The 56,199-nt window shown below is 67.1% G+C and carries 52 protein-coding genes (2 of these 52 running past the window's edge); 24 read left to right on the top strand and 28 right to left on the bottom strand.

Going from position 1 to position 56,199, the window contains the following annotated elements; all coding sequences use genetic code 11:
* The 3 genes from VQ065_RS07890 to VQ065_RS07880 form a co-directional block, all read right to left on the bottom strand.
* Positions 1-531: the beginning of an amino acid permease gene (locus VQ065_RS07890; RefSeq protein WP_003085613.1), read on the bottom strand. Its footprint begins 885 nt before the window's first position; the window shows 531 of its 1,416 coding nt (coding positions 1-531); it begins with the start codon at positions 529-531; its stop codon lies beyond the left edge, outside the window.
* A 322-nt stretch (positions 532-853) separates the two neighbouring features.
* A complete protein-coding gene (locus VQ065_RS07885; RefSeq protein WP_003085610.1) occupies positions 854-1,519 on the bottom strand; it encodes a class I SAM-dependent methyltransferase in 666 nt (221 codons plus the stop codon).
* Between the two features lie 4 nt (positions 1,520-1,523).
* Positions 1,524-1,733: a hypothetical protein gene (locus VQ065_RS07880; RefSeq protein ID WP_009875978.1), complete on the bottom strand. Its 210-nt coding sequence runs from the start codon at positions 1,731-1,733 to the stop codon at positions 1,524-1,526.
* Between the two features lie 154 nt (positions 1,734-1,887).
* Here VQ065_RS07880 and VQ065_RS07875 point away from each other — a divergent pair, with 154 nt between their 5' ends.
* Complete coding sequence (locus VQ065_RS07875; RefSeq protein WP_023875768.1) at positions 1,888-5,013, top strand: transglycosylase domain-containing protein; 3,126 nt, start codon at positions 1,888-1,890, stop codon at positions 5,011-5,013.
* Between the two features lie 4 nt (positions 5,014-5,017).
* Here VQ065_RS07875 and VQ065_RS07870 read toward each other — a convergent pair whose 3' ends face one another.
* From VQ065_RS07870 to azoR1, 3 genes are read right to left on the bottom strand one after another with little or no spacing between them, the layout of a single operon-like run.
* A complete protein-coding gene (locus VQ065_RS07870; protein WP_003085601.1) occupies positions 5,018-6,181 on the bottom strand; it encodes an AAA family ATPase in 1,164 nt (387 codons plus the stop codon).
* Between the two features lie 55 nt (positions 6,182-6,236).
* Entirely contained in the window at positions 6,237-6,542 is a 306-nt protein-coding gene (locus VQ065_RS07865; protein ID WP_003085598.1) for a DMT family transporter, read from the bottom strand.
* Between the two features lie 9 nt (positions 6,543-6,551).
* Positions 6,552-7,190: an FMN-dependent NADH-azoreductase AzoR1 gene (azoR1, locus tag VQ065_RS07860; RefSeq protein WP_003085596.1), complete on the bottom strand. Its 639-nt coding sequence runs from the start codon at positions 7,188-7,190 to the stop codon at positions 6,552-6,554.
* A gap of 126 nt (positions 7,191-7,316) precedes the next feature.
* Between azoR1 and VQ065_RS07855 the strand changes: the two genes are divergently transcribed.
* Positions 7,317-8,246, top strand: a complete 930-nt coding sequence (locus tag VQ065_RS07855) for a LysR substrate-binding domain-containing protein (protein ID WP_073660183.1) — start codon at positions 7,317-7,319, stop codon at positions 8,244-8,246.
* A 144-nt stretch (positions 8,247-8,390) separates the two neighbouring features.
* Here the strand turns inward: VQ065_RS07855 and putP are convergent, their stop codons facing one another.
* Positions 8,391-9,911 carry a sodium/proline symporter PutP gene (putP, locus tag VQ065_RS07850; RefSeq protein WP_003085592.1) on the bottom strand — a complete coding sequence of 507 codons (1,521 nt, stop codon included), beginning with the start codon at positions 9,909-9,911 and terminating at the stop codon, positions 8,391-8,393.
* A gap of 311 nt (positions 9,912-10,222) precedes the next feature.
* On the bottom strand, positions 10,223-13,405 hold the full coding sequence (putA, locus tag VQ065_RS07845) for a bifunctional proline dehydrogenase/L-glutamate gamma-semialdehyde dehydrogenase PutA (RefSeq protein ID WP_003085590.1): 3,183 nt from the start codon (positions 13,403-13,405) through the stop codon (positions 10,223-10,225).
* A gap of 463 nt (positions 13,406-13,868) precedes the next feature.
* On the opposite strand from putA, the gene VQ065_RS07840 reads away from it, so the two are divergent.
* Positions 13,869-15,932, top strand: coding sequence for a TonB-dependent receptor (locus VQ065_RS07840; RefSeq protein ID WP_003085587.1), 2,064 nt, complete (start codon positions 13,869-13,871; stop codon positions 15,930-15,932).
* Between the two features lie 121 nt (positions 15,933-16,053).
* Here the strand turns inward: VQ065_RS07840 and VQ065_RS07835 are convergent, their stop codons facing one another.
* On the bottom strand, positions 16,054-16,806 hold the full coding sequence (locus VQ065_RS07835; RefSeq protein WP_003085585.1) for an AraC family transcriptional regulator: 753 nt from the start codon (positions 16,804-16,806) through the stop codon (positions 16,054-16,056).
* 190 nt (positions 16,807-16,996) lie between these two features.
* Here VQ065_RS07835 and lon point away from each other — a divergent pair, with 190 nt between their 5' ends.
* The 6 genes from lon (at position 16,997) to cmoB (ending at position 23,276) form a co-directional block, all read left to right on the top strand.
* Positions 16,997-19,396, top strand: a complete 2,400-nt coding sequence (gene lon / locus VQ065_RS07830; protein WP_003085583.1) for an endopeptidase La — start codon at positions 16,997-16,999, stop codon at positions 19,394-19,396.
* Positions 19,397-19,506: 110 nt separating this feature from the next.
* Positions 19,507-19,911 carry a protease inhibitor I42 family protein gene (locus tag VQ065_RS07825; protein WP_003085581.1) on the top strand — a complete coding sequence of 135 codons (405 nt, stop codon included), beginning with the start codon at positions 19,507-19,509 and terminating at the stop codon, positions 19,909-19,911.
* A 98-nt stretch (positions 19,912-20,009) separates the two neighbouring features.
* Positions 20,010-20,762: a substrate-binding periplasmic protein gene (locus tag VQ065_RS07820; protein WP_003085579.1), complete on the top strand. Its 753-nt coding sequence runs from the start codon at positions 20,010-20,012 to the stop codon at positions 20,760-20,762.
* A 131-nt stretch (positions 20,763-20,893) separates the two neighbouring features.
* Positions 20,894-21,466, top strand: a complete 573-nt coding sequence (locus tag VQ065_RS07815; protein ID WP_003085577.1) for a hypothetical protein — start codon at positions 20,894-20,896, stop codon at positions 21,464-21,466.
* A 104-nt stretch (positions 21,467-21,570) separates the two neighbouring features.
* On the top strand, positions 21,571-22,311 hold the full coding sequence (gene cmoA, locus VQ065_RS07810) for a carboxy-S-adenosyl-L-methionine synthase CmoA (protein WP_073660185.1): 741 nt from the start codon (positions 21,571-21,573) through the stop codon (positions 22,309-22,311).
* Positions 22,308-23,276 carry a tRNA 5-methoxyuridine(34)/uridine 5-oxyacetic acid(34) synthase CmoB gene (cmoB, locus tag VQ065_RS07805; protein ID WP_003085573.1) on the top strand — a complete coding sequence of 323 codons (969 nt, stop codon included), beginning with the start codon at positions 22,308-22,310 and terminating at the stop codon, positions 23,274-23,276. The genes cmoA and cmoB overlap by 4 nt, the downstream gene beginning before the upstream one ends.
* Before the next feature lie 90 nt (positions 23,277-23,366).
* Here cmoB and pdxJ read toward each other — a convergent pair whose 3' ends face one another.
* From pdxJ to rpoE, 12 genes are all read right to left on the bottom strand, one after another.
* Positions 23,367-24,113 carry a pyridoxine 5'-phosphate synthase gene (gene pdxJ, locus VQ065_RS07800; RefSeq protein WP_003085571.1) on the bottom strand — a complete coding sequence of 249 codons (747 nt, stop codon included), beginning with the start codon at positions 24,111-24,113 and terminating at the stop codon, positions 23,367-23,369.
* Positions 24,106-24,807, bottom strand: coding sequence for a DNA repair protein RecO (gene recO, locus VQ065_RS07795; RefSeq protein WP_003085569.1), 702 nt, complete (start codon positions 24,805-24,807; stop codon positions 24,106-24,108). Before recO ends, pdxJ begins: the two co-directional genes overlap by 8 nt.
* 60 nt (positions 24,808-24,867) lie before the next feature.
* Positions 24,868-25,785 (bottom strand): GTPase Era, encoded by a 918-nt coding sequence (gene era, locus VQ065_RS07790; protein WP_003085566.1) that lies wholly within the window; start codon positions 25,783-25,785, stop codon positions 24,868-24,870.
* Positions 25,778-26,467: a ribonuclease III gene (gene rnc, locus VQ065_RS07785; RefSeq protein WP_003085565.1), complete on the bottom strand. Its 690-nt coding sequence runs from the start codon at positions 26,465-26,467 to the stop codon at positions 25,778-25,780. The genes era and rnc overlap by 8 nt, the downstream gene beginning before the upstream one ends.
* Positions 26,464-26,841, bottom strand: coding sequence for a DUF4845 domain-containing protein (locus VQ065_RS07780; RefSeq protein ID WP_003085562.1), 378 nt, complete (start codon positions 26,839-26,841; stop codon positions 26,464-26,466). The genes rnc and VQ065_RS07780 overlap by 4 nt, the downstream gene beginning before the upstream one ends.
* A gap of 168 nt (positions 26,842-27,009) precedes the next feature.
* The gene (gene lepB, locus VQ065_RS07775; protein WP_003085558.1) at positions 27,010-27,864 is read right to left on the bottom strand and encodes a signal peptidase I; all 855 of its coding nucleotides are present in this window, start codon (positions 27,862-27,864) and stop codon (positions 27,010-27,012) included.
* Positions 27,865-27,869: 5 nt separating this feature from the next.
* Positions 27,870-29,669: a translation elongation factor 4 gene (gene lepA, locus VQ065_RS07770; protein ID WP_003085555.1), complete on the bottom strand. Its 1,800-nt coding sequence runs from the start codon at positions 29,667-29,669 to the stop codon at positions 27,870-27,872.
* Between the two features lie 149 nt (positions 29,670-29,818).
* Positions 29,819-31,243: a serine protease MucD gene (mucD, locus tag VQ065_RS07765; protein ID WP_003085552.1), complete on the bottom strand. Its 1,425-nt coding sequence runs from the start codon at positions 31,241-31,243 to the stop codon at positions 29,819-29,821.
* Between the two features lie 39 nt (positions 31,244-31,282).
* The gene (gene mucC, locus VQ065_RS07760; protein ID WP_003110245.1) at positions 31,283-31,738 is read right to left on the bottom strand and encodes an alginate biosynthesis regulator MucC; all 456 of its coding nucleotides are present in this window, start codon (positions 31,736-31,738) and stop codon (positions 31,283-31,285) included.
* Positions 31,735-32,685 carry a sigma factor AlgU regulator MucB gene (gene mucB / locus VQ065_RS07755; RefSeq protein ID WP_003085548.1) on the bottom strand — a complete coding sequence of 317 codons (951 nt, stop codon included), beginning with the start codon at positions 32,683-32,685 and terminating at the stop codon, positions 31,735-31,737. The genes mucC and mucB overlap by 4 nt, the downstream gene beginning before the upstream one ends.
* Positions 32,686-32,693: 8 nt before the next feature.
* The gene (gene mucA / locus VQ065_RS07750; RefSeq protein WP_003101958.1) at positions 32,694-33,278 is read right to left on the bottom strand and encodes an anti-sigma factor MucA; all 585 of its coding nucleotides are present in this window, start codon (positions 33,276-33,278) and stop codon (positions 32,694-32,696) included.
* Positions 33,279-33,309: 31 nt separating this feature from the next.
* The gene (gene rpoE, locus VQ065_RS07745) at positions 33,310-33,891 is read right to left on the bottom strand and encodes an RNA polymerase sigma factor RpoE (protein ID WP_003085543.1); all 582 of its coding nucleotides are present in this window, start codon (positions 33,889-33,891) and stop codon (positions 33,310-33,312) included.
* A 408-nt stretch (positions 33,892-34,299) separates the two neighbouring features.
* Between rpoE and nadB the strand changes: the two genes are divergently transcribed.
* Positions 34,300-35,916: an L-aspartate oxidase gene (gene nadB / locus VQ065_RS07740; protein ID WP_003085536.1), complete on the top strand. Its 1,617-nt coding sequence runs from the start codon at positions 34,300-34,302 to the stop codon at positions 35,914-35,916.
* Here the strand turns inward: nadB and VQ065_RS07735 are convergent.
* Entirely contained in the window at positions 35,885-36,337 is a 453-nt protein-coding gene (locus tag VQ065_RS07735; RefSeq protein ID WP_003085534.1) for a protein YgfX, read from the bottom strand. The genes nadB and VQ065_RS07735 overlap by 32 nt on opposite strands.
* On the bottom strand, positions 36,321-36,575 hold the full coding sequence (locus VQ065_RS07730) for an FAD assembly factor SdhE (protein ID WP_003085532.1): 255 nt from the start codon (positions 36,573-36,575) through the stop codon (positions 36,321-36,323). The genes VQ065_RS07735 and VQ065_RS07730 overlap by 17 nt, the downstream gene beginning before the upstream one ends.
* 272 nt (positions 36,576-36,847) lie before the next feature.
* On the opposite strand from VQ065_RS07730, the gene ygfZ reads away from it, so the two are divergent.
* Both ygfZ and VQ065_RS07720 read left to right on the top strand, forming a co-directional pair.
* Positions 36,848-37,792, top strand: a complete 945-nt coding sequence (gene ygfZ, locus VQ065_RS07725; protein WP_003085530.1) for a CAF17-like 4Fe-4S cluster assembly/insertion protein YgfZ — start codon at positions 36,848-36,850, stop codon at positions 37,790-37,792.
* A 100-nt stretch (positions 37,793-37,892) separates the two neighbouring features.
* Positions 37,893-38,729 carry an HDOD domain-containing protein gene (locus tag VQ065_RS07720; protein ID WP_003085528.1) on the top strand — a complete coding sequence of 279 codons (837 nt, stop codon included), beginning with the start codon at positions 37,893-37,895 and terminating at the stop codon, positions 38,727-38,729.
* 7 nt (positions 38,730-38,736) lie between these two features.
* On the opposite strand, the gene VQ065_RS07715 is transcribed toward VQ065_RS07720, so the two are convergent.
* Positions 38,737-40,119 (bottom strand): sensor histidine kinase, encoded by a 1,383-nt coding sequence (locus VQ065_RS07715; protein ID WP_003085526.1) that lies wholly within the window; start codon positions 40,117-40,119, stop codon positions 38,737-38,739.
* Positions 40,112-40,783: a response regulator gene (locus VQ065_RS07710; protein ID WP_003085524.1), complete on the bottom strand. Its 672-nt coding sequence runs from the start codon at positions 40,781-40,783 to the stop codon at positions 40,112-40,114. The genes VQ065_RS07715 and VQ065_RS07710 overlap by 8 nt, the downstream gene beginning before the upstream one ends.
* A 210-nt stretch (positions 40,784-40,993) precedes the next feature.
* Here VQ065_RS07710 and VQ065_RS07705 point away from each other — a divergent pair, with 210 nt between their 5' ends.
* The 5 genes from VQ065_RS07705 to VQ065_RS07685 are packed head-to-tail and all read left to right on the top strand — an operon-like array spanning position 40,994 to position 46,367.
* Positions 40,994-42,277: an OprD family porin gene (locus VQ065_RS07705; RefSeq protein WP_023098812.1), complete on the top strand. Its 1,284-nt coding sequence runs from the start codon at positions 40,994-40,996 to the stop codon at positions 42,275-42,277.
* 29 nt (positions 42,278-42,306) lie between these two features.
* Positions 42,307-43,290 (top strand): tripartite tricarboxylate transporter substrate binding protein, encoded by a 984-nt coding sequence (locus VQ065_RS07700; RefSeq protein ID WP_003085519.1) that lies wholly within the window; start codon positions 42,307-42,309, stop codon positions 43,288-43,290.
* 48 nt (positions 43,291-43,338) lie between these two features.
* The gene (locus tag VQ065_RS07695; protein WP_003085516.1) at positions 43,339-43,809 is read left to right on the top strand and encodes a tripartite tricarboxylate transporter TctB family protein; all 471 of its coding nucleotides are present in this window, start codon (positions 43,339-43,341) and stop codon (positions 43,807-43,809) included.
* Between the two features lie 10 nt (positions 43,810-43,819).
* Complete coding sequence (locus VQ065_RS07690) at positions 43,820-45,337, top strand: tripartite tricarboxylate transporter permease (RefSeq protein WP_003085514.1); 1,518 nt, start codon at positions 43,820-43,822, stop codon at positions 45,335-45,337.
* Positions 45,330-46,367, top strand: coding sequence for an AbrB family transcriptional regulator (locus VQ065_RS07685; RefSeq protein WP_003134364.1), 1,038 nt, complete (start codon positions 45,330-45,332; stop codon positions 46,365-46,367). The genes VQ065_RS07690 and VQ065_RS07685 overlap by 8 nt, the downstream gene beginning before the upstream one ends.
* A gap of 128 nt (positions 46,368-46,495) precedes the next feature.
* Here the strand turns inward: VQ065_RS07685 and ung are convergent, their stop codons facing one another.
* The 3 genes from ung to VQ065_RS07670 form a co-directional block, all read right to left on the bottom strand.
* A complete protein-coding gene (gene ung, locus VQ065_RS07680; protein ID WP_003085510.1) occupies positions 46,496-47,191 on the bottom strand; it encodes a uracil-DNA glycosylase in 696 nt (231 codons plus the stop codon).
* A 99-nt stretch (positions 47,192-47,290) separates the two neighbouring features.
* Positions 47,291-48,112 (bottom strand): VanW family protein, encoded by an 822-nt coding sequence (locus VQ065_RS07675; RefSeq protein WP_003085508.1) that lies wholly within the window; start codon positions 48,110-48,112, stop codon positions 47,291-47,293.
* A gap of 56 nt (positions 48,113-48,168) precedes the next feature.
* Positions 48,169-49,050, bottom strand: coding sequence for an AraC family transcriptional regulator (locus tag VQ065_RS07670; protein ID WP_003085506.1), 882 nt, complete (start codon positions 49,048-49,050; stop codon positions 48,169-48,171).
* Between the two features lie 132 nt (positions 49,051-49,182).
* On the opposite strand from VQ065_RS07670, the gene VQ065_RS07665 reads away from it, so the two are divergent.
* The 7 genes from VQ065_RS07665 to VQ065_RS07635 all read left to right on the top strand — a co-directional run.
* A complete protein-coding gene (locus VQ065_RS07665) occupies positions 49,183-50,691 on the top strand; it encodes a CoA-acylating methylmalonate-semialdehyde dehydrogenase (protein WP_003085501.1) in 1,509 nt (502 codons plus the stop codon).
* Positions 50,692-50,702: 11 nt separating this feature from the next.
* Positions 50,703-51,866 (top strand): isobutyryl-CoA dehydrogenase, encoded by a 1,164-nt coding sequence (locus VQ065_RS07660; protein ID WP_003085499.1) that lies wholly within the window; start codon positions 50,703-50,705, stop codon positions 51,864-51,866.
* Positions 51,867-51,931: 65 nt separating this feature from the next.
* Entirely contained in the window at positions 51,932-52,750 is an 819-nt protein-coding gene (locus tag VQ065_RS07655; protein ID WP_003085498.1) for an enoyl-CoA hydratase, read from the top strand.
* 58 nt (positions 52,751-52,808) lie between these two features.
* Positions 52,809-53,912 carry an enoyl-CoA hydratase/isomerase family protein gene (locus VQ065_RS07650; protein WP_003085495.1) on the top strand — a complete coding sequence of 368 codons (1,104 nt, stop codon included), beginning with the start codon at positions 52,809-52,811 and terminating at the stop codon, positions 53,910-53,912.
* A gap of 112 nt (positions 53,913-54,024) precedes the next feature.
* Positions 54,025-54,921 carry a 3-hydroxyisobutyrate dehydrogenase gene (mmsB, locus tag VQ065_RS07645; RefSeq protein ID WP_003116513.1) on the top strand — a complete coding sequence of 299 codons (897 nt, stop codon included), beginning with the start codon at positions 54,025-54,027 and terminating at the stop codon, positions 54,919-54,921.
* Positions 54,922-54,977: 56 nt separating this feature from the next.
* On the top strand, positions 54,978-55,622 hold the full coding sequence (locus tag VQ065_RS07640) for a potassium channel family protein (protein WP_003085490.1): 645 nt from the start codon (positions 54,978-54,980) through the stop codon (positions 55,620-55,622).
* 115 nt (positions 55,623-55,737) lie between these two features.
* Positions 55,738-56,199, top strand: partial view of an NAD(P)-dependent oxidoreductase gene (locus VQ065_RS07635; RefSeq protein ID WP_003085485.1) — the 5' portion only. 180 nt of this gene lie beyond the right edge of the window; only the first 462 of its 642 coding nucleotides appear in the window; the start codon lies at positions 55,738-55,740; its stop codon lies off the right edge, out of view.

Genomic DNA, 56,199 nt, shown 5'->3' with positions numbered 1-56,199 from the left:
CATGCCGATGCCGACCACCACCATCGCCAGGATGGTGACGATCTTGATCAGGGCGAACCAGAACTCGAACTCGCCGAAGGCGCGCACCGCGATGAGGTTGATCGTGCCCATGCTCGCCAGGGCCGCCAGGGCCCAGATCCAGCGCGGCACGTCGGGGAACCAGATGCCCATGTAGACGGCGACGGCGGTGATCTCGGCGACACAGGTCACCAGCCAGAGGAACCAGTAGTTCCAGCCGGTGATGAAGCCCGCCAGCGGGCCCAGGTAATCCTTGGCATACTGGCTGAAGGAACCGGCCACCGGATTGTGTACCGCCATCTCGCCGAGGGCGCGCATGATCACCAGGATCGCCAGGCCGCCGAGGATGTAGGAGATCATGATGGCCGGGCCTGCCATCTGGATGGCCTTCGCCGAGCCCAGGAACAGGCCGACGCCGATACAGGCGCCGAGCGCCATCAGGCGGATGTGTCGCTCACCGAGCTCGCGCTTCAGGGAGCCGTCTTGAACCTTCTGTTCGCCGACAGACGACATGGGAACAACCTCATTTTGTTATTGAGATAGATCAGTTGCGGACTCGCTCGTACGGTCGGGGTAGGGAAACGGATTTCACCAACGGCGCGGCCCCTGCGCGATACCGCACAGCGGGCGACGACGGGGCGTCATAGGTTCCAGGACTGCACACCGGAAGAGGCTGTCCGCTCTCGTGGAGCGAACGTGGGCATTGCGGGAGTCGACTACAACTGAGGTCGGGCCGGAGTTTTACACAAGATTTCGAGGCCGTCATGCCCCGCGACAGGGCAACTGGACCAAAGGCGTAAGCGCTCTGCAACGCCCATTGCGGGGCTGAAAGGTTTCACTCGGCGAGTCCTGCCCGCAGCAACAGGGACAGCGGCCTGCCGAGCCGGGGATGGACGGTTTCGCTCAGACCCCGCAGGCGCCAGCCGCTGCCGTCGAGCAGCGCCAGCCAGGACTCCAGGGTGCGGAAATACCAGGGCATGCTGTCGCGGAAGCCTTCGCCGAAGCCGTCGAAGCGCTCCTCGCGCCAGCCGTCGCGGTAGTCTTCGCCGCCGGCGGCCCAGGGATGCAGGGTCTGGATCAGCAACTCGCCGCCGCTTTCCAACAGAGCCGGCCAGGCCGCCAGGCAACCGGCAAGGTCTTCGTCGAGCAGGGAGAAATTGCACACCAGGGCGTCGAAACGACCGAGCCCCGAGGCCGCATCCAGCTCGCGGTAGGCCAGGCGCCGGAAGCTACCGCCGCCCGCCGCGCGGGCGAGTTCGATCAGTTCCGGCGAGGCGTCGATGCCGACGCATTCGCCGACCTCGCCGGCCAGCGCCCGGCACAGCCAGCCCTCGCCGCAGCCGATATCCAGCAGGCGCCGCGGCGCGCGCTGGCGCAGCGCCTGGAGAATCGCGTCGTCGGTGGCCAGGCGGCGGCTTTCCAGGCGTCCCTCGCGCACGGCGCGGGCCCAGGCCTCGGCATTGCCGCGCCAGCTGCGCTCGAGCCGTCGGCTGCGCTCCATGGGGTCAGCGCAGGGGTTCGCGGCAGCGGAGGTCGCGGTAGGGGCCGTCGAGCCTGACCCAGCCGTCTCCCGGCGAGGTCTGCATGCAGGCGACCTGGCCGTCGAGCTTGCTCTGCCATTTGTAGAAGGGCGCCGGCGCGGCCTGCGCCGCGAGGCCGGAGAAACCCGCCAGGACGACACCGACGAGAAGGGGGAAAAGTGTGCGCATCGACATTCCGGACCCGAAACACAAGGAACTCAGACAGACACTCTAACCCCTGCGCCACGCCGCTCCAATCCTCGGTCGTCCGATTGCCGCCGGGGAGATTTTCCTTGCACGAATGACAGCAGGGTTGCAGCGGGACAACTAGACTTCCCCCCAGGTGCGGATGAATTGCGCAGCTACAGGCGGTGCGAGCATGGGTGCATCAGAACGATCCACGAACGACCCTTCCGAGCTGCAACCCTGCAGTCTCCCTGCCTCCGCTTCTCCTCGAAAAAGCCGTCTCCGCCAACGCCTGATGCTGATCGGCTTCGCCTTGCCGATCCTCGCCGCGGTAGGCATCGTGGTCCTTCACGAAGCGCACACCTCGCGGTTGCAGGCACGCGAGCTGGCACGCTACGCCGCGACCCTGGACTACGAGGTGCGCCAGGGTCCCAGCGAGGCCATCCTGTTCCCGGCGGACGGCCCCTTCGACCGCCGCCTCGGCTACCAGTTGCTGCCTTCGTTCATGCAGCGCCTGTACGACCGCGACTACGCCATCACCCGCCAGGCGCACTTCTCCCCGGCGCTGATGCGCTACGCCGAACACCGGCTGTTCCCGCCCTACGCGGAAAAGGCCCAGGCCGGGCTGGACATCGCCGATTGCCGCGGCGTGCCGATCTACGACTTCCGCTATCCGCAAAGGCGCTACGCGAACTTCGCCAGCCTGCCGCCGCTGGCGGTGCAGAGCCTGCTGTTCATCGAGAACCGCGACCTGCTCGATCACGAACGCCCCTACCTAAACCCGGCGGTGGACTGGGGTCGCTTCACCCAGGCGGCGCTGTCGCAGGTCGGCAAGATGCTCGGCTTCAGCACGCATTCCTCCGGCGGCAGCACCCTGGCGACCCAGATCGAGAAATACCGCCACTCTGCCGAAGGGCGCACCGGCAGCATCGGCGACAAGCTGCGGCAGATGCTCTCGGCCAGCGTACGCAGCTATCGCGAAGGCCCGGCCAACTTCGCCGCGCGCCAGGACATCGTGCTCACCTACCTCAACTCGGTGCCGCTGTCGGCGGCGCCGGGCTACGGCGAGGTCACCGGCCTGGCCGATGGCCTGTGGGTCTGGTACGGCGCCGACTACCGGCAGGTCGGCGAGGCCCTCGACGGCAAGGCCGGACTCGCCGCCCAGGGCCTGGCCCTGCGCCAGGTGCTGGCGCTGATGATCGCCCACCGCCGGCCTTCCTTCTATCTGGCGCCGCGCGGCCGCGACGAGTTGGACCGGATGACCGACAGCCACCTGCGGGTCCTGACCCAGGCCGGCGTCATCGAGGCGCCGTTACGCGATGCGGCGCTGGCGCAGAAGCTGGCGTTCCGCGACCCACGCAGCCAGCCGACGGTGCAACCGCTGCCGACCAACAAGGGCGTGACCCTGGCTCGCACCCGCCTGGCCGGGATGCTCGGCGTGCCACTGTACGACCTCGACCGTCTCGACCTGCGGGCCAATACCACCCTCCAGCACGAGTTGCAGGAAAGCGTCACCGCCTACTTGCAGAAACTCGCCGACCCGGACTACGCCGCCCAGCTCGGGCTGATCGGCGAACGCCTGCTGACCCCGACCTCGACCCGCTCGGTACGCTACAGCTTCACCCTGTTCGAACGTACGCCGAGCGGCAACCAGGTGCGGGTGCAGACCGACAACACCGACCAGCCCTTCGACATCAACGAAGGCAGCAAGCTGGAGCTGGGCTCCACCGCCAAGCTACGGGTGCTGGCCAGCTACCTGGAGACCGTCGCGCAGATCCACCGCGACTATGGCGGCATGAGCGTCGCCGAGCTGCGCAAGGTGGAAGTGGAGCCGCTCGATTTCATCCTCCGCTGGGGCATCGACTACCTGGTCGCCAGCCGCGACCGCGATCTTTCCGCGATGCTCCAGGCGGCCATGGAACGGCGCTATTCGGCCAGCCCCTACGAGAGCTTCTTCACCGGCGGCGGGCTGCACACCTTCAACAACTTCCGCAAGGAAGACAACGGCCGCCGGCCGATGCTGCTGGAAGCCCTGCGCGAATCGATCAACCTGCCCTTCGTGCGCCTGCTGCGCGACCTGATCCGCCACGATATCTACCAGAACGCCGGGAGCAAGGTGCAGTTGCTGGCCGACGACAAGGACCCGCGCCGCGCCGACTACCTCGACCGTTTCGTCGACAAGGAAAGCCAGGTCTACCTGCGCCGCTTCTGGGTCAAGTACCGCGACAAGGACGCCAACCAGCGCCTGGAGACCTTCCTCGACGGCCTGCGTCCCTGGCCGGTGCGGCTGGCCGCGATCCACCGCTACCTGCAGCCACAGGCCGACCTGGCGAGCTTCAGCGCCTTCCTCCGCGAACGCCTGCCCCGCGGCAGCCTGACCGACAAGCGCGCCGCCGAGCTGTACGAGCGCTACGGCCCGGGCAAGTTCAACCTCAACGACCAGGGCTACGTCGCCCGCGTGCACCCGCTGGAGCTATGGCTGCTCGGCTATCTGCAGAAGCAGCCGCAGGCGACCTTCGGCGAGGCGGTGGCGGCCAGCGGCGCCGAGCGCAAGGAGGTCTACGGCTGGCTGTTCAAGTCGCGGCACAAGAACGCCCGCGACAAGCGCATCCGCATCCTGCTGGAGGTGGAGGCCTTCCTCGACCTGCACCAGCAATGGAAGAAACTCGGCTATCCCTTCGATCACCTGGTGCCGTCCTACGCCACCGCCCTGGGCAGCTCCGGCGACCGCCCGGCGGCGCTGGCCGAACTGATGGGGATCATCGTCAACGATGGCGTGCGCATGCCGACCCTGCGCCTGGAGCACCTCGACTTCGCCTTGGGTACGCCCTACGAGACGCGCTTCGCCCCGGAAGCCACCCTCGGCCAGCGGGTGATGACCTCGGAGGTCGCCGCCACCCTGCGCAACGCGCTGTCCCAGGTGGTCGACGCCGGCACCGCGCGGCGCCTGCAAGGCACCTTCAGCCGTCCGGACGGCGCGCCACTGGTGATGGGCGGCAAGACCGGCACCGGCGACAACCGCCTGCAGACCTTCAGCGCCGGCGGCCACGTGCGCAGTTCGAAGGCACTGAACCGCACCGCCACTTTCGTCTTCTACATCGGCCCGCGGCACTTCGGTACCCTCACCGCCTACGTCGACGGCAGCGAGTCGAGCCAGTTCAAGTTCACCTCGGCCCTGCCAGTGCAGGTGCTCAAGGGCATGGCACCGCTCCTCAGGGACTACCTCGACCCACGCACCGCCACCCGCTGCCAGGTACCGTTGTCGCCGCAACAGATCGGCCGCCTGTAGCGGTTCAGCGCACCGGCCAGTACCAGGCCGGCCGGTCCAGCTCGCGCAGCCCCTGAATGCGGGTCTCGCCGAAGTCCTTCTCCAGCCCCAGCGAATGGCATTCCGGGTGTTCTTCGAGCGTCGCGACAAGCCGCGCGGCGTGCGACACCACCAGCACCTGGGAGTGCTGCGCGGCCTGGCCGACCAGGCGCCCGAGGGCCGGCAGCAGGTCGGGATGCAGGCTGGTTTCCGGTTCGTTGAGCACCAGCAGCGCCGGCGGCCGCGGCGACAACAGGGCGGCGATCCACAGCAGGTAGCGCAGGGTGCCGTCCGACAGCTCCGCGGTGCGCAGCGGCCGCAGCAGGCCGGGCTGCTCGATCAGCACTTCGAAGCGCCCTCCCGGGTTGTCGATGTACAGGCGGCTGCCGGGAAAGGCATCGTCCACCGCTTCGTCCAGCGCCGCCGCATCGCCGATCTCGCGGATGGTCTGCAGGGCCGCCGCCAGGTCGGCGCCGTCGGCGCCCAGCACCGGTGTATGGGTGCCGATCTGCGGACGCCGCGCCGGCGCCTCGGCGTCGCTGCGGAAATGGTCGTAGAAGCGCCAGGAGCGGATCCGCTCGCGCAGGCCGAGCAGTTCCGGCACCTGTCGCGGGTCCACCGCCGCGCCCAGCATACTGTCGAAGGTGGCGAGGTGCTGCGCCGCCACTTCCCAGCGACCGCCGCCGCCGCGTGCGCGCAACAACGGCCCGCGACGGTCGACCAGGACATTGGCCGGGCGCAGGAACGGGCCGGCCCAGATGCTTTCGCGCTTGATCACCGGGTCGAGACCGAACTTGCTCTGGCTTGGCTCCGGCAGGCCGAGGTCGATGCAATAACCGAAATCCTCCCCGGCGAAGCCCAGGCGCAGGTTCACCGACTGCCGGCGCACGCTGCCTTCAATCGGCTGGGCGCCACTGCGCATGGCCCGGCTGATGTCCTCCGGTCCCGCCCACAGGGTCGATGGCAGGCCGCCCTCGCGCGCCAGCGACGGGATCACTTCGCCGCGCGCGCTGTCCGCCAGCAGGCGCAAGGCCCGGTAGACGTTGGACTTGCCGGCGCCGTTGGCGCCGGTGATCAGGTTCAGGCGCCGCAGCGGCATCACCAGGTCGCGCAGGGTGCGGTAGTTGGACACCGCCAGGGTGGTCAGCATAGCTGCTCTCGAAGGAACGGAAACGCGGCCGATTGTAGGCCAAATGCCGCATCGCTTACTTGAGCCCGGCCACCCCGGCGACGATCAACCCGACAGAAATCAGCTTCACCGCCGTCAGGCTCTCGCCAAGCAGCAGGACGCCGAGGAACACCGTGCCCAGCGAACCGATCGCGGTCCAGATCGGATAGGCGACGCTGACCGGCAACTCGCGCAGCGCCAGGGTCAGGAAATAGATCCCGCCGATCGCCGCGACCACCGTCAGCAGCGATGGCCAGAGCCTGCCGAAGCCGTTGGAGAACTTCATGCCCATGGCGAAGGCGACCTCGAAGGCCGCCGCCACCAGCAGATGGAACCAGGCCATGGCGGCTCCTCAGGCCGACTGCGCCAGCGCCAGCAGGCGCTGTTCCGCCTCGGCGCAGGAGTCCTCGAAGGACCTGCCGCCGGATTCCTCGCCTTCCGCCGCGACCACCGTGACCTCGTCGATGCCGATGAAACCCAGCGCGGTGCGCAACCAGGGATCGGCGTGGTTCATCGCCTGGTTCTCGCCGCCCGGGCCGAAGCCATGGCCACCGCGACTGGTGACGATCAGCGCACGCTTGCCACGCAGCAGCGGCCGGTACTGGGCGACGCCATTGTCGAGGACGAAATCGAAGGTCACCCCGAGGCGCACGATCTGGTCGATCCAGGCCTTCAGGCCGCTGGGCACGCTGAAGTTGTACATCGGCGTGGAGATCACCAGCAGGTCGCTGTCGAACAGTTCGCCGACCAGTTGGTCGCTCAGCGCCAGGTCGGCCTGCATCGCCAGCGAACGCTGTTCCGGCTGGGGATGGAAGGCGGCGGCGACGAAGGCCTCGGTGACCGCCGGAAGCGGTACCCGGCCGACTTCGCGGCGAGCCACGCGGGCCTGCGGATGGGCTTCGCGATAGGCGGCCAGGAAAACCTCGGCGAGACGCCGGGACTGCGAGCGCTCGCCTCGCGGACTGGCATGCACTGCAAGAATTCTACTCATCTGTATCTCCTTGGATTCGGCTAGACTCGAATGACCTCAAGGCCCTTCGCCTGGAGCCAGAAATTATTGGCAGCGGGGGTTCCCGACAAATGAGCAATAGTTGTTCAGGGTGAATTCAGTTCACCCATGGAGATTCCCATGTTCGCTTCCCTGCCGCTGACCGCGTTGCGCACCTTCGAATCGGCGGCCCGCCAGTCGAGCTTCAAGGCCGCCGCCGAGGAGCTTGCGGTAACGCCAACCGCGGTTTCCCACCAGATCCGTTCGCTGGAAGCCTGGCTCGGCGTTCCGCTGTTCCAGCGCCTGCCACGGCAAGTGCGCCTGACCGACTGCGGCGAAAGGCTGTTCCGCAGCCTGCACGGGGCCCTGCTGGAAATTTCGCAGAGCGTCGACACGCTGCGTCCGCAGCGCAGCGGCGGCAACCTGACGGTCTCCACCACCCCGGCCTTCGCCGCCCTCTGGCTGGTGCCGCGTCTCGGCCGCTTCTACGCCGCGCACCCGCAGATCAACCTGCGCCTGGACACCAACTGCGAAGTCCTCGACCTGCACCAGGACGCCAGCATCGACCTGGTGATCCGCTACAGCCTCGACGACTACCCGAACTTCTACGGTCTCTGCCTGTTCGACGAATGCTTCGCGGTCTATGGCTCGCCGGCCCAGGTCGCCCTGGCCGGAGAACGGCAGCCGACCCTGATCAGCGTGCGCTGGCACAACTCCAGGCTCTACGCCCACGGCTGGGAGGCCTGGTGCGCGCAGGCCGGCGAAGACTGGATGGAGGGCCAGCCGGTGATCCGCCAGTACGACGAGGAGCACTATGCCCTGCAGGCGGCCATCGCCGGCCAGGGACTGGTGCTGGCCAGTTCGATCCTGGTTTCGGAAAGCGTCGCCAGCGGCCTGCTGCAACCCTACAGAGCGGATATCAGTGTCGACGGCGCCGGCTACAGCGCGCTATGCGTGCCCGGACGGGAACGTCATCCGCCGGTGAAGGCATTCTTCGAATGGCTGAGGCTGGAGGCACGACAGTCGGGGCACGCTTGCCGGCTGGAGCGGGACGCCTGAGCGGCGCGGCGGGACAGGAACAACGCGGCTGCCGTTATCCGTCCTGCGCGGCCAGGCGCAGCAGCCGCCGGAAAAAACGACGGCCCGCACCTTGCGGGGCGGGCCGTCTCCATGCGCGGGCGCTTCACGCGCCCACAGGCTCGATCAGCGCTGGGTTACCGGAGCGGCGGAACCCTGGTGCGCCTCGCGGTACTCCTGCTCCGCATCGTCGAAGCGCTTGAGCATGCTCGTCGAAGGCGCCTTGCCGAGCAGGCTGAAGACGACGATGGCGACGCTGGCGAAGAGGAAGCCGGGGATGATCTCGTACAGGCCGGTCCAGCCCAACAGGTTCTTCCACAGGATCACTGTCGCCGCGCCGACGATCATGCCGGCCAGCGCGCCGTTGCGGGTCATCCGCTTCCACAGCAGGGAGAACAGCACCAGCGGGCCGAAGGCGGCGCCGAAGCCGGCCCAGGCATAGGACACCAGGCCGAGCACACGGTTTTCCGGGTTGGCGGCCAGCCAGATGGCGATCACCGCCACCAGCAGCACCATGGCGCGACCGACCCAGACCAGTTCCAGCTGGCTGGCGCCCTTGCGCAGGAAGGCCTTGTAGAAGTCCTCGGTGAGCGCCGAGGAGCAGACCAGCAGCTGGCAGCTCAGGGTGCTCATGACCGCGGCGAGGATGGCGGACAGCAGCACGCCGGCGACCCACGGGTTGAACAGGATCTTGGCCAGCTCGATGAACACCCGCTCGGGGTTGTCGCTGACCGCGCCGGCCTGCTCCGGATGCGCCTGGAAGTAGGCGATGCCGAAGAAGCCCACGGCCACGGCGCCGCCGAGGCAGAGGATCATCCAGGTCATGGAGATGCGGCGCGCGGCCGGGATCGATTTCACCGAATCGGCGGCCATGAAGCGCGCCAGGATGTGCGGCTGGCCGAAGTAGCCCAGGCCCCAGGCCATCAGCGAGATCACGCCGATGAAGGAGGCGCCCTTGAGCATGTCGAAGCTGGTCGCGTCCTTCAGCTCGATGGCGGTGAAGGTCGGCTCGACGCCGCCGGTGGCGAGCATCACGATCACCGGGGTGAGGATCAGCGCGAAGATCATCAGCGAGGCCTGCACGGTGTCGGTCCAGCTCACCGCGAGGAAGCCGCCGATGAAGGTGTAGGCGATGGTCGCCGCGGCGCCGGCCCACAGCGCAGTCTCGTAGGAGAGGCCGAAGGTGCTCTCGAACAGGCGCGCACCGGCGACGATGCCGGAAGCGCAGTAGATGGTGAAGAACACCAGGATCACCAGGGCCGAGAAGATCCGCAGCAGGCGGCTGTTGTCCTCGAAGCGGTTGGTGAAGTAGTCGGGCAGGGTCAGCGCGTTGCCGTTGTGCTCGGTCTGCACCCGCAGGCGGCCGGCGACGAACAGCCAGTTGAGGTAGGCGCCGACGATCAGGCCGATGGCGATCCAGCTTTCGGACAGGCCGGACAGGTACACCGCGCCGGGCAGGCCCATCAGCAGCCAGCCGCTCATGTCGGAGGCGCCGGCGGACAGCGCCGTGACGAAGCTGCCGAGGCTGCGGCCGCCGAGGATGTAGTCGGAGAAGTTGTTGGTGGAGCGATATGCCGCCAGGCCGATCAGGACCATGGCCGCGATGTAGATCACGAAGGTGATCAGCGTGGGCGTATTGACACTCATAGGGACTCCCCTATTGCTTGTTTTTATCCGGGCCCTTGCGTGTGCAAGCAACGGGTAGCGGGCCCTTGGTTGGCAGAATGGCGCTTGTGGCGTCACTCCGTGAGCGCTTGCCGGAGCAAGCCGGAAACGTGGGTGGCCTCAAACGAGTCCGAACAGGCCCACGCCTCACGATCCCTCCCCTGTCGGGCAGGGAAAATCGTCCTTTATGGTCCGCTCCGGGCACGCACCGGAACGGCGGTCATTTCCCTCGGCGTCCGCCACGGCGAACCCCGGAAACCGACCCGGGCGCCAAGGCGCCCGGGAACGGAGTATCACTCGGCGTCGGCCAGCGACAGCAGCGACGCGTTGCCGCCCACCGCGGTGGTGTTCACCGACGTGGTGCGCTCGCTGACGAAACGCAGCAGGTAGTTCGGCCCGCCGGCCTTGGGACCGGTGCCGGACAGCCCGTGGCCGCCGAACGGTTGCACGCCTACCACCGCGCCGATCTGGTTGCGGTTGATGTAGAGGTTGCCGACCCGCGCCAGCTCTTCGATGCGGCGGGCGGTTTCCTCGTTGCGGCTATGGACCCCCATGGTCAGGCCGAAACCGGTGGCGTTGATCGCCTGCACGACCTTTTCCAGGTCCTGCGCGGCATAACGCACCACGTGCAGCACCGGGCCGAAGTTCTCTTTCTTCAGCTCGTCGATGCCGCTGATCTCGAACGCGACGGGAGCGACGAAGTGACCGTTCAGGTTGCCCGGCACCTTGGTCTCGGCGATCAGCTTGCCGGCGGCCTTCAGCGCGGCGATGTGCTGCTCCAGGCCGGCCTTGGCCTCGGCATCGATCACCGGGCCGACGTCGCTGACGCGCACGTCGGTCGGGCCGACCTTCAGCTCGGCCATGGCGCCCTTGAGCAACTCGATCACCCGCTCGGCGATGTCCTGCTGCACGTACATCACGCGCAGCGCGGAGCAGCGCTGGCCGGCGCTGGTGAACGCGGATTGTACCGCATCCTTGATCACCTGTTCCGGCAAAGCGGTGGAATCGACGATCATCGCGTTCTGCCCGCCGGTCTCGGCGATCAGGGTGGCGATGGCGCCGGGCTTCTCGGCCAGTTGGCGGTTGATGATGCGGGCGGTGTCGGTGGAGCCGGTGAAGGCCACCCCGGCGACCCGCGCGTCACGGCAGAACACGCCGCCGAGGGTGGCGCCGTCGCCCGGCAGCAGGGCGATAACGTCCTTCGGCAGGCCGGCTTCGAACATCAGTTCGACGGTGCGCGCGGCGATCAGGCTGGTCTGCTCGGCCGGCTTGGCCAGCACGGTGTTGCCGGCTACCAACGCGGCACTGATCTGGCCGAGGAAGATCGCCAGCGGGAAGTTCCACGGGCTGACGCAGGCGAAGATGCCGCGGCCTTCGTAGAACAGTTCGTTGCGCTCGCCGGTCGGGCCGCGCAATTCCTCGCGGACCAGGCGCTGGCGGGCCTGCTGGGCGTAGTAACGGCAGAAGTCGACCGCCTCGCGGATCTCGTCGATACCGTCCTGCAACGACTTGCCGGCTTCCAGGGTGCACAGCGCCATCAGCTCGCCGCGCTGGGCTTCCAGCAGGTCGGCGAGACGCTCGAGGATGCCGGCACGCTCGTCCACCGGGGTGGCGCTCCAGCGCGGCCAGGCCGCCTGCAACACGTCGAGGGCCTTGCCGGCCTGCTCGGCGGACGCGTACTGGACGCTGCCGACCAGCCTCTCCAGGTCGTACGGGCAACGCACTTCGTGGGCCGGGCCGGAAAGTTTCTCGCCGTTGACGATCGGCGCGGCTTGCCACTGGCGGGTCAGGTGCGGCTTGTAGGCGAGCTCCAGCTCGTTCCACTGGTTCTGGATGTTCATGTTGATGCCCTGGGAGTTTTTCCGCCCGGCGCCGAAGATCGCCTGGGGCAGAGGGATACGGTCGTTGGCCAGCGTCTTGAACTGGCGCAGTTGGGTAACCGGGTGCTGGATCAGCGTCTCCACCGGCACGCGCGGGTCCACCAGCTTGTGCACGAAGGAAGAGTTGGCGCCGTTCTCCAGCAGGCGGCGGACCAGGTACGGCAGCAGGTCCTTGTGCGCGCCGACCGGGGCGTAGATGCGCACGTTGCGGCGGTACTTCTCGATCACCGTGTCGTACAGCGCGTCGCCCATGCCGTGCAGGCGCTGGAACTCGAAGTCGCGCTCCTCGCCGCCGGCGGCCCTGGCTTCGTCGGCCAGGGCGAGGATGGCGGTCACGGTGTGGGCGTTGTGGCTGGCGAACTGCGGGTAGATCACCCCGCGGGTGTGCTCGCTGAGCAGGTAGCGGGCGCAGGCCAGGTAGGAAGTGTCGGTGCCTTCCTTGCGGGTGTAGACGGGGTAGCCATCGGCGCCCTGCACCTGGCACTGCTTGATCTCGCTGTCCCAGTAGGCACCCTTCACCAGGCGCAGCGGGATGCGTGCGCCAAGCTCGCGGCCGAGCAGGGTCAGCCATACCAGCACCGGCAGGCAGCGCTTGGAGTAGGCCTGGATGACCAGGCCGAACTCGCCCCAGCCGGCGATGGCCGGGTCGCGCATCAGCTTCTCGTAGAGTTCGAGGGACAGCTCCAGGCGATCGGCTTCCTCGGCGTCGATGGTGATGCCGACGTTCAGCTTGCGCGCGCGCACCGCCAGTTCCAGGACGTTGGCGAACAGCTCGCTGAGCACCCGCTCGCGCTGCGCCACTTCGTAGCGCGGATGCAGCGCCGAGAGCTTGATCGAGATCGACGGCCGCGGCCCCGGACCGACCTGCGGCTCGGCGCCGACGGTGTCGATGGCCTGGCGGTAGTCGGCCATGTATTTCTCGGCGTCGGCGGCGGTCAGCGCGGCCTCGCCGAGCATGTCGAAGGAATAGGTGTAGCCCTGCTCGCGGCATGGACGACCGTTCTTCAGCGCTTCGGAGATGGTCCGGCCAAGCACGAACTGCTTGCCCATCAGCTTCATCGCCTGATTCATCGCGGCGCGGATCACCGGTTCGCCGGAGCGCTGCACCAGCCGGCTGATGACGCTCGGGGCGCGGCCGTCGGTGCGTTCGTCGATGTTCACCACCTTGCCGGTCATCACCAGGCCCCAGGCGGCGAAATTGACCAGAACGTTGTCGCTCTGGCCGAGATGGCGCTGCCAGTCGGCGGCGGACAGCTTGTCGCGGATCAGCGCGTCGGCGGTCGCCGCGTCAGGCACACGCAACAGCGCCTCGGCCAGACACATCAGCATCAGGCCTTCCTGGGTGTCCAGGCTGTATTGGCGCAGGAGTGCGTCGAGGGTATCGACGGCGTTGTCCCGGCTGCGCACGGTTTCGATCAGTGCGCGGGCGTTGCGGCGGATAGCCTCGATGCCGTCGGGACCGGGGTCGGCGAGCTGCAGCAGTTCGCCCAGGTAGGCTTCCTCGTCGACCGCGTAGTTGGCGCTGATGACAGGGAAGAATTCGGCTGCGGACCGGGTCTGGTCCTCGCCCTGCAAGACGTGACTGGCTTTGAACATCACGCCCTCCTCTTGTGGAGCCATTGTTATTGAAAGAAGTCCGGCCAGGCGTCCATTGCCCGGGGCACCGCCGCCGACGGGTTGTGCCGGCGGCGCGGCACGTCCTGTGGCGCGGGAATACGGATCAGTATGGGTCAGGCCCATTCCGCCGGCGCGAGGCACCAGCGGATAGCGGAATGTAGTGGCTGCGAGAGGGGCGATTCTTGCGAAAGACTCTGGAGTTTTTGCGGAAAACTCCTGGCCGCGGAACTTTCCCGTTCCTCTTCGCCGGCAGGCATGCGGACATTGCCGCTGCTCGTCGGCACGACGCCATGCAGAGTGGCTACGCGGGTCTATCGACACAAAAAGAAATAATATAACATCCCAATAAATACGCCGACCCGACCCCGTCGCCCCTCCTCCGGGAAGGGCCTGGGTTCGCTTTGGCCTGAAAAAAGTCCGACCCATGACCATGGAGCCCGCAATGTCCTCTTCCGGCCTTTTCCCTTCCCGTCCGCTCTGGCCTCTCACGCCACTGGCGCTGGCCTGCCTGATCGTTTCGGGGGAAACGCTCGGCGCCGACGGCCGCCCCAGCGAATTGCCCTCCCAGGTGATCACCGCCAACCCGCTGGGCAACGAATCTCCCGCCACGCCCAGCAGCGTGCTCGAAGGCGACGAGCTGACCCTGCGTCAGAAAGGCAGCCTCGGCGAAACCCTCAACGGCCTGCCCGGGGTGTCCTCCACCTACTTCGGACCGGGCGCCAGCCGACCGGTGATCCGCGGCATGGACGGCGACCGCATCCGCCTGCTGCGCAACGGCGTCGGCGCGCTCGACGCCTCGTCGCTGTCCTACGACCACGCGGTGCCGGAAGACCCCAACAGCGTCGAGCGCCTGGAAGTGGTACGCGGCCCGGCCGCCCTGCTCTACGGCGGCAATGCCATCGGCGGGGTGGTGAACAGCTTCGACAACCGCATCCCCAGCGAACCCGTCGACGGCATCCACGGCAGCGGCGAACTGCGCTACGGCGGCGCCGACACCACCCGTAGCCGCTCCGGCGCACTGGAGGCCGGCGACGGCAACTTCGCCCTGCACGTAGACGCCGCCAGCCGCGAGTTCAACGACGTCAGGATTCCCGGCTACGCCCATTCCAGCCGCCAGCGGCAGATCGACGGCGACACCGGCAAGCATCGGGTGCAGAACAGCGACGGCCGCCAGGACGGCGGCGCCGTCGGTGGCTCCTATCACTGGGAGCACGGTTACGCCGGCCTCTCCTACAGCGGCTACGACAGCAACTATGGCTCGCCGGCCGAGGACGACGTGCGCCTGAAGATGCAGCAGGACCGCTACGCCTTCGCCTCCGAGATCCGCGACCTCGAAGGCCCGTTCACCTCGCTGAAGCTGGACGCCGCCTATACCAAGTACGAGCACAAGGAAATCGAGGACGGCGAGACCGGCACCACCTTCAAGAACGAAGGCTACGAAGGCCGCATCGAGGCCCGCCACCGCCCGCTCGGCCCGCTGAACGGGGTGGTCGGCGCGCAGTTCGCCAACAGCCGCTTCTCCGCCCTCGGCGAGGAAGCCTTCGTGCCGCACACGGAAACCGACAGCGCCGCGCTGTTCGCCCTGGAGGAATGGAAGCTCAGCGACCGCCTCGACCTCAGCTTCGGCGCCCGCCTGGAGCACACCCGCGTGGACCCCGACGCCAAGGGCAACGAGCGCTTCGCCGAGAACGACGGTTCACAGAGCTTCACCACCGGCAGCCTGTCCACCGGCGCGGTGTACAAGCTGACGCCGATCTGGTCGCTGGCCGCCACCCTCAGCTACACCGAGCGCGCACCGACCTTCTACGAGCTGTACGCCAACGGTCCGCACGCCGCCACCGGCACCTACGAGGTAGGCGATGCCGACGCGGACAAGGAAAAGGCGGTCTCCACCGACCTCGCCCTGCGCTTCGACAACGGCGTGCACAAGGGCAGCGTTGGGGTGTTCTACAGCCGCTTCTCCAACTACATCGGCCTGCTCGCCAGCGGTCGCCATCGCAACGAGGAAGGCGAAGTGGTCGCCGCCAGCGATGACGAGGCGCTGCCGGAATACCTCTACAGCGGCGTTCGCGCGGACTTCTACGGCGTCGAGGCGCAGGACCGCATCCACCTGCTGGAAAGCCCGTACGGCAACTTCGACCTGGAACTCTCCGGGGACTACACCCGCGCCAAGAACAAGGACACCGGCGAACCGCTGCCACGCATCGCCCCGCTGCGCCTGAACACCGCGCTGATCTGGGAGTTGCAGCAGTGGCAGGCGCGGGTCGACGTCGAACACGCCGCCTCGCAGCACCGCGTGCCGGAGGAAGAACTCTCCACCGACGGCTACACCACCCTCGGCGCCAGCCTCGGCTACAACTTCGACCTCGGCGAGAGCCGCTGGCTGGCCTTCGTCAAGGGCACCAACCTGACCAACCAGACCGTGCGCTACGCCAGTTCGATCCTGCGCGACCGGGTGCCGGCGGCGGGACGCGGCATCGAGGCGGGGGTGAAGGTGGCGTTCTGAGACAGGCCGTGCGGGACGAATTCGCTCGGCGGATGACGTCCGCGCCGTTATCCGTATATGGACTCCTGCCGGTAGGGCGAATAACCGCCTGCGGTTATCCGCCGAAGGTGGCGGACGGCGCTCAGCCCTTGCGCAGCGACTTCGGCGTCAGCCCCAGGTAGCGGCGCATCGCCGTGGTCAGCGCGCTCTGGCTGGAGAAGCCGCATTCCTCGGCGATCCGCACCAGGGGCAGGCGGCTTTCCCTCAGCAACCGCGCGGCGCAGTCGAGGCGGACCTTGAGCAGGTACTGGTGTGGGGTCAGGCCGACGCTGTCCTTGAACTGCGCATGGAAATGGCTCGGGCTGAGACAGGCGACCTGGGCCAGTTCGGCGACCGTGATGCGTCGCGCCAGGTTCCGCACGATATGCGCGTCCAGGCGCTCCAGGTCGAGCGGCCCGCTGGCCGCCAGGGGCTGCTGCTCGCCGAACAGGCGCAGGTGCAGGGCGCGGATCAGCACTCCGCCGAGGGCACGGGTCAGCAACGGGTCGCTGCCGTAGCGGGCCAGTTCGGCGCCGGCGTAGCTGAGCAGGTTCTGGAAGTCGGCGTCCAGGGTCGGGTAGCGCGGCGCCTCGAACAGGCGCGCGAGCAGGTCGGGGTCTTCCGGGGTCGGGTTGTCCTCGCCCAGGTCGATGATCAGCATGCGGTTGTCGCCCACCCCGGCGAACACGTGGCCCGCCTCGCCCGGCACCAGGCAGGCGCGCATCCGGCAGACTTCCCCGCCACAGCCGTTGACCTCGAATTCGGCGCGCCCGGCCAGCGACATCACCAGTTGGTGATGCTCGTGGGCGTGGGTGTGCGACTGGTCGGGCAGACGGATGAGGCGGGTGTCGAACATGAACGGCAACTGCTCAATTTTTGCGCACTCTACTCGACTTGCCCGACGCTGCCCAGCACCTTGCCGCAAGTGGTACCCGCGTACCGCGTACTGCGTGGAAACCTTCGGCAACATCCTTGAACGGACAGGGATTGAAACCCGCCCCCGGGGCCCCATCTAGACTCTCATGTTTCAGTCAGTCAGGTGCCTCATGAGCGACCAGGACGTTAATCCCGAACACATCAGCGACGCGCAGCCCGCCGGCACCGGCCTGGTGCTGCCCGGCCAGACCCTGCCGACCACCCTCTACGTGATCCCGATCCACAATCGCCCGTTCTTCCCGGCGCAGGTGCTGCCGGTGATCGTCAACGAAGAACCCTGGGCGGAAACCCTCGAACTGGTGGCCAAGACCGACCACCATTCGCTGGCCCTGTTCTTCATGGACAATCCTCCGGAAGACCCGCGCCACTTCGACGTCAACAGCCTGCCCGAGCACGGCACGCTGGTCCGGGTGCACCATGCCTCGCGCGAGGGCGGCAAGCTGCAGTTCGTCGCCCAGGGCCTGTCGCGGGTGCGTATCCGGGGCTGGATCAAGCGCCATCGTCCGCCGTTCATGGTGGAGGTGGACTATCCGAAGACCCCGATCGATCCCAGTGACGAAGTGAAGGCCTACGGCATGGCCCTGATCAACGCGATCAAGGAGCTGCTGCCGCTCAACCCGCTGTACAGCGAGGAACTGAAGAACTACCTGAACCGCTTCAGTCCCAACGACCCGTCGCCACTCACCGACTTCGCCGCGGCCCTGACCACCGCGCCCGGCGGCGAACTGCAGGAAGTGCTGGACACCGTGCCGATCCTCAAGCGGATGGAGAAGGTCTTGCCGCTGCTGCGCAAGGAGGTGGAAGTCGCGCGCCTGCAGAAGGAGCTGTCCGCCGAGGTCAACCGCAAGATCGGCGAACACCAGCGCGAATTCTTCCTCAAGGAACAGTTGAAGATCATCCAGCAGGAGCTGGGCATCACCAAGGACGACAAGAGCGCCGACGCCGACGAATTCCGCGCCCGCCTGGAAGGCAAGGTGCTGCCCGAGCAGGCGCGCAAGCGTATCGACGAAGAGCTGAACAAGCTGTCGATCCTCGAGAGCGGCTCGCCCGAGTACGCCGTCACCCGCAACTACCTGGACTGGGCCACAGCCCTGCCCTGGGGCGTGTACGGCAAGGACAAGCTCGACCTCAAGCATGCGCGCAAGGTCCTCGACAAGCATCACGCGGGCCTCGACGACATCAAGGATCGCATCCTCGAATTCCTCGCCGTGGGTAGTTTCAAGGGCGAGATCGCCGGTTCCATCGTGCTCCTGGTCGGCCCGCCGGGGGTGGGCAAGACCAGCATCGGCAAATCCATCGCCGAGAGCCTCGGCCGGCCGTTCTACCGTTTCAGCGTCGGCGGCATGCGCGACGAGGCGGAGATCAAGGGCCACCGCCGCACCTACATCGGCGCCCTGCCCGGCAAGCTGGTGCAGGCGTTGAAGGAAGTCGAGGTGATGAACCCGGTGATCATGCTCGACGAAATCGACAAGCTCGGCGCCAGCTACCAGGGCGACCCGGCCTCGGCGCTGCTGGAAACCCTCGACCCGGAGCAGAACGTCGAATTCCTCGACCACTACCTGGACCTGCGCCTGGACCTGTCCAAGGTGCTGTTCGTCTGCACCGCCAACACCCTCGACTCGATCCCCGGACCGCTCCTCGACCGGATGGAAGTGATCCGCCTGTCCGGCTACATCTCCGAGGAAAAACTGGCCATCGCCAAGCGTCACCTGTGGCCCAAGCAGTTGGAAAAGGCCGGCGTGCCCAAGGGCCGCCTGAGCATCAGCGATGCCGCGCTGCGTGCGGTGATCGAGGGCTATGCGCGGGAAGCCGGGGTGCGCCAGTTGGAGAAACAGCTCGGCAAGCTGGTGCGCAAGTCGGTGGTCAAGCTGCTGGAGGATCCCGAGTCGAAGGTGAAGATCGGTCCCAGGGACCTCGAGGACTACCTCGGCATGCCGGTGTTCCGCAGCGAGCAGGTGCTTTCCGGGATCGGCGTGATCACCGGGCTGGCCTGGACCAGCATGGGCGGCGCCACCCTGCCGATCGAGGCGACCCGCATCCACACGCTGAACCGTGGCTTCAAGCTCACCGGCCAGCTCGGCGACGTGATGAAGGAATCCGCCGAGATCGCCTATAGCTACATCGGCTCGCACCTGAAGAAGTATGGCGGCGACCCGACCTTCTTCGACCAGGCCTTCGTCCACCTGCACGTGCCGGAAGGCGCCACGCCCAAGGATGGCCCCAGCGCCGGCGTCACCATGGCCAGCGCCCTGCTCTCCCTGGCGCGCAACCAGGTGCCGAAGAAAGGCGTGGCGATGACCGGCGAACTGACCCTGACCGGCCAGGTCCTGCCCATCGGCGGGGTCCGCGAGAAGGTGATCGCCGCGCGCCGGCAGAAGATCTTCGAGCTGATCCTGCCGGAAGCCAACCGCGGCCACTTCGAAGAGTTGCCCGACTATCTCAAGGAAGGGCTGACCGTGCATTTCGCCAAGCGCTACGGCGACGTGGCCAAGGTGCTGTTCCCGGCCTGAGCCGGCGGCGGATGGCCGACCGGTTCGGCCATCCGCCGTGCCAACCTTGGCGCTCGGGCGCCGGCAGGGTTTATGCTGGCGCCCTTTCCATTCGAGCCGAGGAGCGCTGCATGTCCTTTTCCCCCTCCCGTCTGCTGCTGCCATTGTCCATCGTGGTCCTGGCCGGCTGCGCCGGGCAACAGAAGCCGGTGGTCACCCTGGACGACGCCGACGACTGTTCGCCGCTGAAGCTGACGCAAGGCCAGGAACTGGTGCTGACCCTGCCGAGCAATCCCACCACCGGCTTCCGCTGGGAACTGCGCAACCCCGCCGCCAGTGTGCTCAAGCGCCTTGGCCCGGAGGTCTATAGCAATTCCGAAGAAGACAGCGGCCTGGTTGGCAGCGGCGGCGAATCGACCTGGCGCTTCCGCGTCGCCGCCAGCGGCGACGACCGCCTGGAACTGGTCTACCGGCGGCCCTGGGAAAAGGACGCGGAACCGGCGGAAAGCTTTTCCTGCGCGATCCAGGTGCGCTGAAACCGCTGCCCGCAGCGGACACATTCTGTACGAAGACCGACGTCCTGCGCCGTGGCGACCTGGCCTATCCTGACAGGCCCCGTCGCCCCGAGGACTCCATGCTCCGCGCCTCCTTCGTCCTGCTCGCCCTGTCCTGCGCCGCTCCTCTGCCCTCGCTGGCCGAACCATTGCGCTTCGCAGGCGACGACGGCTGCCCCTACCTGTGCCCTGGCACGCCGCAGCGGCCCGGCTACCTGGTCGAGGCGCTCAGCCAGGTCCTTCGGGAGCCACCGCACTTCGACAGCCTGCCCTGGCCGCGCGCCGTGCAGATGGTCCGCGACGGCCATCGTGACGGCCTGGTCGGCGCCTATGGACTCGACGGCCTGCGGGTCGGCAGCGAGCCCATCGGCTGGGTCGGGCTGGCCTTCTACACCCGCCACGACAGCGACTGGCACTACTCCGGCGATGCTTCCCTGCTCGGCCAGCGCCTGGGCCTCGCCCAGGGCTACGTGAACAATCCGCGCTTCGAAGCCTGGCGCAGCCAGGCCGGCGACGACGACCTGCACCTGCAGGTCCTCGGCGGCGAGCGCGTGCTGCCGCGCAACCTGCAGAAACTGCTGCTCGGCCGCATCGACGTGCTATTGGAAGACCGCGACATCATCGAGCACTACCTGGAGCATCATCCGCAGCTCGCCGGACAGGTCCGCCGCGCTGGCGAACTGCCCGGGCGGCAGCCGCTGCACGTCGGCCTCAGTCCGCACCTGCCGGAGGTCGACGCGCGTCTCGCGGAACTCGACGAAGGGCTGCGCCAACTGCGTCGCGAAGGCACCCTGAAGGTCCTCGGCGAGCGCTATAGGCTTTCTTTCGAATGACTTTCCGGGCCGCCGGAAATCCGCCGCCAGACCAGCAACCACGCTGCTTTCAGCCGATTGAATAAATTCCGGCAGGCCTTTTTGGCGTCGTCTATTACTCAATCTACGACGGCACCGAAAGGAGGCGCGTCATGGGCACCGCTCTTCGTTACTCACTGCTCTGGGCATCCACTGTCTTCGTTTCCTCCTGCGGCAGCCTGCTGCCCAGCGAACGAGCGGAAGTCCAATCCCCCTTCGTCGACTACCTCGATGCCGAACTGCGCTATTCCCAGGCGCAACCCGGCAGCACGACCCGTTCGCAGCTGTTCGGGTTGGGTTTCGATCCATTGACCCAGGGCAACGGCCGCATGCTGTCGTTCATCGACGTGCGGCTCATGTTCATCCAGCCGAACATCCCCATCGATTACCTGCCGGGCGGCCTGGTGCAATGCCTGGAAGCGAAGGACCGCTGCATCGGCTACGCCTTCGATTTCAGCAAGACCGACACCCAGCGGGTCGGCAGCTTCTGGGCGGACGTGTTCAACTTCCGCAAGAAACGGGAGTTGCAGGGCTGGTCGTTCAAGGCAGTGTTCGTCTTCGTCAACGACGTGCTGGTGCACAAGGTCAGCAACGGCGAACCGAACATCCATCGCCTGGAAGACAAGAAGAACCCGCTGGGTCCGCTGCAGGGCGCGGGAGAGTACTTCTCCGACAAGCTCAGGTGATTCGCCTGCGCGCATGGGTGAATCGTCGCCGCGCAGTTGGGCGACGCTCGTCCCTCGGCTACAATTCGGCCCCCTGAAAAGCCGTGATGCCCGAGGTCACCCGCGTGAGCGAGCCCGATCGCCTGTTCGCCCAACCCCAGCAACGTGTCGCCGACTTCGTGTTCAACGAAGACGTGGTGCGCGTGTTCCCCGACATGATCAAGCGCTCCGTGCCGGGCTACCCCACCATCGTCGAGAACATCGGCGTACTCGGCGCGCAGTTCGCCCAGCCGAACAGCGTGCTCTACGACCTCGGCTGCTCGCTCGGCGCGGTCACCCAGTCGCTGCGCCGCCACGTCCGCAACGACGGCTGCCGGGTGATCGGTGTGGACAACTCGCACGCGATGATCGAGCGCTGCAGTGAATACCTGCATGCCCAGGACGCCATGTACCAGGAGCTGCTGCCGGTCGAGCTGATCGAGGCCGACATTCTCGCCCTGGACCTGCAACCCACCTCGCTGGTGGCGATGAACTTCACCCTGCAGTTCGTCGCCCCCGACCAGCGCCTCGGCCTGCTGCGCAGGATCCGCCAGGCACTGCTGCCCGGCGGCGCGCTGATCCTCTCGGAGAAACTGCGCTTCGCCGATGCGCAGGAGCACGCGCTGCTCACCGACCTGCACATCGCCTTCAAGCGTGCCAACGGCTACAGCGAGCTGGAGATCGCGCAGAAGCGCAGCGCGCTGGAAAACGTCATGCTCCCCGACACCTTCGAGGAACACCGTGAACGGCTCCTGGCCGCCGGCTTCAGCCGGGTCAGCCAATGGTTCCAGTGTCTCAACTTCGCCTCGATGATCGCCCTGCCATGATCCAGCACCTCGCCCTCGACGCCCTCCAGCGACACCTCGCCGGCTCGCCGCTGTACGGCTGGGCGACCAGCCTGCCCGCGCAGATCGCCGCGCGCATCGAGGAAGGCCACGGCGACCTGGCCCGTTGGTGGAGCGCGGTCCAGCGCCTGCCCCAGGTGCCCGCGCCGAAGGTCGAACTGGCCCAGCGCTTCGCCCTGCACAGCGACCACGATGCGGCGCTGCAAGCGCAGGTGAAGGAAGCGCTGCAAGGGCTGATTCCCTGGCGCAAGGGGCCGTTCGACTTCTTCGGCGTACAGGTCGATACCGAATGGCGTTCCGACTGGAAATGGGAGCGTGTCTCGCCACATGTCGAACTGCGTGGCAAACGCGTCCTCGACGTCGGCTGCGGCAACGGCTACTACCAGTGGCGCATGCTCGGCGCCGGCGCGGAAAGCGTGGTCGGGGTCGATCCGAACTGGCTGTTCCTCTGCCAGTTCCTCGCCGCCAAGCGCTACCTGCCGGAGCTGCCGGCCTGGCACCTGCCGCTGGCCCTGGAAGACCTGCCGGAGAAGCTCGAAGGCTTCGACACGGTATTCTCCATGGGCGTGCTCTATCACCGTCGCTCGCCCATCGACCACCTGCTGGCGCTCAAGGACTGCCTGAAGCGCGGCGGCGAACTGGTCCTGGAGACCCTGGTGGTGGAAGGCGACGCCAGCACCGTGCTGGTGCCCGAGGACCGCTACGCGCAGATGCGCAACGTCTGGTTCCTGCCCTCGGTGGCAGCCCTGGAGCTCTGGCTGCGCCGCGCCGGGTTCGCCGACGCGCGCTGCGTCGACGTCAGCCTGACCAGCGTCGAGGAACAACGCTCCACCGAATGGATGCGTTTCCAGTCGCTGCCGGAATTCCTCGATCCGCAGGACCGTTCGCGAACCGTCGAAGGCCTGCCGGCACCGATGCGCGCCACGCTGGTGGCGCGCAAGCCCTGACAGCGAATAGGGAAAAGCCCATCCTCGGATGGGCTTTTTTTCATGGCTTCATCCGCCCCGCAGGTCGACGGGAAGCGGGGCGCGATTGCCTCAGCGCTTGGTCGCCGCGGCCAGCATCAGCGCTTTCATCTCGGCCACCGCCTGCCTGAAGCCGACGAACAGGGCGTGGGCGACGATGGCGTGGCCGATGTTCAGCTCGTTGATGCCGTCGATGGCCGCGACCGGCTCGACATTGTGGTAGTGCAGGCCATGCCCGGCGTTGACGATCAGGCCGAGGGAACGCCCGAGGGCCACGCCCTCGCGTACCCGCTGCAGCTCACGGGCCTGCTCCTCGGGGTCTTCGGCGTCGGCGTAGCGACCGGTATGCAGTTCGATAGCCGGCGCGCCGACCCGGGCGGAGGCCTCGATCTGCCGCGGATCGGGATCGATGAACAGCGACACTTCGCTGCCCACCGCAGCCAGGCGTCGCACCGCGTCGCGGATGCGCTGTTCCTGGCCAGCGACGTCGAGGCCGCCCTCGGTGGTCAGTTCCTCGCGGCGCTCGGGGACCAGGCAGCTATGCGCCGGCCGGATCTCCTCGGCGAAGGCGAGCATTTCCTCGGTGCCCCCCATCTCGAAGTTCATCCGCGTCTGCAGCACTTCCTTGAGCACCCGCACGTCGCGTTCCTGGATATGCCGGCGGTCCTCGCGCAGGTGCACGGTGATACCGTCGGCGCCGGCTTCCTCGGCGTCCAGGGCGGCCTTCACCGGGTCCGGATAGCGGGTGCCCCGGGCCTGGCGCAGGGTGGCGACGTGATCGATGTTCACGCCGAGCAGAATTCGAGTGGCTTCAGTCACGGGGTGACTCCTTACGGTTCATGAACAGCTCGCGGCTGACCAGCGGCCGGCCGCCCAGATGGGGAGCGAGCGCCTGGCGCATCAGGCGCTTGGCCGCCGCCAGGGCGCCGGGGGCGCTCCAGTCGGCGTCGGCCATGGATAACAGTTCGGAGCCCTGGAACAGCCCGGGTTGCAGCTGCGCCACCGGCTCCAGGCCGGCCTCTGGCAAAAGCTGGTACAACGCCTGCGGCTCGATCGGGCGCCCATCGATGTCGACATCGAGAGCGAAACCATAGCCCAGTTGCTCCAGCAGGCGCCATTCGAACGCGCGCAGCAGCGGTTCGATGGGTCGCCCCGCCGCCAGCAGCGGCAGGGTCGCGGCGTAGTGGGCGAAGATTTCCGGCTGCGGGTCTTCCGCCGGCAACAGGCGGATCAACAGCTCGTTGAGATAGAGACCGCTGAACAGCGCCTGGCCATTGAGCAGGTTGGGAATACCGGCGCTTTCCAGGCGGGCCACGGTCTTCAGTTCGCCGCGCCCGCGCCACTCCGCTTCCAGCGGCACGAATGGCCGCGCCAGGGCGCCAGCCTTGCCGCGGGCGCCGCGCAGGACCGCGCGCAGGCGACCCAACGGGGTGAAGAAGTCCACCAGGGCGCTGGTTTCCTTGTACGGCCGGCTATGCAGCACGTAGGTGGCTTGGGCGGCGGCGAAGGACATGGCGGGTCGACCGGGCGCGAGAGGAATGGCGCCCGGCTGGCGCCGGGCTGCCGGGAACGGTCAGAGGTCGCCGTAGCCCAGCGAGCGCAGGGCACGCTCGTCGTCGGACCAGCCGCCCTTGACCTTGACCCAGAGGTTGAGCATGACCTTGGAGTCGAACAGCACTTCCATGTCCTTGCGCGCGTTCTGGCCGATGCTTTTGATCCGCTCGCCCTTGTCGCCGATGATGATCTTCTTCTGCCCCTCGCGCTCCACCAGGATCAGCGCATGGATATGCAGGATGCGACCTTCCTGCTTGAACTCCTCGATCTCCACGGTGATCTGGTAGGGCAGCTCGGCGCCGAGCTGGCGCATGATCTTCTCGCGGACCAGCTCGGCGGCCAGGAAGCGGCTGCTGCGGTCGGTGATCTGGTCTTCGGGGAAGAAGTGCTCGCTTTCCGGCAGACGCTCGGCGACCAGCTTCTCCAGCACGTCCAGGTTGGTCCCGTGCTGCGCCGAGATCGGTACTACCTCGGCCTTCGGCAACTGCTGGGTGAGCCATTCGAGGTGCGGCAGCAGGTCGGCCTTCTCCTCTATGCGGTCGGTCTTGTTCACCGCGATCAGCACCGGGCAACTGACGTACTGCACGCGCTCCAGGACCATCTGGTCCTCTTCGGTCCAGCGGGTGCGGTCGACCACGAAGATCACCACGTCGACATCCTTCAATGCCGCGCTGGCGGTACGGTTCATGTAGCGGTTGAGGGCCTTCTCGCCGCTCTTGTGCAGGCCGGGCGTATCGACGTAGACGGCCTGCACCTCGCCCTCGGTCTTGATCCCGAGCATGTTGTGACGGGTGGTCTGCGGCTTGCGCGAGGTGATCGCCAGCTTCTGCCCGAGGATGTGGTTGAGCAGGGTGGACTTGCCCACATTGGGGCGCCCCACGATCGCCACGTAGCCGCAACGGCTGCCGGCGGGGATGTCGTCGTGCATGTCAGTCATGGCCATTCTCCACGCCCAGGGCCACCAGCGCGGCGGCCGCGGCCACCTGCTCGGCGATGCGGCGGCTGCCGCCGTGCCCGTGGGTCTTGTCGCTCAGCAGGGCCACTTCGCAATCGACGAAGAAGGTCCGGCAATGGGGTTCGCCCTGGATATCCACCACCTCGTAGCGCGGCAGGTCGCAGCCACGCGACTGCAGGAACTCCTGCAGGCGGGTCTTGGGGTCCTTGTTGGTGTCCACCGGGGTCAGCTCGCGCAGTTGCGGTCCGAGCCAGGCGATGATCCGCTCGCGCGCGGAGTCCATGCCGGTATCCAGGTAGATGGCGCCGATCAGGGCTTCCATCGCATCGGCGAGGATCGACTCGCGGCGGAACCCGCCGCTCTTCAGCTCGCCCGAGCCCAGCCGCAGGTAGTCGCCCACCTCGAAGCCGCGCGCCAACAGGGCCAGGGTCTCGCCCTTGACCAGTCGCGCGCGCAGGCGCGAAAGCTGGCCTTCGCGAGCCTGCGGGAAGTGGTGGAACAGCGCCTCGCCGATGACGAAGTTGAGAATGGCGTCACCGAGGAACTCCAGGCGCTCGTTGTTGCGCCCGGCGTAGCTGCGATGGGTCAGGGCCAGGACCATCAGGTCCCGGTCTTTGAAGGTATAGCCGAGCTTGCGCTCGAGTCGGTCCAGCGAATTACTCACGGCATGCGTACACGGAATTCTTTGTCGAAGTGGACCACCAGGTCGATGTTGCTGATCAGTGGCTCGCGTTTTTCATATTTCAGGTGCGCCCGGAATTGGTTGTCTTCCAGTTGCACCTCCAGGGCCTTCTCCAGGTCCAGGTTGCGGATGCCGTTGATCTGCATCCCCTTGCCGACGTAGCTGTAGAACTCCGGCACGGAACGCACCTCGGCCGCCTTGTCGGTCTCCACGGAAGTGATCACCTTCTCCAGCGAGTAGTAATCCATGTAGTGCGGGATGATCTTGAATGCGGCGCTGGCGAAGAACGCCACCACGCCCAGCACCACCAGCCACCCCAGCAGGGACATCCCCTTCTGCGAACGCGCGAACCTCATGTCGGACCTCATGTCAGTGTAGTTATTCCGTCCAGCGAGCGGTAACGCCATCGGGCAGGGCCCTGCGGCGGCGTTCGCGGAAGTGAAAGCGGGGCTGCCCTCGGGAGCAGCCCCGCTTCGCGATTATTCAGCAGGAGCGCCCTTCCGCGTGGCGAACCTGCGCACAGGTCAGTGAATCACGCCGACCCGGGAGAAGTTCGGCAGGTTGCTCATCTTCGGATCGGGCCAGCTCATCCACACGGCGAAGGCCTTGCCGACGATATTGCGGTCCGGAACCATGCCCAGCAGATCCTTGGGGATCTTCGGATCGTTCCAGTAGCGGCTGTCGTTGGAGTTGTCGCGGTTGTCGCCCATCATGAAGTAGTGGCCGGCGGGAATGGTCCACTGGCGGTCGGGCTCGATGCGATAGCGGCTCATTTCCTTGCGGATCAGGTGCTCGGCCTGGCCCAGCTTCTCCTGGTACAGGGTCACGCTGCCCAGGGTACCCGGTTCCTCGCCGACCAGTTTCTCCGCCACCAGCTCGCCGTTGACGTACAGGCGCTTTTCCCTGGTGTAGCGCACGGTGTCGCCGGGCAGGCCGACCACGCGCTTGATGTAGTTGATGTTCGGTTCACTGGGATAGCGGAACACCATGACATCGCCGCGCTGCGGATCACCGATCGGGATCACCTTGGTGTCCAGCACCGGCAGGCGGATACCGTAGGCGAACTTGTTGACCAGGATGAAATCGCCGACCTCAAGGGTAGGTTTCATCGACCCCGAGGGAATCTGGAACGGTTCGACCAGGAAGGAACGCAGCACCAGCACGATGAACAGCACCGGGAAGAACGACTTGCCGTACTCCACCAGCAGCGGTTCCTTGTTGAGCTTCTCGAGCACCGCCGGATCGGGCTCGTTCACCTGCCCTTCGTAGGAAGAGATCGCGGCCCGCCGACGCGGCGCGAACAGCACCAGGTCGACCAGGGCCAGGGCGCCGCATACAGCCACGGCGATGACCAGCAACAACGGGAAATTGAGTGTCATGGGTTCTAGCTATCCACTTTGAGCACGGCGAGGAAGGCTTCCTGGGGAATTTCCACGCTACCGACCTGCTTCATCCTTTTCTTACCAGCCTTCTGCTTCTCCAGCAGCTTGCGTTTACGGCTCACGTCGCCACCGTAACACTTGGCCAGCACGTTCTTCCTGAGCGCCTTGACCGTCGAGCGGGCGATGATCTGCCCACCGATGGCTGCCTGGATCGCCACGTCGAACATCTGCCGCGGGATCAGTTCCTTCATTTTCTCCACCAGCTGGCGGCCCTTGTAGGGGGCGTTGTCGCGGTGGACGATCAGGGCGAGGGCGTCGACCTTCTCGCCATTGATCAGCACGTCGAGACGAACCAGGTTGGACGGCTCGAAACGATCGAAGCTGTAGTCCAGGGAAGCATAGCCGCGGCTGGTGGACTTGAGGCGATCGAAGAAGTCGAGCACCACCTCGTTCATCGGCAGGTCGTAGACCACCTGCACCTGGCCGCTGAGGAAGTGCATGTCGCGCTGCACGCCGCGCTTCTCGATGCACAGGGTGATCACGTTGCCCAGGTGGTCCTTGGGCACCAGGATGGTGGCGCGGCAGATCGGTTCGCGCATTTCCTGGATGGACGCCAGGTCCGGGAGCTTGGACGGGTTATCGACGTAGATGATCTCGCCGTTCTTCTGCACGATCTCGAAGACCACCGTGGGCGCGGTGGTGATCAGGTCCAGGTCGTATTCGCGCTCCAGGCGCTCCTGGATGATCTCCATGTGCAGCATGCCGAGGAAGCCGCAACGGAAGCCGAAGCCCAGGGCTTCGGAGCTTTCCGGCTCGTATTGCAGCGACGAGTCGTTGAGGGTCAGCTTCTGCAGGGCGTCGCGGAAGTCCTCGAAATCGTCCGAACTGACCGGGAACAGGCCCGCGTAGACCTGCGGCTTGACCCGCTTGAAGCCCGGCAGGACCTCGACGTCCGGCGTGTTGTTCAGGGTCAGCGTATCGCCCACCGGCGCGCCGTGGATATCCTTGATACCGGCGATGATGAAGCCCACCTCGCCCGCCTTCAGGTCGACGGTCTCGGTGTGCTTCGGAGTGAATACCCCGACGCTGTCCACCTGGTGGACCTTGCCGGTGGACTTCACCAGGATCTTGTCGCCCTTCTTCACCCGGCCGTTCTTCACCCGTACCAGCGAGACCACGCCGAGGTAGTTGTCGAACCAGGAGTCGATGATCAGCGCCTGCAGCGGCGCCTCGATCTCGCCTTCCGGGGCGGGGATGGCGGTCACCAGGCGCTCCAGCACCTCCAGCACGCCCATCCCGCTCTTGGCGCTGCAGGCCACGGCGTCGGTGGCGTCGATGCCGATGATGCTCTCGATTTCCTCTTTCACCCGCTCCGGCTCGGCCTGGGGCAGGTCCATCTTGTTCAGCACGGGCATCACTTCCAGCCCCTGCTCGATGGCGGTGTAGCAGTTGGCGACGGACTGCGCCTCGACGCCCTGGCCGGCGTCCACTACCAGCAGCGCGCCCTCGCAGGCGGCCAGCGAGCGGCTGACTTCGTAGGTGAAGTCGACGTGGCCGGGGGTATCGATGAAGTTGAGCTGGTAGGTCTTACCGTCCTGCGCCTTGTAGTGCAGGGTCACGCTGTGGGCCTTGATGGTGATCCCGCGCTCGCGCTCCAGGTCCATGGAGTCCAGGACCTGGGCCTCCATTTCGCGATCGGAGAGGCCGCCGCACATCTGGATGAAGCGATCGGCCAGCGTCGACTTGCCATGGTCGATATGGGCAATGATGGAGAAATTGCGGATATGGCTCAGGTCGCTCACGGCTCAACACACTCGAAAAGGGCAAGGGCGGCAATCCGCCGAAAAATAGCCGGGGAGTTTACCTGATGCTCGGGCAAGGCGTCACGCAGGTAACGGATTGACGGGCATGAAAAAGGGCGGTGGAAACCGCCCTTTTTTCGCCAGCCGGCTTATTCGGCCAGCTTGAAGGTGATGAAGCTGGCGCGCCCCTGGCGCAATACCCGCATCGAAACCGAACGGTTCTTCGGCAGGGCCTTGGCCACGTCGGCGAAGACCTTGGTCGAGGTCACCGCCTTGTTGTCCAGGTGGGTGATGACATCGCCCGGACGCAGGCCGATGACCGCGGCCGGACCGTCCTGGACTTCCTTGATCACCACGCCGCCCTGGATATCCAGGCTCTTGCGCTGCTCGGCGGTCAGGTCGGCGACGGTCACGCCCAGGCGGTTGCTGCTGCGCTCGGCGCCCGGAGCGCCCATCGAGGCGATTTCCTCGTCGTCGTCCGGAAGGCTGCCTACCGCCATGCTCAAGGACTTGCGCTGGCCGTTGCGAATCACGTCAAGGTTGATCTTGTCGCCCGGCTTCATGTTGCCCACCAGGTGCGGCAGGTCGGCGGACTCGTTGATCGACTGGCCGTTCAGGCTGAGGATCACATCGCCCACCTGCAGGCCGCCCTTGGCCGCCGGACCGTCTTCCACCAACTGCGCCACCAGCGCGCCGGACGGCTTGTCGAGGCCGAAGGACTCGGCGAGATCCTTGTTCACTTCCTGGATCACCACACCCAGCCAGCCGCGGCTGACCTTGCCGGCTTTCTTCAACTGGTCGGCGACGTTCAGCGCGACATCGATCGGAATGGCGAAGGACAGGCCCATGAAGCCGCCGGAACGGGTGAAGATCTGCGAGTTGATGCCGACCACTTCGCCCTCCAGGTTCAGCAGCGGACCGCCGGAGTTACCCGGGTTGATCGCCACGTCGGTCTGGATGAAGGGTACGTAGCTCTCGTTCGGCAGGCTACGCCCCTTGGCACTGACGATACCGGCGGTGACCGAGTGATCGAAGCCGAACGGCGAACCGATGGCCAGGACCCATTCGCCCACTTTCAGCTTGTTCGAATCGCCCAGTTTCAGGGTCGGCAGGTTCTTCGCCTCGATCTTCAGCACCGCCACGTCGCTGCGCGGGTCCGCGCCGATCAACTTGGCCTTGTGCTCGCTACGGTCGGACAGGCGCACCAGGATCTCGTCGGCATCGGCCACGACGTGATTGTTGGTGAGGATGTAGCCGTCGTTGGAGATGATGAAGCCGGAACCCAGCGATTGCGCCTCGCGCTGCTGGCCGCGCGGATTACGCGGAACCTGCGGGATGCTGCGCTCGAGGAAGTCGCGGAACATCGGCGGCAGCCCTTCGAGGTCGGGGATCGACAGCTGCCCGCGCGCCATGGCGCGATCCGGCAGCTTCTGCCGCGTACTGATATTCACCACCGCCGGCGACGCCTGTTCGACCAAAGGCGTGAAGTCCGGCAGTTCTGCCCGGGCCGTCATCGCCAGGCTCAAGGCCAGCAAGGCCACCATCGCAGCCATACAGCGTTTTAGGGTATGCATCGACTACAGCTCCCGTGATGTTCGAGGGAAGAGAAAGACTCAGGCCGAATCGGACGGCCCGGAAATCAGCGCTCGCAGAACCACCGGCTGCGAGGCTGGATCATCGGCATGACGACGAGCATGCCGACGCACCAATAGCCAGGCCGCCAGCAAACCCGCCAGCCCGGACACGATGATCAGAGGTTCGACAAGGCCCGCCCGGGTCGCCAGCAATGCTGCCACGAAAAACCCGAGCAGAGGGAAAAGATAGAAGAGGACGGAGGCGCGCAACAACAGGTCTTCATGAATTCCTAGGACGACCGCATCGCCGACCCGCAGGCTCAGGTCGCTCAACGCGCGCACCCGGGCACGCCCCGCGCCGACGCCCAGACGCTGCATCAGCCCCTGGCCGCAACCGGCATTGGCCGAGCAGGACGAGCAGGTACTGCGGCGCACGGTCTCGACCCATACCGCTCCCGGCTCGGTCGCCACCACTCGCCCCTGCTCCTCGATCATTTCTGGGCGGCGGCCTCGGGCCGGATGGACAGCGCCACCCGCTCGGCGGTGCCCAGCGGCACTTCGCCGACGACGGTCACCATCTGGCCGCCGTCATCGGTCTGCAGGCGCTTGGAAACCACCACGGTCGGGCCGAGCTGGCTGCGCGCGTCGCCAACCATGGCACCGTGCAGCGGCTCGATGAACACCGAGAATCGTGCCAGGCCATCGCCATAGGTCAGGCAGGCGACCGGATCGGGGGTGACCGGACTGCGACGCATGAAACTGCGGGTCAGGGTGAAACCTGGCGGCAGCCACTCCGAGCGCCAGGCCACGGCCTTCTCGCCGTCGGCCTTGGCCGGGCCGACGACCTGGCATTCGGCGCCCGCCTGCAACTGGTCTTCGGCAGGTGCCGCGCCGGTATTCAACTGGGTGAACTGGAAGCGCTCGAGCAACTGCCCCTTCTCGTTCAGCAGCAGCGATTTCAACGGCAGGCCGGTGTCGCGGTCCAGGTGCAGCTCGAAGCCGTAGCGATGCTGGTCGCGCGGGGTCACCGCGAGGACCACTGCCGGGCGGCCGGCGACACGGGATTCGCCGACCAGGCGCAGGTCGTACCAGGAAGCCAGTTGGGAAGGATCGAACTTGCGCACCGGCCACAGCTGGGCATCGGCCAGTTGGTCGGCAAGGCCGCCGCTGATGCACTGGGTGCGCCCATCGACCCGAACCACTTCCTGGCGCGCGCCGTCGAGCTGGAGCAGGCGCTCGCGAACCGCGCCATCGCTCTCCACGCGATGCCAGATCTCATGGGTGGAGAAGCTGCCATTGCGCTCGTAGACGAAGGTGCCTTGGAAACTGTTCTGGCGATCGGCCTCGGCGAGACGATTCAGCCAGTCGGAAGCGTCGGCAGCCTGAGTGGCGGGAACCGCCATCAGGCTGCCAAGCAAAAGCAACAGGGAGGTGGTGCGCATGTCTCTCCTCAGCGGTTTTCCAGGCTGGCTGCCCGAGCGTAGGGCAGCGCGCTCTCTGTACCACTGACGGCGGATTGTTGCACGTGCTGACGCAGGTAGATCGGCAGACGCTGCTCATGCCAGCGGGTATCGCTGGACGAGGAGTTGGTGATCACCTGCGGCGCCCCCTGCTCTTCGCTGTAGCCGGCCAGCACGGCCGGGCCTTTCACCTGCGGCAGGGCGATCTGCGGGGTGGTCCCCTGTTGCGCCATCTGCGGCAGGGCGTCGTTCTGGTTGTACAGACGCACGCCGGCCAGCACCGCCAGGGTCACCGAGGCAGCGACCGCCAGGCGACCGACCATCCGCCACGGCCCCTTCTCCGCTTTCGGCGGAGCGGCCTCGTCGGCCAGGGCAGCCGAGACCGCCGCAGCGATATCCAGCTTCGGCAGGGTAGGCTCGCGGTGCATGACGGACCGCGCCAACTGGTAGCGCGACCAGGTGGAACGCAGCTCGGCATCCTCGCCGCAAGCTGCGAGCACCCGCCGCAACTCGAGTTCATCCGCTTCGTTATCCATCACAGCGGACAGAGTTTCCTGCAGGGCTTCACGACTCATAGCGATACCTCTCTTGGCATTTGCCGCTGTGTCAGGCTTCTCGCAACAAAGGCTGCAGAGCTTTGTCGATTGCTTCACGAGCGCGGAAGATCCGCGACCGCACCGTCCCCACCGGACACTGCATCACGGTGGCGATATCTTCGTAACTCAAACCTTCGAACTCGCGCAGGGTCAGGGCCGTGCGCAAATCCTCGGGCAACTGCTGGATGGTCTGGTGCACCGTGGCCTCGATCTCATCCCGCAACATCGCCCGTTCCGGCGATTCGATGTCCTTCAGGGCGTGGTCGCCCTCGAAGAACTCCGCATCCTCTGCGGTCACATCGCTGTCCGGTGGCCGACGCCCGCGAGCGACCAGATGGTTCTTCGCGGTGTTGATGGCGATCCGATACAGCCAGGTATAAAAAGCACTATCGCCGCGGAAATTGCCGAGCGCGCGGTATGCCTTGATGAAGGCTTCCTGCGCTACGTCCTGGGCTTCCTGGGCGTCGTGCACGAACCGCACGATCAATCCCAGTATCTTGTGCTGGTATTTCAGTACCAGCAGATCGAAAGCCCGCTTGTCTCCGCGCTGTACCCGTTCAACCAGTTGCTGATCCTGTTCCTGGGTTAGCATGAAAGCTCCTCTTCGAACCTGGAGGAGCTTCGAGCGTCCCAGCGAATCGTCTTGCCAAGATAGACTCGGGCTTCTTGCAAAAGTTCTCCCCTCCAAGCATGCGTCACGAGTTTTTTCCTCGCTCGTGACGTGCGGCCCCGGACATCGTGTCCGGGCCCCGCGAAAATGGATTGCATCGGGCTCAGGGCCCGGCCTCTGTGCCGCTGGGTAGGCCAACCGGACGAGGTCTTCAGGCATCCTGCTTTGGAACCGATGCGTCTAAGAAAGTTCCAGCACTACATCGCCCCGCTCTGATGACGCCTGCCGATGACAGGCCCGCAGCTCATCCGCCGGACCGGCAGCGGGGGTGCGCTATTGTGCCGCCAGGCCCTTCTATATACTAGGGCTCCACCACGGGGAAATGCGGGCATGAGCCAACATTATCAACACGATGTACTGGTCATCGGCAGCGGCGCCGCCGGCCTGAGTCTGGCCTTGACCCTTCCGGAACACCTGCGCATCGCCGTCCTCAGCAAGGGCGAACTGTCGCAGGGCTCGACTTACTGGGCCCAGGGCGGCGTGGCCGCCGTGCTGGACGATACCGACACCGTGGAATCCCACGTCGAGGACACCCTGGTCGCCGGTGGCGGCCTGTGCCGCGAGGACGCGGTGCGCTTCACCGTGGAGCATAGCCGCGAAGCGATCCAGTGGCTGATCGAACAGGGGGTGCCCTTCACCCGCGACGAGCAGCACAACCACGAGGAAGGCAGCTTCGAATACCACCTGACCCGCGAAGGCGGGCACAGCCACCGGCGCATCATCCATGCCGCCGACGCCACCGGCGCCGCGATCTTCAATACCCTGCTGGCCCAGGCCCGGCGGCGACCGAACATCGAGCTGCTGTCGCAGCGGGTGGCGGTCGACCTGATCACCGAGCGCAAGCTCGGCCTGCCGAGCAAGCGCTGCCTGGGCGCCTACGTGCTGAATCGGGAAAGCGGCGAAGTCGATACCTTCCGTGCCCGCTTCAGCGTGCTGGCCTCCGGCGGCGCGAGCAAGGTCTACCTTTATACCAGCAATCCCGACGGCAACTCCGGCGACGGTATCGCCATGGCCTGGCGCGCCGGCTGCCGGGTCGGCAACCTGGAATTCAACCAGTTCCATCCGACCTGCCTGTACCACCCGCAGGCCAAGAGTTTCCTCATCACCGAGGCATTGCGCGGCGAAGGCGCCCTGCTCCGCCTGCCCAATGGCGAGCGTTTCATGCCGCGCTTCGATCCGCGTGGCGAACTGGCGCCCCGGGACATCGTGGCCCGCGCCATCGACCATGAAATGAAGCGCCTGGGGATCGACTGCGTCTACCTGGACATCAGCCACAAGCCGGCCGAGTTCATCAAGGCGCACTTCCCCACCGTCTACGAGCGCTGCCTGGACTTCGGCATCGACATTACCCAGCAACCGATCCCGGTAGTGCCAGCCGCGCACTATACCTGCGGCGGCGTGCTCGTCGACCAGCACGGGCATACCGACGTGCCAGGCCTCTACGCCATCGGCGAGACCACCTTCACCGGCCTGCACGGCGCCAATCGCATGGCCAGCAATTCGCTGCTGGAATGCTTCGTCTATGCCCGCTCTGCCGCCGCCGACATGCTCCAGCGCCTGCCCGGCACGCCCCTGCCGGAAAGCCTGCCGAGCTGGGACGCCAGCCAGGTCACCGACTCCGACGAAGACGTGATCATCGCGCACAACTGGGACGAACTGCGGCGTTTCATGTGGGACTACGTCGGTATCGTGCGCACCAACAAGCGCCTGCAGCGCGCCCAGCACCGGGTGCGCCTGCTGCTCAGCGAGATCGACGAGTTCTACAGCAACTACAAGGTCAGCCGCGACCTGATCGAGTTGCGCAACCTGGCGCTGGTCGCCGAACTGATCATCCGCTCGGCCATGCAGCGCCGCGAAAGCCGGGGCCTGCACTACACGCTGGATTATCCGGAGCTGCTGCCCGAAGCCCGCGACACTATCCTGGTGCCGCCCATCTACGGCGACTGAAGCGCAGGCGGACACGCAGGCGCCGATGGCTGTCGGCGCCCAATGCATCGGCCGGGATACAGCAGCCAAGGATGCGCCAGCGGCCCGGCAGGCGCACGCGCAGTACGATCAGCCAGGGCAGCGCCAGGCTGTCAGGGCGCAATTGCACCGCTTGCCAGCCGCTTCCGGCGCTCCACAGCTGCCAGCCCTGCTCGTCATGGCGCAACCCACGGAAGGCCCGCGAGCCGCGCAGCAGTACCTGGCGGTACAGCCCCCAGGCACCGTAGGCCAGGCAGACCAGCGCCAGCGGCGGCTTCAGCCAGACCGGCAGCGCCGCCAGCAGGATCGACAGCAGCGCCAGGGCCCACAGTGCCAGGCTCGCCGCCAGCAGGATCGGAGAGACCCGCCAGCGGCATTCGAACGGCTCAATCCGGCTGGACACGGTCCAGGATCATCCGCACCATCCGCCGCAGGTCGGCGTCTTCCGGCTCGCCGCGCTGCATGAACCAACCGAACATGTCCTGGTCCTCGCACTCCAGCAGCTTGCGGAAGCGCGCCTGGTCCTCGGCGTCCAGGCCCGGGTAAACCTCCTGCACGAAAGGCACCAGCAGCACATCCAGTTCCAGCATGCCGCGACGGCTGTGCCAGTAGAGTCGTTTCAGTTCGGTTTCATCTGCCATGTTCGGGCTCCTCGAAAACGCCCGGCATTATAGGGCGGTTGCGCTCGAATGGCGCGGCCCGATGACGAGGCGTCGCTCCGCCGGCGTCCGCCCTTGGTCGTATTGCCCGGCAAACCAAGGGCATCCGCGCGGGACGCAGGCCCATGCCGACGGCGGCCTCGGAAGTGTCCGACAACCGTCAAGGCGGATGCGCCAGGCATTCTTGCCCGCTGACAAGCCTCGGACCGAGTTCTATGATGACGGTCCTGACTGACTGACCGCGCAGCATCGCAATGGCCGACCCCGCTTTCCACACTCCGCTAGTCCATGAAGGCATCCTCGCCGTCCGCGGCCCGGACGCCGCCAAGTTCCTCCAGGGCCAGTTGACCTGCAACCTCGCCTATCTGAACGACGAGACCTCCAGCCTCGGCGGCCGCTGCAACATCAAGGGCCGCCTGCTATCGAGCTTCCGCATCCTGCCCGAGGGCGACGGCCTGCTGCTGGCGATGGCCGGCGAGCTGCTCGAGGCCCAGTTGGCGGAGCTGAAGAAATACGCCGTATTCTCCAAGGCCAGCCTTGCCGACGAGAGCGCAGCCTGGCTCCGCGTCGGCCTGCGTGACGCCGGCGAGGCGCTACGCGCCCTGGGGATCGAGGCACCGGCAGAGAGCGGCAGGATCGCCCGCCACGGCGACCTGCTCGCCGTCGCCCTGGGCGACGCCCGCGCCGAGCTGTGGATTCCGGCGCAGCGCGCCGAGACGGTGCTTGCCACGCTCCGCGAGCACAGCCGCGAGGCGCCGCTTGACGATTGGCTGCTCGGCCAGGTGCGCGCCGGCGTCGGCCAGGTGTTCGGCGCTACCCGCGAGCTGTTCATCCCACAGATGATCAACCTGCAGGCGGTCGGCGGGGTCAGCTTCAAGAAGGGCTGCTATACCGGCCAGGAAATCGTCGCCCGCATGCAGTATCTCGGCCGCCTCAAGCGCCGCCTGTATCGCCTGGCGCTGGGCGGAGACGAGGTGCCGGCGCCCGGCACCGGGCTGTTCTCGCCGGTCCATTCCACCAGCGTCGGCGAAGTGGTACTGGCCGCCCGTACGCCGGAGAACAGCGTGGAATTGCTCGCCGTGCTGCAGGACGACGCCGTCGCCGACGGCCGGATCAGCCTCGGAAGCGCCGAAGGAGCGCCGCTCGTCCTCCTCAATCTGCCTTACACGCTGGACAGCGACCGCGAAATCCAGCGCTGACCGTAAACTGTGCCTCGCCGTCCGCGGACGGCCCGCCAGTATTCCCATGGCCGGTGCACGTACAGCGTGCTCCGGCCATTGCGTTTTCAAAGGAAATGCCATGAGCAAGCTTGCCGACAAAGTCCAACAGGACCTGATCCGCGCCATCGATCAGGATGAACTGGTGCTGCCGACCCTGCCCGAGGTGGCCCTGCAGGTCCGCGAGGCGGCGGAGGACCCGGATGTCAGCATCCAGGCCCTGAGCAAGGTGATCGGCAACGACGCGGCGCTGACCGCGCGCATCATCCGCGTGGTGAACAGTCCGCTGCTGCGCAGCCCGAAGGAAATCACCGACCTGCAGATGGCGATCAGCCGGCTGGGCATCAACTACACCTGCAACCTGGCCACCGGCCTGGCCATGGAGCAGATGTTCCAGGCCACCACCGACGTGGTCGACCGCAAGATGCGCGAAGTCTGGAACAAGAGCACCGAGATCGCCGGCATCTGCCACGTGCTGGCCCGTCACTACACCCGCCTGGCGCCGGACCAGGCGACCCTGGCCGGGCTGGTGCACCAGATCGGCGTGCTGCCGATCCTCACCTACGCCGAGGATCACAACGAGCTGCTGTCGGACTCCATCAGCCTGAGCCACGTGATCGAGCGCATCCATCCGCTGATCGGCGAGCGCATCCTCAAGGCCTGGGATTTCCCCGCGCCGATCGCCGAGGTCCCGCGCCAGCACCTGGACTTCACCCGCAACTCGCCGCGCGCCGACTATACCGACCTGGTCCAGGTCGCCACCCTGCAGAGCTACCTTGGCAGCGAGCATCCCTATACCCGCCTGGACTGGAGCCAGATCCCGGCGTTCGCCAAGCTCGGCCTCGAGCCGACCGTCGACATGAAGGAAGACGAGGACCTCTCCAGCGCCCTGGAAGCCGCCACCAGCATGCTGCAATAGGCCCGCCCTACTCCGCCGGGAAGCGCACCCGCACCAGCAAGCCGCCCAGTTCGCCCTGGTCGAGCTGGATCTGCGCCCGGTGCGCCCGGCAGACCTCGCCGACGATCGCCAGCCCCAGGCCGCTGCCGGGGCTGTCGCCGCGCCGGTAGAAGCGCTGGAAGACCCGCTCGCGGTCGGCGGCGGGAATTCCCGGACCATCGTCTTCCACTTCCAGCACGCCCCCCTCCAGCACCCTGAGGATCACGTTGCCGCCCTGCGGGGTGTGCGCCAGCGCGTTGTCCAGCAGGTTGCTGAGCAATTCGTTGAGCAGCGTCGGTTCACCCTGGATCCACACCGGCCCGGCGCTTTCCAGCGCCAGCGAGGCTCCCCGCGCATAGGCCAGCGGCGCCAGCGCCAGGCCCAGTTCCCGGGCCAGGGCGGTCAGGTCGATACGCTCGGCGCCGCCCTCGGCGATGGCCTGGGCGCCGCTTTCGATGCGCGCCAGGGAGAGCAGCTGGTTGGCCAGATGGATCAGGCGGTCGGTGTTCTTCGCCGTGGTCTCCAGGGTCGAACGCCAGGCTTCCGGCTCCTGCTCGCGCAGGCCCAGTTCCAGGCGCGCCTTGAGCGCCGCCAGCGGCGTGCGCAACTCGTGGGCGGCATCGGCGATGAACTGCGACTGCCGCTCGAACAGGCTGCGCAGGCGCTGGGTGAAGTGGTTCAGCGACTCCACCAGCGGCCGCAATTCATGCTGGACCTCGAGCATCGGCAACGGCCGCAGGTCGTCCGGCTGGCGCTCTTCCACCTCGCGGCGCAGGCGATCCAGCGGACGCAGCGCGGCGCTCACCGCCAGCCACACCAGCACCAGCGCGCCGACGCCGAGGACGCCCAGGCGCAGCAGGGTATCGGTCATCAGGCTGCGCGCCATGCGCTCGCGGGCGCCTTCGGTCTCCGCCACGCGGATCTCCGCCATGCCGCTCATGCTCGGTTCGCTGACCGGTTGCAGCAGGCTCACCACGCGTACGTCGACGCCCTGGTAGACGCCGTCGTAGAACTTCGCCAAGGCCGGGTAGTCGTCGGTGCGCAGGGTCTCGGCGGGTGCTGCCGGAAGATTCTCGTAGCCGGAGATCATCCGACCATGGATGTCGTTGACCTGGTAGAAGATCCGCCCGGCGCTGTCGTAGGCGAAGGTATCCAGTGCCACGTAGGGGACGTCGGCGCGCAGGGTGCCGTCCTTCTCGTAGAGCCCGTCGGCGATCGCCCGCGCCGAGGCCAGCAAGGTCCGGTCGTAGGCGGTGTCGGCCACCTCGCGGCCGTTCCAGTAGGCGCTCAGGCCGCTCGCCAGGAGCACCAGCAGCAGGAGCAGGGCCAGCCACAGCAGCAGCCGTCCGCGCAGACTGCCGGCATCAGTCACCCTGCGCCTCCAGCAGGTAGCCGAGGCCGCGGAAGGTGACGATGCGCACGGCGCCGCCTTCCAGCTTCTTGCGCAGGCGGTGGACGTAGATCTCGATGGCGTCGGCGCTGGCCTCCTCGTCCAGGCCGAAGACCTGGGCGGCCAGTTGCTCCTTGCTCATCACCCGCCCCGGACGGGCGATCATCGCTTCCAGCACCGCCTGTTCCCGCGAGGTCAGGGTCAGCGGCTGCTCGTCGAGGCTGAAGCGCCGAGTGCCGAGGTCGTAGACCAGGGCGCCGCAGCGCTGCAACTGTTCGCCGCCGAGCACGCTGCGGCGCAGCAGGGCCTTGACCCGCGCCTCCAGCTCGGACAGTTCGAAAGGCTTTGCCAGGTAGTCGTCGGCGCCGAGATTGAGGCCGTGCACCCGGTCCTTCACCTCGCCGCGCGCAGTCAGCATCAGCACCGGCAAGGTCTTGCCGCGCCCGCGCAGGCGCGCCAGCACCTCGAAGCCGTCCATCCGCGGCAGGCCGACGTCGAGAATCGCCAGGGCGTACTCCTCGCTGGCCAGGGCCAGGTCGGCGGCCACCCCGTCCTGCAGCAGGTCTACCGTCCAGCCAGCGCCCTTGAGCGCCTGGACCACGCTTTCGGCGAGCTGCGGATGATCTTCCACCAGAAGGATGCGCATGGACGGTTCTCCACCACCGGATGAGGGCACAAGAGGCGAAGTGTACCGGGGAAAACCCTCCGGTAAATGGCTTCTCTGCCACCGGGGATTGCTGAAAGCCTGGCGAAAGCTTGGCGTCTTAGGATCAGTCGATGGACGGCGCAGATCGTCCGCCAAAACGCCCTGCAGCGTGGTGCTCGGCGTACAAGAACAAGAATCGGAGACCACTGCATGTCGACTTCCCTGCCGCAGGCCGCAAGGTCTGTACGTTTGTCCCGCAGCACCACCCTGACCACCACCGCCGTCGTGCTCGCCGGCATCGCGCCCCTGGGCAACGCCGCCGGCTTCCTCGAAGACAGCAAGGCCAGCCTGGAAACCCGCAACTTCTACATGAACCGCGACTTCCGCGACGGCCCCGGCCAGTCCAAGCGCGAGGAGTGGGCGCAAGGCTTCATCCTCAACCTGCAGTCCGGCTACACCCAGGGCACCGTCGGCTTCGGCCTCGACGCCATGGGCATGCTCGGCGTCAAGCTCGACTCCGGCCGCGGCCGCAGCGGTACCGGACTGCTGCCGAAGGATTCCGACGGCCGCGCACCGGACACCTACTCGAAACTGGGCCTGACCGCTAAGGTCAAGGTCTCGCAGAGCGAGCTGAAGGTCGGCACGCTGATTCCGAAGCTGCCATCGGTACAACCTAACAACGGGCGGATCTTCCCGCAGATATTCGAAGGCGCGCTGCTCACCTCGAAGGAGATCAAGGACCTCGGCTTCACCGCCGGGCGCCTGGAAAAGACCAAGATCCGCGACTCCAGCGACTCCGAGGACCTCGCGCTGAACGACAAGAACGGCCGCTTCGCCGGGGTCAGCGCCGATCACTTCGACCTCGGCGGACTGGACTACAAGCTCACCGACCAACTCACCGCCAGCTATCACTACAGCAACCTGCAGGACGTCTACCGCCAGCACTTCGTCGGCCTGCTGCACAGCTGGCCGATCGGTCCCGGCGAACTGACCAGCGACCTGCGCTTCGCCCGCAGCACCGACAGCGGCTCGGCCAAGGCCGGCGGCATCGACAACAAGTCGCTCAACGGCATGTTCACCTACAGCCTTGGCAACCATGCCTTCGGCGCGGCCTGGCAGCGAATGAACGGCGACGACGCCTTCCCCTACCTGGAAGGCAGCAACCCCTACTTGGTCAACTTCGTCCAGGTCAACGACTTCGCCGGCCCCAAGGAGCGTTCCTGGCAACTGCGCTACGACTACGACTTCGTCGGCCTCGGCATTCCCGGCCTGACCTTCATGACCCGCTACGTCAAGGGCGACAATGTCGAACTCGCCGGGCAGAGCGGCGAAGGCCGCGAATGGGAACGCAACACCGAACTGCAGTACGTGTTCCAGAGCGGCGCGCTGAAGAACCTCGGAGTCCGCTGGCGCAACGCGACCTTCCGTTCCAATTTCACCCGCGACATCGATGAGAACCGCCTGATCGTCAGCTATACCCTGCCGATCTGGTAAGCCAGAACAAGAACTCCACAGGAGCACCGATGATGATGAAACTGTCTTTTCGTCCCCTCGCCTTGGTTGCCGCCGGCCTGCTGCTGGCCGGCGCCGCCGTGGCCGAACCCAAGCGTCCCGAATGCATCGCCCCGGCGTCCCCCGGCGGCGGTTTCGACCTCACCTGCAAGCTGGCGCAGAGCGCCCTGGTCGAGGCCAAGCTGCTGAGCAAGCCGATGCGCGTCACCTACATGCCCGGCGGCGTCGGCGCGGTCGCCTATAACGCGGTGGTCGCCCAACGCCCGGGCGACGCCGGCACCATCACCGCCTTCTCCAGCGGCTCGCTGCTGAACCTGGCCCAGGGCAAGTTCGGCCGCTTCGACGAGAACGCGGTGAAATGGCTGGCCGCCATCGGCACCAGCTACGGCGCCATCGCGGTGCGCACCGATTCGCCCTACAAGAACCTCGACGACCTGGTGAAGGCGCTCAAGGCCGACCCGAGCAAGGTGGTGATCGGCTCCGGCGGCACCGTCGGCAGCCAGGACTGGATGCAGACCGCGCTGATCGCCAAGGCCGCCGGGATCAATCCGCGCGACCTGCGCTACGTGGCCCTGGAAGGCGGCGGCGAGATCGCCACCGCGCTGCTCGGCGGGCACATCCAGGTCGGCAGCACCGACATTTCCGACTCCATGCCGCACATCCTCAGCGGCGACATGCGCCTGCTCGCGGTGTTCTCCGAAGAACGCCTGCCGGAGGCGGCGATGGCCAACATCCCCACCGCCAAGGAACAGGGCTACGACATCGTCTGGCCGGTAGTTCGCGGGTTCTACCTCGGGCCGAAGGTCAGCGACGAAGACTACGCCTGGTGGAAGAACGCCTTCGACCAACTGCTGGCCTCCGAGGACTTCGCCAAGCTGCGCGACCAGCGCGAGCTGTTCCCCTTCGCCATGACCGGCGAGGAACTCGACGGCTACGTGAAGCAGCAGGTCCAGCAGTACAAGCAACTGGCCAAGGACTTCGGCCTGATCCAGTAAGCCAGCCCGCGCGCGGCCGGGCCACGGCCGCGCCACGAGGATAGTCCCATGACCCGTTCCAACCTGTACCAGCGCCTGTTCGCCGGGCTCTGGCTGCTCGCCTGCGTCGGCCTGGCGGTCGCCGGCTGGCGTTACCAGGCGCCGTTTTCCTACGAACCGGTCGGCCCGCGCGCCTACCCGCTGCTCTGCCTGGCGCTGATGGGCGCCGGCCTGGCCTGGTTGATCGTGCGGCCGACGCCGATCCGCCACGCCGAGGACGAACAGCCGCTGAGCGGCGCCGTGCTGCTCAAGGTGCTCGCCTGCATCGCCCTGCTGCTGGTGTTCGCCGGTCTGTTCGAAGCGCTCGGTTTCATCCTCAGCGCCGCCCTGGTCGGCTCCTGCATGGCCATTCTCTACGGCGCCCGGCCACTGCCCGCGGTGATCACCGCGAGCCTGCTCGGGATCGGCCTCTACTGGCTGTTCGACCGCGCCCTGGACGTCCCGCTGCCGCTGGGCGTTCTCGACTTCCTGCCGCTGTGAGGACTTCGCGATGGAAACCTTGAACTACCTCGGCCAGGGCTTCGGCGTCGCGATGACCCCGACCAACCTGATCACCGCGCTGATCGGCACCCTGATCGGCACTATCGTCGGCCTGCTGCCGGGCCTCGGCCCGATCAACGGCGTGGCGCTGCTGATCCCGGTGGCCTTCGCCCTGGGCCTGCCGCCGGAAACCGCGCTGATCCTGCTCGCCGCCGTGTACCTGGGCTGCGAGTACGGCGGGCGGATCAGCTCGATCCTGCTCAACATCCCCGGCGAAGCCTCGACCGTGATGACCACCCTCGACGGCTACCCGATGGCACGCAAGGGCCTGGCCGGCGTGGCCCTGTCGCTGTCGGCCTGGAGTTCCTTCATCGGCGCCTTCATCGCTACCTGCGGGATGGTCCTGTTCGCCCCGCTGCTGGCCAAGTGGGCGATCGCCTTCGGTCCGGCGGAATACTTCGTACTGATGGTCTTCGCCATCGTCTGCCTCGGCGGCATGGCCGGCGACAAGCCACTGAAGACGCTGCTGGCGGCGTTGCTCGGGCTGTTCCTGTCCTGCGTCGGGATCGACGCCAACAGTGGCGTGTACCGCTTCACCGGGGACAGCATCCACCTCGCCGACGGCATCCAGTTCGTGGTCCTGGTACTGGGTCTGTTCTCGGTCAGCGAGATTCTCCTGCTGCTGGAAAAGACCCACCACGGCCAGGAAGCGGTCAAGGCCACCGGGCGGATGATGTTCAACTTCAAGGAAGCCGCCAGCGTATTCCTGGTCAACCTGCGCTGCGGCGTGCTCGGCTTCGTCATGGGCGTGCTGCCCGGCGCCGGCGCGACCCTGGCCAGCGCCGTGGCCTACATGACCGAGAAGAAGCTGGCCGGCGCCAAGGGCGAGTTCGGCAAGGGCGACATGCGCGGCCTCGCTGCCCCGGAGACCGCCATTGGCGGCGCGGCCTGCGGCGCCATGGTGCCGATGCTGACCCTCGGCGTGCCCGGTTCGGGCACCACCGCGGTGATGATCGGCGCCCTGACCCTGTACAACATCACTCCCGGCCCGCTGCTGTTCCAGCAGCAACCGGACATCGTCTGGGGCCTGATCGCCTCGCTGTTCATCGCCAACGTCATGCTGATCATCCTCAACGTGCCGATGGTCCGTGTGTTCACCCGCATCCTCGCGGTGCCGAACTGGGCCCTGGTGCCGGCCATCGCGATCATCACCGGGATCGGCGTGTACGGCGTGCACGCGACTACCTTCGACCTGTTCCTGATGGTCGGCATCGGCGTGCTCGGCTACATCCTGCGCAAGCTCGACTTCCCGCTCTCGCCGCTGCTGCTGGGCTTCATCCTCGGCGGGCTGATGGAGCAGAACCTGCGCCGCGCGCTGTCGATCTCCAACGGCGAACTGGGCATCCTCTGGTCGAGCCCGATCAGCCTGGTGACCTGGGCCCTGGTGGTGGTGATGCTGCTGTTGCCGCTGGTCCGTGCCTGGCGCCGCCGCGCGACCCGTCGCGCGACAGGGCTGGCCGATGCCTGAGCGCGTCACCTGGAGGCTGTACTGGGCGACGCCGTTGGTGGGCGCCCTTGGCGGCTGGCTGGCAAGCCTGGTCGGCTGGCCGCTGCCGTGGATGATCGGCTCGCTGCTGGCGGTGATGCTGGTGCGCTGCCTGGCCGACCTGCCGCTGGCCGAAGTGCCGGGGGCACGCAAGTGCGGGCAATGGATCGTCGGCATCGGCATCGGCCTGCACTTCACCCCGGCAGTGATCGAGCAAGTGCTGGCGCACAGCGCGATCATCGTTTTCGGCGCCGTGGCCACCACGCTTTCCAGCGTACTGGCGATCGCCTTCATGCGCCGCAGCGGCGAGGACCGCGCCACCGCGTTCTTCGCCAGCATGCCCGGCGGCGCCAGCGAGATGGTCAACCTCGGGCAGCGCCACGGCGCGGTGCTCAGCCGCGTCGCCGCAGCGCAGAGCCTGCGCCTGTTGCTGGTGGTGCTGCTGGTGCCGGCGGCGTTCCAGTACCTGCTCGGCGGCGGCCAGCCGGGCCCGCACCAGGCCGCGCCGGTGGACTGGCGCTGGCTGGCCCTGCTGTTCCCGGCCGGGGCGCTGGTCGCGCTGGGCTGGCAGAAGTTGCGCCAACCCAATCCCTGGCTGCTCGGCCCGCTGCTGCTGGCGGCCAGCGTCAGCCTCGGCTTCGACCTGCATATCGGCCTGCCGGCCGGTTCCAGCGGCGTTGGCCAATGGCTGATCGGCAGCGCCCTGGGTTGCCATTTCAACCGCAGTTTCTTCCGCAGCGCTCCGGCCTTCGTCAGTCGCACCCTGGTCTGCACGCTATGGATGATGTTCGCCGCGGCGCTCGCCGCCGAGTTGCTCGGCTGGCTGACCACCCTCGACCACCAGTCGCTGATGCTCGGCATGATGCCCGGCGGCATCGCCGAGCTGAGCCTGACCGCCGAAGCCTTGCAGCTCTCGGTGCCGCTGGTCACCGCCCTGCAGGTGCTGCGGCTATTGCTGGTGCTGTTCCTCGCCGAGCCGTGCTTCCGCTACTGGAGGAAGCGCGCCGGCTGATCGAGCCACGCCGCCACACTGGATGTGTGGCGTTTTCCAGCCCGCCTCGTGCGGGCTTTTTTATTCCGCGCGCGGCCAGAGGGCACACAGCGGCGCCCGCCATGTGAAGAGTTGGGCGACAGCCGCCTTCAGAGATCCGGCAACGACCAGTCGATAGGCGTCTTGCCGTTCTGCTCGAGGAACTTGTTGGTGCGGCTGAAGTGACCGTTGCCGAGGAAACCGCGGTAGGCCGACAACGGCGACGGGTGCGCCGACTTGAGGATCAGGTGACGCTGTGGGTCGATCAGCTTCTGCTTGCTCTGCGCGTGGCTGCCCCAGAGCAGGAACACCAGGCGCTCGCAACGCTCGTTGACCACCTCGATGACGCGGTCGGTGAACGGCTGCCAGCCGGCATTGGCGTGGGAGCCGGCCTTGGCCTGCTCGACGGTCAGCGAGGTGTTGAGCAACAGCACGCCCTGCTCCGCCCAGCGCTGCAGGTAGCCGTTGTTGGGAATCGGGATGTTCAGGTCGCGGTTGAGTTCCTTGTAGATGTTCTGCAAGGACGGCGGCGTCGGCACGCCGGGCTGCACCGAGAAGCACAGGCCGTGGGCCTGGCCCGGCCCGTGGTAGGGATCCTGGCCGATGATCACCACCTTGACGTTCTCCAGCGGCGTGGTGTTCAGCGCGTTGAAGATCAACGGCCCGGGCGGGAAGATCGCCTTGCCGGCGGCTTTCTCCTGGCGCAGGAACTCGCCCAGTTGCTTCATGTAGGGCTTGTCGAATTCCTCGCGCAGCGCTTCCTTCCAGCTCGCCTCGAGCTTGATGCGGTCGTCGTTATCGGTCATGGAACCCCCTGTCTCGGTACTGAAAAAGTCGTCCGGCCTTTTTCAGAAGGTCGCCGACAGCCTGTGGCCGCGGAACCGTAGAAAAGCGCGCCGCGCTTGTCAATCTCGGGACAGGCGGGCCTCCTCCAGCGGATACTTCACGCGCACCCGATTGCGGTACAGGCACTCGCTGGCCAGCAGGGTGCCGGCCTGGCCCTTTTCCCGGATGTCGCGCCAGATCTCGTTGAGCCTCAGCACTGCCTCGCCGTCGCGGACAAAACGCTGGGCCCTCTCGTAGACGTGGTAGCGCACAGGGCGCGGCGCGCTGCACAGCAGTTCGCCTTCCAGTTGGTGGGCGGCGATATGGAAGCGCAACTGGAAGGTATCCGCCGTCGGATTGTGCAGCACCAGGTCGATGAAGTTGTAGAAGATCGCCGCGCCCGAGCCGAACGGCAGGATCCGTCCCTCGTCGGGAAACGGGTCGAAGCTGTGGTTGGCCCGCTCCACCACGCGCAGCGGCGAATGCAGGGCCATCCAGTGGATCAGGTTGCTCAGTTGGCAGATGCCGCCGCCGATTCCGCTGCGCGCCTCGCCGAAGGACAGCTCCATGCCTTCGACGAAGCCACGCCGGGCGCTGGGCCGACCGACCAGCCGGCAGAACGAGAAGTACTCGCCGGGGCCGATGCGCACGCCGTTCATGCAGTCCACCGCCAGGCGCAGGTTGACCACCTTGTTGCGTTGCAGGGCGAGGTCGCTGTCGCCGAGGCGGCGGATCAACTTCGAGGTGTGCTTGATGTAGCGGTACGGCAGGCGCTCGTCGACCGATGGCAGCCGCACGTAGCGACGGCCGCCAAGACGCCAGCGGCAGTGCCGCCAGAGACGTCGTTGCCAGACCCGCAGCCAGTAGAGCCAGGGGTGGTAGAGCGATAGGGGTTTGCGCATCGACGATCCTTGTCGGTCTCGGCCCACGGGCCGGAGGCAGCATTATGCCCGGAGCACTAGCCCTGGTGCAGCGCCCGGTAGTGACTGGGCGCCATGCCCACCACCTTGCGGAACAGCCGCGAGAAGTAATAGGGATCGGCGTAGCCGAGCTGCTCGGCGATCTGCCGCACCTCCAGCGCGCCCTCGTCGAGCAGGCGGCAGGCGTGGGCCATCTTCATCTGGATGAAGTCCTGGATCGGCGCCTGGCCGGTCAGGGCGCGGTAGGTCTTGGCGAAATGGAAGCGCGACAGCTTGAACTGCGCCGCCAGCTCGTCGAGGTTGAGGCTGTCGTGCAGGTGCGCGCGCATCAGCGCCTGCACCGCGTCGATGTCCAGCACCCGCCCGGATTTCAGGCTAGCCCGCGCCGGACGCACCGCCAGCGAGGTGAGCAGACCCTGCAACAGGTGCGCGGCATGGATGAAGTGCGGCAGGCTGAGGCCCTGGCGGCGCAGCGCCAGCAGCGCGTCGAACTCCGCCAGCAGGCGCGGCTGCATGCCCAGGCGCAGGCGCGGAGCGCTGCCCAGCGGACGCAGGAAGTCCTCCGCCAGGAGGCCTTCGAAATGTACCCAGTAGATGCTCCAGGGCCGCTGCGGGTCGGCGCCGTAGGCATGTTCCAGGCCCTTGGGCAGGACCAGCAGGTCACCGCCGCCGACCTCGACGCGCTCGTCGGCGCACTCCAGCCAGCCGCGTCCGGCACGGCAGTAGATCAACAGATGGTCGTCCGGCGCGCTCCGCTGCATGTGGTGGCCATGCGCCTCCGGGTAGTAACCGAGGGCCAGCGGGTAGCAGGCCTGGCCGAGCGGATGGCGGGCCAGGGCGCGACGCAGGCGGGGCGGCGTGATGAAACGCACCCCCTGGTTGGGCAGGGGCCAGGCGGAGGTCTGTACGGAACGCTTCACGGCGACGCGACTCGGCAGTCTGAATCCCAAGATCGTCCATCCCTTGCGCAAGATCGTCAATCCACAGGCGGCTTGCGGCCGGCTATAACGACTCAAAACAACATCCCGGTCCACCGGGAAGCGGAGGCGACGATGGCCAAGGCAATCCCCCAGCTGATCGACGGCGAATGGCGCGGCAGCCGTTCCCGCGAACTGATCGAAGTCACCGATCCGGCGACCCAGGACGTCCTCGCGCTGGCGCCGAAGGCCACCGCCGACGAGATCGAGCAGGCCATCGCCAGCGCCCAGCGCGCCTTCGAGACCTGGCGCGAAGTCCCGGCTCCCGAGCGAGCGCGGTTGATGCTGCGCTACCAGCACCTGCTCAAGGAACACCACGACGAACTCGGCGAACTGCTGGCCCGGGAGACCGGCAAGAACCTCGCCGATGCCAAGGGCGACGTGTGGCGCGGCATCGAGGTGGTCGAACACGCCGCCAACGTGGCCAGCCTGATGATGGGCGAGACGGTGGAAAACGTCGCCCGCGAGATCGACACCGCCAGTTGGATCCAGCCCCTCGGCGTGTGCGCCGGGATCACCCCGTTCAATTTCCCGGCGATGATCCCGCTGTGGATGTTCCCGCTGGCCATCGCCTGCGGCAACACCTTCGTCCTCAAGCCCTCCGAACAGGATCCGCTGACACCCAATCGCCTCGCCGAGCTGTTCCTCGAGGCCGGCGCGCCGAAGGGCGTGCTGCAGGTGATCCATGGCGGCCGCGAGCAGGTCGATGCCCTCCTCACCCACCCGGACATCCGGGCGATTTCCTTCGTCGGCTCGGTCGCCGTGGGCCAGCACGTGTACCGCACCGGCACCGCGCACCTGAAGCGGGTGCAGGCCTTCGCCGGGGCGAAGAACCACATGGTGATCCTCCCCGACGCGAACAAGGCCCAGGTTCTCGGCAACCTGGTCGGCGCCAGCTGCGGCGCCGCCGGCCAGCGCTGCATGGCGATCAGCGCGGCGGTGTTCGTCGGCGCGGCGCGCGAGTGGATTCCCGAGCTGGCCGAGCGGATGGCCGCCCTGCGCCCCGGCCACTGGCAGGACCCGGACGCCGCCTATGGTCCGCTGATCAGTCCGCAGGCGCGCCAGCGCGTGCTGCGCCTGATCGCCGAAGGCAAGGCGGAAGGCGCCGAGTGCCTGCTCGACGGCTCGCAGTGCCAGGTCGAAGGCTATCCCAACGGCAACTGGCTCGGTCCCACCCTGTTCCGCGCAGTGACGCCGAAGATGGGCCTGTACCGCGAGGAGATCTTCGGCCCGGTGCTGGCTTGCCTGGAGGTCGATACCCTGGAAGAGGCGATTGCCCTGGTCAACGCCAATCCCTATGGCAACGGCACCAGCCTGTTCACCCGCTCCGGCGGCGCCGCTCGGCGCTACCAGCACGCGGTGCAGGTCGGCCAGGTGGGGATCAACGTGCCGATCCCGGTACCGCTGCCGTTCTTCTCCTTCACCGGCTGGAAGGGCTCCTTCTACGGCGACCTGCACGCCTATGGCAAGCAGGCGGTGCGCTTCTATACCGAGACCAAGACCGTCACCAGCCGCTGGTTCGACGATGAACCGACGACCGACGAATCGTCGGCCGGCCCGAACATGACCATCCATCTCAAGTGACCCGAGGACCTATGGATTTCGACCTCACCGAAGAACAACGCCTGCTGGTGGAGAGCGCCCGCGCCTTCGCCCGCCACGAACTGGCGCCGAAGGCGGCCGACTGGGACCGCGACCATCACTTCCCGGTGGAAGTCATCCGCGCCGCCGCCGAACAGGGCTACCTCGGCCTGTACATCGCCGAGGAAGACGGCGGCCTGGGCCTGTCGCGGCTGTCCACCTCGCTGATCTTCGAGCAACTGGCCGCCGGCTGCGTGGCCACTACCGCCTACATCAGCATCCACAACATGGCCGCCTGGATGCTCGCCTCGTTCGGCGACGCGGCGCTGAAGGAGGCCTGGCTGCCCGGCCTGATCGGCGGCGAGTCGCTCGCTTCCTATTGCCTCACCGAGCCCGATGCCGGCTCCGACGCCGCGCGCCTGCGCACCCGTGCCCGCCGCGAGGGCGACGAATACGTGCTGGACGGCAGCAAGTGCTTCATTTCCGGCGCCGGTAGCACCCAGGTGCTGATCGTCATGGCGCGCACCGGCGAGGACGGCGCCAGGGGCATCTCCTGCTTCCTGGTACCGGCCGACGCGCCCGGCATCCGCTACGGCCGCAACGAGGACAAGATGGGCTGGCGCGCGCAGCCGACCCGCACCATCACCTTCGAAGGCGTGCGCATCCCCGCCGGCAACCGCATCGGCCCGGAGGGCCAGGGCTTCGTCTATGCCATGAAAGGCCTCGACGGCGGCCGCCTGAACATCGCCAGTTGTTCCCTGGGCGCCGCCCAGGCGGCGCTGGAGCAGTCGATGCGCTACGTCGAGGAGCGCGAGCAGTTCGGCAAGCCGCTGGCGACCTTCCAGGCCTTGCAGTTCAAGCTCGCCGACATGCTCACCGAACTCACCGCCAGCCGCCAGATGGTCCGCCTCGGCGCCCATCGGCTGGACCGCGGCGACGCCGAGGCGACCCTGTACTGCGCAATGGCCAAGCGCTTCGCCACCGACCGCTGCTTCGATGTCTGCAACGAGGCCTTGCAACTGCACGGCGGCTACGGCTATCTCAACGATTATCCGCTGGAGCGCTGGGTACGCGACACCCGCGTGCACCAGATCCTCGAAGGCACCAACGAAATCATGCGGGTGATCGTCGCCCGCCGCCTGCTGGAGCAGGGCGGCATGCTCGATCGCCTGCTGTGAACGCCGCGAACCATCGCATCCGATAGTGCCGGGACGCCCCGGCCCATGATCCAGTGAGGGACTTCATGAACACTGCCGTCGAACCCTACAAGGCTTCCTCCTTCGACCTGACCCACAAGCTCACCGTGGAAAAGCACGGGCACACCGCGCTGATCACCATCAACCACCCGCCGGCCAACACCTGGGACCGCGACTCGCTGATCGGCCTGCGCCAACTGATCGAGCACCTCAACCGCGACGACGATATCTACGCCCTGGTAGTGACCGGCCAGGGGCCGAAGTTCTTCTCCGCCGGCGCCGACCTGAACATGTTCGCCGACGGCGACAAGGCCCGCGCTCGCGAGATGGCCCGCCGCTTCGGCGAGGCCTTCGAGGCGCTGCGCGATTTCCGCGGGGTGTCGATCGCGGCGATCAACGGCTACGCCATGGGCGGCGGCCTGGAGTGCGCCCTCGCCTGCGACATCCGCATCGCCGAGCGCCAGGCGCAGATGGCCCTCCCGGAGGCCGCGGTGGGCCTGCTGCCCTGCGCCGGCGGGACCCAGGCGCTGCCCTGGCTGGTGGGCGAAGGCTGGGCCAAGCGGATGATCCTCTGCAACGAGCGGGTGGATGCGGAAACCGCCCTGCGCATCGGCCTGGTCGAACAGGTGGTGGACAGCGGCGAGGCGCGCGGCGCCGCCCTGCTGCTGGCGGCCAAGGTGGCACGCCAGAGCCCGGTGGCGATCCGCACCATCAAGCCGCTGATCCAGGGTGCCCGCGAACGCGCGCCGAACACCTGGCTGCCGGAGGAGCGCGAGCGCTTCGTCGATCTGTTCGACGCCCAGGACACCCGCGAAGGGGTCAACGCCTTCCTCGAGAAGCGCGATCCCAAGTGGCGCAACTGCTGAGCCTTCCCATCGAACCCGGCGGGCTGCGCCACAGCCCGCCCGAGCCGAGAGCCCCGACATGAACGTGCTTTTCGAAGAACGCCCGAGCCTGCATGGCTTCCGCATCGGCATTGCCACCCTGGATGCGGAAAAGAGCCTGAACGCCCTGTCCCTGCCGATGATCGAGGCCCTGGCGGCGAAACTCGACGCCTGGGCCGAGGACGCCGGCATCGCCTGCGTGCTGTTGCGCGGCAACGGCGCCAAGGCCTTTTGCGCCGGCGGCGACGTGCGCAAGCTGGTGGACGCCTGCCGTGAGCAACCCGGCGAGGTACCGGCCCTGGCGCGACGCTTCTTCGCCGATGAATACCGCCTCGACTACCGCATCCATACCTACCCGAAACCCTTCATCTGCTGGGCCCACGGCTATGTGATGGGCGGCGGCATGGGGCTGATGCAGGGTGCCGGGATTCGCATCGTCACCCCGTCCAGCCGCCTGGCGATGCCGGAGATCGGCATCGGCCTGTACCCGGACGTCGGCGCCAGCTGGTTCCTCGCCCGCCTGCCCGGCAGGCTCGGCCTGTTCCTCGGCCTGAGCGCGGCGCAGATGAATGCCCGCGACGCTCTCGACCTCGACCTGGCCGACCGCTTCCTTCTCGACGATCAGCAGGACGCCCTGCTCGCCGGCCTGGTGCAGATGAACTGGAACGAGGCGCCCCAGGTGCAACTTCACAGCCTGCTTCGCGCCCTCGAACACGAGGCCCGCGGCGAACTGCCGGAGGCCCAGTTGCTCCCGCGCCGGCCGCGCCTGGACGCACTGCTCGACCAGCCGGACCTGGCGAGCGCCTGGCAGGCGCTGGTGGCGCTGCGCGACGACGCCGACCCGCTGCTTGCGCGTGGCGCGAAGACCCTGGCCGAGGGCTGCCCGATGACCGCGCATCTGGTCTGGCAGCAGATCGAGCGTGCGCGCTACCTGTCGCTGGCCGAGGTGTTCCGCCTGGAATACGCCATGAGCCTGAACTGCACGCGCCATCCGGACTTCGCCGAGGGGGTACGCGCAAGGCTGATCGATCGCGACAACGCACCGAACTGGCATTGGCCGCAGGTGGAATCGATCCCGCAGGCTGTGATCGAGGCGCACTTCGAGCCGACCTGGGAGGGCGAGCATCCGCTGGCGGGGCTCTGATCCGCCGCGCCGCCCTCTGCCGTAGGAGGGCGCGCGGCCCGCCGCGTCCATAGCGTCTAAGCTGTTTCACAGCATCCCCAAGAGGCCTCGCGGCCGCCACAGGAGGAGCTCCATGAAACAGATCGCCTTCATCGGCCTCGGCCACATGGGCGCGCCGATGGCCACCAACCTGCTCAAGGCCGGCTACCTGCTGAACGTCTTCGACCTGGTGCAGAGCGCCGTCGACGGCCTGGTCGCCGCCGGCGCCAGCGCCGCCCGCAGCGCCCGCGACGCGGTGCAGGGCGCCGACGTGGTCATCAGCATGCTGCCGGCCAGCCAGCACGTCGAAGGCCTGTACCTCGACGACGATGGCCTGCTCGCGCACATCGCCCCCGGCACCCTGGTGCTGGAATGCTCGACCATCGCCCCGACCTCGGCGCGCAAGGTCCACGCCGCCGCCCGCGAGCGCGGCCTGGCGATGCTCGACGCGCCGGTGTCCGGCGGCACTGCCGGCGCGGCAGCCGGCACCCTGACCTTCATGGTCGGCGGCGACGCCGAAGCCCTGGAGAAGGCCCGGCCGCTGTTCGAGGCCATGGGTCGCAACATCTTCCATGCCGGCCCCGACGGCGCCGGCCAGGTGGCCAAGGTGTGCAACAACCAGCTCCTCGCGGTGCTGATGATCGGTACCGCAGAAGCCATGGCCCTGGGCGTGGCCAACGGCCTCGAGGCGAAGGTGCTGGCCGAGATCATGCGCCGCAGCTCCGGCGGCAACTGGGCGCTGGAAGTCTACAACCCCTGGCCGGGGGTGATGGAGAACGCTCCGGCGTCGCGCGACTACAGCGGCGGCTTCATGGCCCAGTTGATGGCCAAGGACCTCGGGCTGGCCCAGGAAGCCGCCCAGGCCAGCGCCAGCAGCACGCCGATGGGCAGCCTGGCGCTGAGCCTGTACCGCCTGTTGCTGAAGCAGGGCTATGCGGAGCGGGACTTTTCCGTGGTGCAGAAATTGTTCGATCCGACCCAAGGCCAATAGACAGGCAGGCGGGTCCGCGCCCAGGCTGGTCGATTCGACGATGCGAGGAGCCCGCCTTGAACGCCCTGCTGCTGCGTTACCGTTTCCGCCTGCTGTTCTTTTCCACCGTGCTGTTCACGGCGATCCTCGGCCTGCCGTCGAGCACCAAGCCACGGGTGCTCGGCAGCCTCCTGCTGCTGGTGCTGGCCGGGATGAACACCTTGCGCAGACGCAGTCCGCTGGTCTACCTGACGGCCTTCTTCGGCCTGTTCAGCCTGGCCCTGTACACCACTGCGGACTTCAGCAGTCCCTACTCCAGCCTGCCGCCCGGCCTGCTGCGCGGGCTGAGCCTGATCCTGCTGTATCTGACCCTGTTCGCCGCGCTGTTCCGCCGCGTCACCCAGGAGCGCCCGGTGACCCACGAGCTGCTCTACGGACTCTGCGCGCTCTACCTGCAGATGGCGCTGGCCTTCGCTCTCGCCTACTACATGGTCGAACAGATGCAGCCGGCCAGCTTCATCGCCAGCCATGGCGCACTCGGCCTGGATACCTTCGTCTACTACAGCCTGGTGACCCTGACCACCGTGGGCTACGGCGACATCCAGGCGATCAACCCGCTGGCGCGCCTGCTGGCCGGCAGCGAAGGAGTGATCGGGGTCCTGTTCATCGCCCTCGCCGTGGCCCGCAGCCTGACCCTGATGAGCGACAGCGAGGAGGTCTGATTATTAAGCTGGGCTAACGAGTGCATCCCCCTCGCAGCGGTTTATCCCGGCGAGCGCAGGGCGGATGATGCTGATCGACGCCGCTCTGCGGCATTTCTCGAACGGAAGGTGCAGCATGAAAATCGCCCTGATCGGCGCCACCGGCCACGTCGGCCACTATTTCCTCAACGAAGCCCTGCAACGCGGCCACGCGGTAACCGCCCTGGTCCGCGACCCGGGCAAGCTGGCGGCGCGCGACGGCCTCGGCGTAGTGCAGGCGGACGTCAGCGACCCGGCCCAGGTGGCCAGCGCCGTGGCAGGCCACGAGGTGGTCATCAGCGCTTTCAACGGCGGCTGGGGCAGCGCCGACCTCCGCGCCCGCCACGCCGCCGGCAGCCAGGCCATTCTCGACGGCGTGAAACGCTCCGGCGTGCCGCGCCTGCTGGTTCTCGGCGGCGCCGGGAGCCTGGAGATCGCCCCCGGCCAGCGCCTGGTGGACAGCCCGGAATTCCCCGAGCAGTGGAAGCAGGGCGCCCTCGGCGCCGCCGACGCCCTCGACCAACTGCGCGGCGAGCAACGATTGGACTGGGTGTTCCTC

Origin of the sequence: Pseudomonas sp. KBN10P06128, from assembly GCF_037574945.1 — a bacterium.
Taxonomy (GTDB): Bacteria; Pseudomonadota; Gammaproteobacteria; order Pseudomonadales; family Pseudomonadaceae; genus Pseudomonas; species Pseudomonas aeruginosa.
The sequence above is the reverse complement of the archived record's forward strand: the minus strand, read 5'-3'. Positions and strand labels throughout refer to the sequence as shown.

What these genes read in the sequence shown, in the direction of transcription:
- VQ065_RS07885 (WP_003085610.1), bottom strand. Translation starts at nt 1,519, where the DNA reads ATGGAGCGCAGCCGACGGCTCGAGCGCAGCTGGCGCGGCAATGCCGAG.
- VQ065_RS07880 (WP_009875978.1), bottom strand. Translation starts at nt 1,733, where the DNA reads ATGTCGATGCGCACACTTTTCCCCCTTCTCGTCGGTGTCGTCCTGGCG.
- VQ065_RS07875 (WP_023875768.1), top strand. Translation starts at nt 1,888, where the DNA reads ATGAATTGCGCAGCTACAGGCGGTGCGAGCATGGGTGCATCAGAACGA.
- VQ065_RS07870 (WP_003085601.1), bottom strand. Translation starts at nt 6,181, where the DNA reads ATGCTGACCACCCTGGCGGTGTCCAACTACCGCACCCTGCGCGACCTG.
- VQ065_RS07865 (WP_003085598.1), bottom strand. Translation starts at nt 6,542, where the DNA reads ATGGCCTGGTTCCATCTGCTGGTGGCGGCGGCCTTCGAGGTCGCCTTC.
- azoR1 (WP_003085596.1), bottom strand. Translation starts at nt 7,190, where the DNA reads ATGAGTAGAATTCTTGCAGTGCATGCCAGTCCGCGAGGCGAGCGCTCG.
- VQ065_RS07855 (WP_073660183.1), top strand. Translation starts at nt 7,317, where the DNA reads ATGGAGATTCCCATGTTCGCTTCCCTGCCGCTGACCGCGTTGCGCACC.
- putP (WP_003085592.1), bottom strand. Translation starts at nt 9,911, where the DNA reads ATGAGTGTCAATACGCCCACGCTGATCACCTTCGTGATCTACATCGCG.
- putA (WP_003085590.1), bottom strand. Translation starts at nt 13,405, where the DNA reads ATGTTCAAAGCCAGTCACGTCTTGCAGGGCGAGGACCAGACCCGGTCC.
- VQ065_RS07840 (WP_003085587.1), top strand. Translation starts at nt 13,869, where the DNA reads ATGTCCTCTTCCGGCCTTTTCCCTTCCCGTCCGCTCTGGCCTCTCACG.
- VQ065_RS07835 (WP_003085585.1), bottom strand. Translation starts at nt 16,806, where the DNA reads ATGTTCGACACCCGCCTCATCCGTCTGCCCGACCAGTCGCACACCCAC.
- lon (WP_003085583.1), top strand. Translation starts at nt 16,997, where the DNA reads ATGAGCGACCAGGACGTTAATCCCGAACACATCAGCGACGCGCAGCCC.
- VQ065_RS07825 (WP_003085581.1), top strand. Translation starts at nt 19,507, where the DNA reads ATGTCCTTTTCCCCCTCCCGTCTGCTGCTGCCATTGTCCATCGTGGTC.
- VQ065_RS07820 (WP_003085579.1), top strand. Translation starts at nt 20,010, where the DNA reads ATGCTCCGCGCCTCCTTCGTCCTGCTCGCCCTGTCCTGCGCCGCTCCT.
- VQ065_RS07815 (WP_003085577.1), top strand. Translation starts at nt 20,894, where the DNA reads ATGGGCACCGCTCTTCGTTACTCACTGCTCTGGGCATCCACTGTCTTC.
- cmoB (WP_003085573.1), top strand. Translation starts at nt 22,308, where the DNA reads ATGATCCAGCACCTCGCCCTCGACGCCCTCCAGCGACACCTCGCCGGC.
- recO (WP_003085569.1), bottom strand. Translation starts at nt 24,807, where the DNA reads ATGTCCTTCGCCGCCGCCCAAGCCACCTACGTGCTGCATAGCCGGCCG.
- era (WP_003085566.1), bottom strand. Translation starts at nt 25,785, where the DNA reads ATGACTGACATGCACGACGACATCCCCGCCGGCAGCCGTTGCGGCTAC.
- VQ065_RS07780 (WP_003085562.1), bottom strand. Translation starts at nt 26,841, where the DNA reads ATGAGGTTCGCGCGTTCGCAGAAGGGGATGTCCCTGCTGGGGTGGCTG.
- lepB (WP_003085558.1), bottom strand. Translation starts at nt 27,864, where the DNA reads ATGACACTCAATTTCCCGTTGTTGCTGGTCATCGCCGTGGCTGTATGC.
- mucD (WP_003085552.1), bottom strand. Translation starts at nt 31,243, where the DNA reads ATGCATACCCTAAAACGCTGTATGGCTGCGATGGTGGCCTTGCTGGCC.
- mucC (WP_003110245.1), bottom strand. Translation starts at nt 31,738, where the DNA reads ATGATCGAGGAGCAGGGGCGAGTGGTGGCGACCGAGCCGGGAGCGGTA.
- mucB (WP_003085548.1), bottom strand. Translation starts at nt 32,685, where the DNA reads ATGCGCACCACCTCCCTGTTGCTTTTGCTTGGCAGCCTGATGGCGGTT.
- mucA (WP_003101958.1), bottom strand. Translation starts at nt 33,278, where the DNA reads ATGAGTCGTGAAGCCCTGCAGGAAACTCTGTCCGCTGTGATGGATAAC.
- rpoE (WP_003085543.1), bottom strand. Translation starts at nt 33,891, where the DNA reads ATGCTAACCCAGGAACAGGATCAGCAACTGGTTGAACGGGTACAGCGC.
- nadB (WP_003085536.1), top strand. Translation starts at nt 34,300, where the DNA reads ATGAGCCAACATTATCAACACGATGTACTGGTCATCGGCAGCGGCGCC.
- VQ065_RS07730 (WP_003085532.1), bottom strand. Translation starts at nt 36,575, where the DNA reads ATGGCAGATGAAACCGAACTGAAACGACTCTACTGGCACAGCCGTCGC.
- ygfZ (WP_003085530.1), top strand. Translation starts at nt 36,848, where the DNA reads ATGGCCGACCCCGCTTTCCACACTCCGCTAGTCCATGAAGGCATCCTC.
- VQ065_RS07720 (WP_003085528.1), top strand. Translation starts at nt 37,893, where the DNA reads ATGAGCAAGCTTGCCGACAAAGTCCAACAGGACCTGATCCGCGCCATC.
- VQ065_RS07710 (WP_003085524.1), bottom strand. Translation starts at nt 40,783, where the DNA reads ATGCGCATCCTTCTGGTGGAAGATCATCCGCAGCTCGCCGAAAGCGTG.
- VQ065_RS07705 (WP_023098812.1), top strand. Translation starts at nt 40,994, where the DNA reads ATGTCGACTTCCCTGCCGCAGGCCGCAAGGTCTGTACGTTTGTCCCGC.
- VQ065_RS07700 (WP_003085519.1), top strand. Translation starts at nt 42,307, where the DNA reads ATGATGATGAAACTGTCTTTTCGTCCCCTCGCCTTGGTTGCCGCCGGC.
- VQ065_RS07695 (WP_003085516.1), top strand. Translation starts at nt 43,339, where the DNA reads ATGACCCGTTCCAACCTGTACCAGCGCCTGTTCGCCGGGCTCTGGCTG.
- VQ065_RS07690 (WP_003085514.1), top strand. Translation starts at nt 43,820, where the DNA reads ATGGAAACCTTGAACTACCTCGGCCAGGGCTTCGGCGTCGCGATGACC.
- VQ065_RS07685 (WP_003134364.1), top strand. Translation starts at nt 45,330, where the DNA reads ATGCCTGAGCGCGTCACCTGGAGGCTGTACTGGGCGACGCCGTTGGTG.
- ung (WP_003085510.1), bottom strand. Translation starts at nt 47,191, where the DNA reads ATGACCGATAACGACGACCGCATCAAGCTCGAGGCGAGCTGGAAGGAA.
- VQ065_RS07675 (WP_003085508.1), bottom strand. Translation starts at nt 48,112, where the DNA reads ATGCGCAAACCCCTATCGCTCTACCACCCCTGGCTCTACTGGCTGCGG.
- VQ065_RS07665 (WP_003085501.1), top strand. Translation starts at nt 49,183, where the DNA reads ATGGCCAAGGCAATCCCCCAGCTGATCGACGGCGAATGGCGCGGCAGC.
- VQ065_RS07660 (WP_003085499.1), top strand. Translation starts at nt 50,703, where the DNA reads ATGGATTTCGACCTCACCGAAGAACAACGCCTGCTGGTGGAGAGCGCC.
- VQ065_RS07655 (WP_003085498.1), top strand. Translation starts at nt 51,932, where the DNA reads ATGAACACTGCCGTCGAACCCTACAAGGCTTCCTCCTTCGACCTGACC.
- VQ065_RS07650 (WP_003085495.1), top strand. Translation starts at nt 52,809, where the DNA reads ATGAACGTGCTTTTCGAAGAACGCCCGAGCCTGCATGGCTTCCGCATC.
- mmsB (WP_003116513.1), top strand. Translation starts at nt 54,025, where the DNA reads ATGAAACAGATCGCCTTCATCGGCCTCGGCCACATGGGCGCGCCGATG.